We start from the raw sequence: 57,671 nt of genomic DNA on the forward strand, positions 1-57,671 counted from the left end.
GACGTGCCCCGGAAATAGCATCGGCTGCTTCCACAATGATCGCTTCAACGCTTTCTGGTTCCACTTCGTGGTGATGGGCAGCAATGGCGTTGATGACCAGTGGCGGCACTTTGAACCGCTTGCAGAACTCTGCACCCAGCATGGCGTGGGTGCCTTCCTGGTCGTGATCCATTGCCTTGCCGATGTCGTGGAGCAATGCGCCCATTTTGGCAATGTCTATGTTAGCGTTGAGTTCGGCGGCTAATACGGCCGCAATCTTAGACGCCTCCACCGAGTGATAAAGCTGGTTTTGCCCAAACGAGGTGCGGTATTTAAGTCGCCCCAGCATTTTGATCACTTGCGGATGCAAACCATGCACATTGGCTTCGTAGGCGGCTTGTTCGCCAGCCTCTTTCATGTCCTGCTCAACTTCTTTGGTAGCGTCTTTAATGAGTTTCTCGATGCGAGCAGGGTGGATACGGCCGTCTGTAATCAATTTCTCAAGTGCCCGGCGAGCTGCTTCACGGCGAACCGGATCAAAGCTGGAAACGGAAACCGCTTCGGGCGTATCGTCTACCACAATGTCAACCCCGGCCGCTTGCTCAAAAGCACGAATGTTACGGCCGTTTCGCCCAATAATGCGCCCCTTCATCTCCTCATTAGGTAGCTGCACCACAGAAACCGTTTGCTCTGCTACCTGGTCGCTGGCAATGCGCTGAATGGCTAGCACCACCAGCTCACGCGCTTTTTGATTCGCATTTTCTTTGGCTTCATCCTCAATTTCGCGCATGATGCGCGCCATGTCCTGGCGCGACTCTTTTTCCACATCATCCAGCAAGAGTTGCTTGGCTTCGTCAGCGGTTAGCGCAGCAATCTGTTCTAACTGTTGGCGGCGTTCTTGTTCGATTGTTTCTAGCCGATTTTGCCGCTTGTCTAGCCGACTTTGCCGCTTGTTCAGAACGGCTTCGCGGTGCTCCATCTTTTTGGCTTGCTTATCCAGATTTTCGCTACGGCGATCCACACGCTCTTCAGCACGGGCTAAATCCTGGTAGCGGCGTTCAATCGCTTTTTCAGCCTCAGACCGAATTTGTTGAGCTTCTTTGCGTGAAGTGTCTAAAATTTCAGAAGTTTCTTTTTCTGCTAGAGCACGTCTTTCTTCCAGTTCCCGATCTACAGTGGCAACTTTTTCTTCTACCTGCGGCCTTATAAAAAAATAAACCGCAGCGGCACCAACGATGATGCCAATTACCGCGCCCAGCAGAATCCATGTTGCTGGCATAGTTGATCTCCTTTTTAGGTGGAAGTGAAAGGTCTAGAAACGTTGCGGCCGTTTCTTACACTTCCACAATTACTCTTCGTCAGAATGGGTTGCCTGCCAAAGAGCCTCAGTTATTTCTCGCACAATATCGTAGCCAAAGCCGCGTCGCTGTAGAAAACCACCCACTTTTTTGCGAAACTCCGGTTCCGGGAGCGTTTGCCAACGGTAGGCTTTAGGCTCTACCGCTTGTTTGGCAGCGGCAAATTCATCTACTTCAGCGATTGCTTTCTCAATTAGGCTACGTTCAATTCCCTTTTGGCGTAGTTCTTGCTGTAGCGCAATTTTGCTGCGCGGCCTGAATGTTTCCCTTTGTTCTACCCAGTACCGGGCAAAAGCGGCATCATTTAATAATTCTACTGCTTCCAGTCGTTCCAAAACCTGATCTACAACTGGCTCTGGGTACTCTTTCTTGAGTAGGTGGCGGCGCGTTTCGGCGATGCTGCGGGGTCGGTATTCGATGTACCGAATGGCTAACTCTTTGGCTTTTTCAACCTGGTCAGCCCCTTGGAGCTTGTCAATTTCGCCGGGGGACAATGTTTGCCCAATACGCAGGTAAGCGGCCGTAATTTCTGCCAGGCCAAAAGCAAACGCCCCATCAATGAACACATTGATGCGCCTGGGGTTTCGCTTTTGTCGTGTTAACGCCGTGATCTTACCCATTGTCAATCGCAATGTAGACTTCAACTATTCAACTAAAATTTTTAGGAAACAGGCAAAACCAGCCGTCGGGGTTAACTTTCAGACAGCGGTTCTAGGAGAGGCAAGCCAGCTTCTTGACGAATGAGGGATTCTAATTCGGCATAAATCTCGGGGTTTTCTCGCAAAAATTGTTTGGAGTTTTCACGCCCTTGCCCTAGCAGCGTGTCGCCATAGCGGAAGAACGCGCCGCGTTTGGTAAGGACGTCATACTCCACACCGAGATCAACGATACAGCCAGTTTTAGAGATACCTTCATTGTACATGATGTCAAATTCAGCATCGGTAAACGGAGGTGCAACCTTGTTTTTCTTAATCTTCACTCGGGTACGATTTCCCACGACATCGGAGCCAACTTTGATAGCCTGAATACGTCGAATGTCAATGCGAACAGAGGCGTAAAACTTGAGCGCATTGCCACCGCTGGTGGTCTCCGGGCTGCCAAACATGACGCCAATTTTTGAGCGAAGCTGGTTTGTAAAAATAACAACGGTATTTGTTTGCTTAATAACACCAGACAATTTTCGTAATGCTTGCGACATTAAGCGTGCTTGCAATCCTACGTGTGCATCCCCCATTTCGCCCTCAATTTCGGCGCGGGGAACCAATGCTGCTACAGAATCCACGACAACCACGTCCATCGTACCAGAGCGAATGAGCGCTTCTGCAATTTCTAACGCTTGCTCACCAGTATCTGGCTGCGAGACATACAAATTATCTACATCTACTCCACAGCGTTCCGCATAGACTGGGTCTAGCGCGTGTTCCATGTCTATAAATGCACATATTCCGCCGCGCTGCTGCGCTTCAGCGATTATATGCTGACAAACTGTTGTCTTGCCAGATGATTCTGGCCCATAAATTTCGATGACGCGGCCGCGCGGTACACCGCCAACCCCCAAGGCAATATCCAATGCCAGGGCACCAGTAGGGATAGTTTCTACTTGCAAATGCCGGGCTTCACCTAAGCGCATTATGGCACCTTCGCCAAATCGTTTGGTTAGGCTTGCAATGGTGGTTTCTAGGGTTCTGTCTTTTGGCTTGCTGCCCATTTGTTTCCTAAGATTTTCTGCTGAACCCGCCCCAAATTTAACAACAGTTCGAAATGAATAGAGGGTATAATGGAATAAGTCCAGCTTATCAGAAAAAATGATTATGTAGTGTACAATAGCGTTATGGAATTAGCAAACCTTTGGCTGCCAGAGCAAGCACGCATTGATGGGATTCGCAAAGCAGAAAAAAGTGATGCTGAAGCGGTGCACCATCTGTTGAAAACGGCCGTTTACACCCACCTGCATGTTGATTGGTACTTGCCTGGCGACTGGATTGGTTCGCCGGGATTTGTTGTGTTGCCTAAACCAAAAACAAACCAAAATAGCCTCACCGCCAAACTGTTCCAAAGCAGCTCAGACATTGGTGCTTGCCTCATTGCGACACCAGATCCGTTGCCAGCAGCCTGGGTACGTGTTGCGGCGATTGATAAGGCGGAAAATGGTAAGGAAACATTGGCAAATTTGCTGCTAAATGTATTGCCTGTTTTGCGCCAGCAAGGTGTTACGCAGCTCGCCTGGCTCACTGTTGAAGCTTGGCCATCAGAGTGGCTACCGGCGTGGGGATTTTATCGCGATAGTGAAATTGAAACCTATGTAAAAGAGGACCGTACATTGCCCCCGTCGCCAGACGTGCCTAGCTTAACCATTCGGCAAGTGTATTCGACGGATTATGATAGTTTAGCGGCACTGGAGGCTGCTTCCTTTGCCCCGATTTGGCAGCAAAGTGCCAGAGCTTTGGCAGTTGCTCGGCCACAATCGCTAAGTTTTGATGTGGCGTTGCTCGGGGACGAGATTGTTGGCTACCAACTCAGCGCCAGAGCAGAAGCGGGTGCCCATCTGGTGCGCCTTACGGTTCATCCAGAAAAGCAGGGGCTGGGGGTTGGTACTGCCTTGTTGAGACATGCCTTTTCCTATTATTATCGGCGTGGCTTATACAAAGTGTCTCTCAATACACAAGTGGAAAATTACGATTCGCAAAAGTTGTACCAGCGGTTTGGGTTTGTGCCAACGCAGCAACGGCTACCGATTTGGGTTTTGGACATAGCATAGATGACTTCTGATATGAAATTACGTCGCCCAATTTGGTTAGTCATTTTGTTTGTGGTGGCAGTTGGCGTGGGGTTGGGTATGGTTGGCGGGTTGGTGGAACGAACGGCCGTTACTGTGATGGGAACGGCCGTTATGTTTGCCATCTTTGGCGCTTATGAACGTGTCCTTCAGCATAATTACGCTCTAATGAGTGGATTGCTGGCAGGCGGGTTTCTTGGCCTTGTTGTGGGCGGTTTTGGCTATCTGCTTGGGGGCAATGTTACCAACCTGCTGGATGGTACGCTGTTTGGTTTGCTGCGCGGCATCATCGTGGGGGCAGTTGTGGGGGGCATTACGCGGGCACAGCCAGATGAGGACGATCCGTGGCACACCAACATTTTTTTACTTTTGGGATCCTTATTGATTGGGGCGATTTTGGGAGCCAGCGTGGGGTTGATTTCCGGCTTTGTATTGGGTTTGGTCCGCTGGCATGGTTGGGGCGTTTGGGTTGCGATGCCACTTGGGGCCATTGTAGGTGGCTATTTGGGCACGCATTTTCATCGTAAGGTGGGCATTTTTGCTGGTGCGGTAACAGGCGCATTGCTGACTTTGATTAGCAGCTTTGTTGGCGGAGCAGTCGCTGGTGTATCTCTAGGGTTGGTAACTGGGATACTATCCCCCATGCTGCTGATGGGGCTTATTGGCGCAGGCGGGGGCCTTACAAGCCGGGGTGTAAAGGCGATGGTCGTGGAGGCGATTGAGGCTCCCGCCGAGATGTTGCAGCAGGGTGCATTTCCTTTTTTGGCGCCAGCGATTATCGTCGGCATTATTGTGGGAACGGCCGCTGCTGGGGCGGGTGGGCTAATTGCCTTGCCGCTTTGTTTGGCTGTGCTTGGCATTCTTCTAGCAGTGTTTAGTGAAGTAGACGGCCGTGCCACCAGCAATCTTAACGCCCGCACCCTGGTAGAGATGGTGATCTTAGGCGCGGAGGATTTACCTATTATGGCCGTGCCTCGAAAATTAGTTGGCAATGGCAAAACGGCCGTATCTGGCGCACTGTTTGGTTTGGCTATTGGTGGGATTAGTGCTGCCATTGGGGCTTGGCTCATTCAGCAGCTTTTTTAGGAGACATGATGGCACGAAAAAAATTAACCGAGGAAGAAATTCAAAACGCACTGAAATTGTTGCCGGGCTGGCAGGTGCAGGACGGCAAATTGACCAAGCAGTACAAATTTGCCTCATTTGCCCAGGCGTTAGGCTGGATGGTTGCAGTAGGAATTGAAGCCGACAAAATTGATCATCATCCAGAGTGGGCAAACGTATACAATCGCGTTTCGGTTTCTTTGGTGACGCATGATTTGGGCAATGTGATTAGCAGTTGGGACGTTGAGTTGGCAAAAAAGATGGACGAGTTAGCAGGCACTTGATAAGCTCAATTTGGAAAACAACTAGCCTCTCGCAGGTTTGTTCTCAAGTGCAGTTTATGGAGCGAACCTGCGGGAGGTTTATTTACAAGGAAGAAAGAAAAAAAGCACCCGGAATTGGGTGCTTTTTGGTCAGTAGCGGGGGCTGGATTCGAACCAACGACCTCCGGGTTATGAGCCCGACGAGCTGCCTCTGCTCTACCCCGCATCAATGAGATGGGGATTATAGCAATCTAATAAACTTTGTCAAGAAAAGTAGACATAAAAGAAATGCGCTTTAGGAAAAAGATTTAGGCACGCCTCCCACCTTTGAGACTGTCTTGAAGTGCTTCCAGCTTGTCCCACTCACCGGTTGCTGCTAACTGTGCTTGTTCTGGCCAGGTGTCTGGGAAGGCAACGCGAATGCCTGCGTCTTCCCGCACCACTTTCTCTAGGTGCTCAACAGTAGCAGCAGCCAAATCAGCAAAAGTGAGGATGCCTGCTTCGTGCAAAATGCCCTCAATTTTGGGGCCGATGCCTTCAATTTTCTTGAGATTGTCTGGTTCAACGGGTTCAATAATAGGAACGGCCGTACTCCTCACAACGTCTACTGGTTCTGGCTCTTCCACGGGGGTGGGGGCTTCGGCAACGGCCGTTTCTTCATGGTGTGCGTCCCCTGCGTGCGGTTCACTATGTAGCTGCGGCGAATGGTGTTCGTCTTCAGCAGGTGAACCTTGCGGGATGTTTTTGCGATTGAGCCCCCAAATAAAGAGCAGCAACAAAATCACGCCAATCACAATTGGCACCCAAGCCGGAACGCCGACAGGCTCCGTGCCACCTTCTTGCAAAAAAATAGCTGCCAAAAGCAAATTGCTCATAAGTTTCCCTCTTCCCTCAGTCAAAGATAAAATGGATGCCGAATGTTACCTGAGGACACAAGCTGAAACAAGTGAATTTTCAACAAATTGGAGAAAAAGATGATCATCGAGATTAAGGGTGTGCGCCCTCAAATTCACCCCACGGCCTACATTGCCCCCAACGCCATCATCATTGGGGATGTGGTGATTGAAGCCGAAGCAAGCGTCTGGTTTGGGGCGGTGATTCGGGGGGATAGCGGCCGTATTCGCATTGGCCCTCGTACCAGCGTACAAGATAATGTGGTGATTCATGTGAACGGCCGTTCCAACACCATCATCGAGGCAGATGTAACCATTGGGCATGGTGCGGTGCTAGAAGGCTGCCATTTGCACGAGGGGGTGCTAGTGGGGATGAATGCTACTGTGTTGAGCGGTGCGGTGATTGCAACAGGCTCACTGATCGCTGCGGGTTCAGTGGTTGGTGAAAATCGGCACATCCCGCCAAACGTGCTGGTTGCTGGCGTACCTGCCACTGCCAAGCGCGAACTGGATGCGGCAACCCAACAGCGGCTGCGGGAGGCGCCAAAAGCATATGTGAAGTACGGCCGTTCCTACCAAACTGATGCCAAAATTATTGAGTAACAGCCGCTTCCACGGCACGCTTAATGTCTCCCTCATGGACAAGCTGGCGCACGGCTTCGATGAGGGGTGCCATGTAACAATCTTCGGCGATGAAAGGGACGTGCTGGCGAATTAGCTCGTAAGCAATGTGAGTGCCTGCCCCCAACGCGCCTTCGCCGTAGCTGCGCCGGAAATCAACCCCCTGTGCGGCGGCCAGCAGCTCGATGGCCACCACCGTTTCTGTGTGCGTCATGATCATCTCGGCTTGGCGAACGGCCGTTGCCCCCATACTCACATGATCTTCAACATTGGCACTGCTGGGAATCGTATCGGCGCTGGCCGGGTGTGCCAGCACCTTATTTTCGGAGGCCAACGCCGCCGCCGAGTAGTGGGCAATCATGAAGCCACTTTCGAGGCCACCATTTTCCGTTAAAAACATGGGCAGCACGCCGCCGTTGCTGTTTGCATCTACCAGTTGGGCGATGCGCCGCTCGCTCATGTTCCCAATTTCTGTTAAGGCCAGCTTTAGATAATCCATCGCCAGAGCAATTGGTTCCCCATGAAAATTCCCTGCAGAGATGACTTCGATCTTGTTTTCATCCTGCTCGTCCACAAAGATAAGCGGATTGTCGTTAACTGAATTGAGTTCGATTTCTAGCACCCATTGGGCGTAGGCCACGGAGTCACGCACAGCGCCATGCACCTGGGGCACGCAGCGTAACGTGTACGGATCTTGCACGTTTTTGGAGCTTTTGGGGCGCAAAAGCTGGCTACCAGCCAAGACCCGGCGCAAAAATGTGGCACACTCAATTTGCCGGGGATGCGGCCGTAGCTGGTGAACGCGCGCATCATAGGCGTGGTCTGTGCCGCGTAGGGCCTCTAGCGTCAGGGCTGCAGCAATATCGGCGGTGAGTGCCAGGTTAATTGCCCGACGAACTACAAGTGCCCCCAAACCAACCATAAAGGCCGTGCCGTTGAGCAGGGCCAATCCTTCTTTCGCTTCCAGCTCAATCGGTTCAAGGTTAGCCGCGGCCATTGCTTCGCCACCCGGCATTAACGCGTCGTTGAAAAACGCTTCCCCTTCGCCAATGAGCGGTAAAGCCAAATGTGCCAGCGGTGCCAGATCGCCGCTGGCACCCAGGGAGCCTTGAGCCGGCACGCGAGGGTGTACGCCGGCGTTGAGCATCTCTAGCAATCGCTGAATCACAATGGGGCGGACGCCTGAGTAGCCCTGGGCAAGCGTGTTGGCGCGCGCCAGCAGCATAGCGCGTACCTGTTCCTCTAACAGGGCAGGGCCAGTGCCAGCGGCGTGGGAGCGCACCAAGTTAAGCTGGAGTAATAAACTTTCATCGGCGCTGATGAATTTGTCTTTGAAACGGCCGAATCCCGTCGTAATGCCGTACGCAACCTGCCCCTCACGCACCAGCTTTTCTACTGCTTGGCGCGAGCGATTCACTTGGGGGAGAACGGCCGTATCCAACTCCACCTCTCGCCCTCGCCGTGCCACGTCCACCACATCATCTATCTTTAAACCCTGTCCAGAAATTATTAGCGGTTCCATAAATTAGCCTCAACAAAAGAATCACGAATGAGCCGAATAAACAAATAGTTCGTGCTATTTGTGTTTGAATGATCCTCCGGGAGGTTTCGCTACCTCCCGGAGGTTGAATGAAACAAAGTGCTTTTCGCCAATCATACAGTCGGGAAAAATATAGACAACCACAAAAACGTTGGGCAACTTTGCAAAGTTGCCCTACATTAGGTTCAGAACGGCACTTCATAATTCATAATTGGAGGCAATTAATGACACGAAAAATTCAGGCTCCACGCGGTACGACTCTCAACTGCAAAAACTGGCTCATCGAAGCCCCGTACCGCATGTTGCAAAACAACCTTGATCCACTTGTTGCTGGCGATTCGGAAAACCTGATTGTGTATGGCGGACGGGGCAAAGCCGCCCGTAACTGGCAAGCCTTCGACGCTATCCTGGAATCTTTGCGCCAATTAGAGCCAGACGAAACGCTGCTGGTGCAAAGCGGCAAGCCCGTTGCCGTCTTCCGCACCCACACAGACGCGCCGCGTGTGCTTATTGCCAACTCCAACATCGTGCCCCATTGGGCCACCCAGGCCAACTTTGACAAGTGGGAAGCCGAGGGGCTAATGATGTACGGCCAGATGACGGCCGGAAGCTGGATTTACATTGGCACGCAGGGCATCTTGCAAGGCACGTTTGAAACATTTGCCGCCGCTGCCCGCAAGGCTGGCTGGCCATCGCTCAAGGGCAAATGGGTGCTTACCGCTGGCTTGGGCGAGATGGGCGGGGCGCAGCCGCTGGCCGTGACGATGAATGAGGGGGTTGGCCTCTTTGTGGAAGTGGATCAGTGGCGGGCCGAACGCCGCCTCAGCTTACGCCAAGTAGATGTGATTACTGATAATTTGGAAGAGGCGATGACCTGGGTGGAGGAGGCGATTCAAAGCGAAACGCCCAAATCAATCTGCCTGGTGGCTAACGCCGCCGAGGTGTTGCCAGAGCTGGTAACGCGCGGCGTGGTGCCAGATATGGTCACGGACCAAACCTCGGCGCATGATCCTTTGTATGGCTACATTCCGGCGGGGATGGGTATGGAGGAAGCGGCCGTTCTCCGCCAAAATGATCCAACTGAATACCAAAAACGGAGCATTGACTCCATGACCCGGCACGTGCAGGCCATGCTGGATTGGCAAAAGCAGGGTAGCATCGTCTTTGATTACGGTAACAATATTCGCCAGCAAGCATATAATAACGGGCTAGAGAATGCGTTTGATTATCCAGGATTTGTGCCAGCGTACATACGGCCGCTCTTCTGCGAAGGAAAAGGGCCATTCCGCTGGGTGGCTCTCTCCGGCGATCCCAATGATATTTATGCCACTGACGAAGCGATTTTGGAGCTATTTCCCGAAGACGCACATTTGGCGCGCTGGATAAAAATGGCGCAGGAGCAGGTAGAGTTCCAGGGTTTGCCTGCTCGCATTTGCTGGCTGGGCTACGGCGAGCGTGCCAAAGCGGGACTGAAGTTTAACGAACTGGTCGCTAGCGGCAAGGTGAGTGCCCCCATTGTGATTGGCCGGGATCACCTTGATTCTGGCTCGGTGGCTAGCCCCAACCGAGAAACCGAGGGGATGAAGGATGGCTCTGACGCTATTGCCGACTGGCCGATTTTGAACGCGCTCATCAACGCCGTGAGTGGCGCCACCTGGGTAAGTTACCATCACGGCGGCGGCGTGGGGATTGGTTACAGTCTGCACGCCGGGCAAGCGATTGTGGCCGACGGCACGCCAGAAGCGGCCGCTCGGCTGGAGCGTGTGCTGACGGTTGATCCAGGTATGGGTGTGGTGCGTCATGTGGATGCTGGTTACGAACGAGCGGTAGAGGTGGCCAAAGAGCGCGGCGTGAAAATCCCCATGCTAGATTGATGCGTAGGGGCAGGTCTCAGACCTGCCCCTACCATGCGGATATTACCATGATAATTGAAGCAGATTTACTCATTCACAGTGCGGCGCAGGTAGTGACTTGTGCTAGCGATGTGCCGAAACGCGGCGTGGCGATGCAGGACGTGGGGGTGATTTTAGACGAGGCGGTGGTGGTGAAGGACGGCCGTATCCTCAACATCGGCCCCACCAAAAGCATCCGGCAGCAATATTCAGCGTCGCAAACAGTTGATGCTAGCGGCAAGGTGATTTGCCCCGGCTTTGTAGACCCGCACACGCATGTGGTCTACGCGGGCGATCGGCTAGGCGAGTTTGAGCAGCGCATCCGCGGCGCCACCTATTTGGAGATTATGGCGGCGGGCGGGGGCATTGTTAGCACCATGCGGGCTACGCGGAATGCCTCAGTAGACGAATTGGCGGAAGCGACGCTACCCCGACTGGCCCAAATGCTGCGTTTGGGTACCACCACCGCCGAAGTGAAAACGGGCTATGGTCTTGATTTGGACAGCGAGCTAAAGATGCTGGAGGCGATTGCCGTGCTGGATTTGGCTCAACCAATTGATCTAGTCCCCACGTTTATGCCTGCCCATGCCATCCCGCCGGAATTTAATGGCCGTTCCGATGCTTACGTAGATTGGGTAGTGAACGAGATGATTCCGGCTGCCGCTGCATGGTACAAGGGTAGTCACTTTCTAGTGGATGGGCGACCTCTATTTTGTGATGTTTTCTGTGAGCAAAACGCTTTCAATTTAGCGCAATCCCGCCAGGTGCTAGAAGCTGGATTGGCACATGGACTGCCGCCCAAAATTCATGCCGATGAGTTCACGTCGCTGGGTGGGGTGGGGCTGGCGGTTGAGTTGGGAGCCACTTCTGTAGACCATTTGGATGTGACATCGCCGGAGGATGGTGCGCGATTAGCTGATTCTGATGCGGTGGGGATTGTGCTGCCCGCCGTAAACTTTAATTTGGGTAGCCATGATTTTGCCGATGCGCGTGCGCTGATTGATGCGGGTACGGCCGTTGCCCTTTCCACCGACATCAATCCGGGTTCTGCACCCTGCCCCTCGCAGCCGCTGGTGATGGCCATTGCCACCCGCTACCAGCGGCTGCTGCCTGCCGAAGCGATGAATGCCGTCACCATCAACGCTGCGTTCGGCGTGGGGCTGGGTGACAAAGTTGGTTCGCTGGCAGTGGGCAAGCAGGCAGATTTGCTGCTGCTCAACTGTACTGATTATCGTCAGTTGGCCTACCAATTTGGTGGCAATTTGATAGACGCTGTGGTGAAGAACGGCCGTCTCCTTTCCCTTTAGATTTTGGCAGCGAATTTTCACGAATTGTGAGCGTTCAGGTGACAGTCACTTTCTTCCAGAGGTGATGGCAAAATCCAAACTGTGTTTAAGTGACTGTCACCTGTGTGATAAATGTCATACCAAAATCGTGACATATTTCACCATCCCTTGGACAGTCATCATTTTCGTAAGCTTGACAACCCTATGATCGTAACAACGGTTTGACCGATACTTTTTCCTAAATTTAATTGGTCATCTTGCTTGGGGAGTTTGCCGTGCTTTTTTTGCTCCCCAGCACCATCGTGGGGTTGTCATGCAAGCGGGTACAGCAGTAGCGTCCGACGCCATTGCGGAGTCCAACTTAACTGATTTGCAGCGTCTTTACTGGATTGGCCACCAGCTACGGCCGTCTGCCACCCACTTCAACAATGCTTTTTCCTTCACCTTTCGCACACCCATTTGCCCAAATTTATTTACCCAGGCGTTTGCAACGGCCGTTTGCGAATATGAAGTGCTGCGGTCTGTCTTTGTGGAAGTAGCTGGTGAGGGGCAACAGCAACTCTTGCCCGAACCGCCCACCCAACTTCGGCTGGTTGATTTGTCGGAGGAGCCAGACCCGGTGGCTGCGGCACAAAGATGGCAGGCGGAGCGGGTGCAACGGCCGTTTACCCTCACTAAATGCCTTTATGACACCGCCTTGCTCAAGCTGGCAGACGATCATTTTGTCTGGTTCCTCAACCAGCACCACCTCATCACAGACGCCACCTCATTTTTTTTGATAGCTGAGACAGTGCTGACGCATTATGAAGCGTTGGGGCAGAGCAAGCTACCATTGCCTGCTAGCAAACCAACGTTTGCGCGATATGCGGCACTGTTGCAGAGGCAGCAGCAGGGCAGTCGAGCCGAAGCCTCGCGTGCGTTTTGGCAGGCGTTAGTGGCTCAGAAACCGGAACCGCTCTGTTTTTACGGCCGTTCCCTTCATAAGAGCAGCCAAAATAATGTGCGCTGGACGCAAAATCTAGGCGCAGACAAAACAGCCCGGCTGATCGCTGCCGCCGAGGCGGTGGATTTAGGGACGGTAACCTCTGAATTTCGCCAATTTTGCCTGACGGCGGCACTCTTTTTTGCCCTGCTGCACCAGATGACGCGCCAAACTGAGCTGGGTTTTGTAACTACCATTCATAACCGTGCCACCCAAGTAAACAAGCAAACAGTGGGTGTGCTGATGGAATTGGTTCCGTTGCTGGTTGTCATCACTCCAGATGAAACAATCCCCTCGCTCATGCAAAAGGTGGCGGCAGCCATGAAGCCATTGCTGCTCCATTATCGCCATGGCGCTAGTCAGGCGACGGTTGATTTGGGGTTGGAGGCGATGTTTACCTTTGTGCAACGGCCGTCTCTCACCTTTGCGGGTCAGCCAGTTGCCCATGAAATTATTCATCACAACACGGGTAGCGAAGCGGTGGCACTGCACGTGCATCATCTCGCAGATGACAACAGCTACCAACTTTATCTCGATTTGCATGAGGATATTTTTACTGAGCTTCAAATTGCCCATGCCCAACAAAGTTTGCAGGCGCTCATCTCGAGGATGCTAAGCAATCCCCAAGAAGCTATTAGCCAATCTGCCTTGCCTTGGCCTACGGATGAAGCGGTGTTGGCAAACGGCCGTTCCCAACCCAATTTTGTTCCCCCCGCCACCTTAAGCGAAGGTGTACTTCAGCAAATTTGGCAAGATATTCTGAATCAGGCTCCGATTGGCATTCACGATGATTTTTTCGCTCTGGGGGGCAGTTCTTGGCAAGCAATGGCCTTTTTGAGCCGATTCGAGGAAGAAACGGGGCACTATTTGCCTTTCTCCGCGCTGCTTTCTGGCCGCACAATTGCTGAACTGGCGCAGCAAATTGACCGGGCGGCACACGCCCAAAACGTGATTCAGCTTCAGCAAGGCGATCCAACAAAACGGCCGATTTTTTTGCTGCCAGGAGCGGCGGGCAACACGCTGGCTATCCAGCGGCTGGCAGATCATTTGTCGCCGCAGCAGCCTGTGTACACTTTCGAGATGCCTACCCTGGATTCGAACCAGCTACCCGCCGCCCACGTACCGGCATTAGCCACCTATTATTTGCAAGCGATTCAGTCGGTTCAGCCAGCAGGGCCTTACCATTTGGGCGGCTATTCGGCCGGTGGGATTTTAGCTTACGAGGTAGCACAACAGCTCCAAGCGCAGGGCGAGATTGTGGCAACATTGGCCGTTATTGACATGCCTGCGCCCAATCCGGCCTGGGCAGTTTGGTGGCAGCTTTGCCATTTTTTGGCACGGCTCATGCGCTTGTCCGCCACCCGCGAAGAGGCGATTTATCTGTTTGGGCGAGATTGCTGGAGTCGGGCAACCTATTTTTGGGTGCGTGGCTTGCGGGATTGGCTGGGGCGGTACGGCCGTCGCGCGCAACGGTTTTGGCAAATGCTCAGGCAACAGAAGTGGGCGAGCTTGCGGCGGAAACTCGCTCGCCGTCACCCTGCGAGGACGAGTAAGCCCAATGCAGTTTTGCGCGATATGGATCCATCATCACTGGCCCACCCGCGTGCCCGTGCCCTGTTCCATTTGTATGACCGCGCCGCCCGCAGCTATTTGCCGCAACCTTACGATGGCTCGCTGTTGTTGCTGCGCTGTCCGTTGGGATACGGCCGTAAAGAAATCCGCTCACCTTACCCAGATTACGGCTGGGAGAAATTGGCATCTTGTGTGGAAACACAGGTTATTCAGGCCAATGGCCACTTGGCACTCATGCAGGAACCTGCCGTGAGTCAAGTCGGCCAGCAAATTCAGAGAGCACTGAAGAAATGAAACCAACCAACTTCCCGCAGGTTTGTCCTCGAACATCGTTGGCGGATGGAACCCTGCGGGAGGCTTATTTACAAGGGAGACTAACTATGGATATCAAACAACAAATCCGAGAATTTATTGCCGAAAATTTTTTATTTAGCCCCGATGGCTTTGATTTAAGTGACGATGCCTCATTTTTAGACGAGGGCGTGGTGGATTCCACGGGCACGCTGGAAGTCGTGATGTTTGTGGAAGAAACGTTTGGCATTGTGGTGGGCGATGACGAGATTGAGCCAGAGAACTTTGACTCTGTTAACAAGTTGGTGGCGTACATTGCCCGCAAAAGTGAGCTGGTGGCATCCTAATTTTTAGAGATTGGGGACTGGAGAACGGGATGAAATTAGTCCAATCATTTTTAGAAGAAAGTGCCGTCCGTGCACCTAATAAATTGGCACTAATTTGCGGTGAGCAGCGGCTTACCTATGCCGGCATTGAGGCAATGGCCAATCGACTGGCGCAAGCGTTCCTAGCCAACGGCGTCCAGCGTGGGGATCGTGTGCTGCTCTTTTTGCCCAACGCTGTAGAGATGGTGGTGGGGATTTTTGCCACACTCAAGGCAAACGCTGTTTTTGTGCCCGTCAATCATTCCACCAAGCCAGACAAGCTCCGCTTTGTGGCACAGGATTGCCGAGCGGCAGCGTTGCTTACGTGGCAGCGGCAGGCGAAAACGGCCGTCTCCCTCCAAAAATCCATCCCCAGCCTACAAACCATCGTGATTGCGGGGGACGAGGCACCAGAAGGCTGTCTGACCTTTGCTGAGATTCAGGAGACGTTTGTGGCGGAACGGCCGTCTTGCCACAACATCGATCAAGATTTAGCCTGCCTCATCTACACTTCTGGCAGCACGGGCGAGCCAAAGGGCGTGATGTCGGCGCACAGCAATGTGGTTTTTGCTGCCTCATCCATCATCAGCTATCTGCAAAATCAGCCTGACGACATTGTGCTGAACGTGCTGCCGCTCTCGTTTGATTATGGCCTTTACCAACTGCTGATGACCTTCAAATTTGGCGGTACGCTTGTTTTGGAACGCTCATTTGCCTATCCAGCCCAAATTCTCAAGCGGATTGTGGCCGAAAAAGTGACTGGTTTTCCGCTAGTGCCCACTATCGCCGCCATTTTGTTGCAGCTTGATCTAAGCCCGTACGATTTTACTAGCTTGCGCTACCTGACGAATACGGCCGCTGCCCTTTCACCCAGCCGTATCACCGCCTTGCAAGAGAAATTTCCCCAGGCGACGCTCTACTCCATGTATGGCCTCACGGAAACGAAACGTACGCTGTACCTGCCGCCAGAGCAGTTGGCCGTTCGGTCTGGCTCGGTGGGCATTCCCATCCCTGGCACGGAAGCGTGGGTGGAAGATGAGGCAGGCAACCGGCTTGGCCCCAATGAGATTGGCGAGCTGGTCATTCGCGGCAGCCACGTGATGCGTGGCTACTGGGAACGCCCCGAACAAAGCGCAGCCCGTTTTCGTCCCGGCGCAATCCCTGGGGAGCGGCTGTGTTACAGTGGCGATCTGTTTCGTGTAGACAGTGAAGACTTCTTCTATTTCATCGGACGCAAAGATGACATTATCAAAAGCCGAGGCGAGAAGGTTGCCCCCAAAGAGATTGAAACTGTGCTGAGTAGCTTGAGTGGGGTGGTGGAAACGGCCGTTATCGGCATCCCTGACCCCGTGCTAGGTGAAGCTATCAAAGCATTTGTGGTGCAAAAAAATGGCACACTCACAAAAAGAGACGTGTTGCGCCACTGTCGCCAACATCTTGAAGATTTTATGGTGCCGCAGCAGATTGAATTCCACGCTGAGTTGCCAAAATCGAGCAATGGCAAAATTGTCAAAAAGGAACTGAAGTAACGATGTGCGGAATTGTAGGCATTCATCCCCTCGGTTTACCAGAACCGGTATGCCCTGAAACGTTGCAAAAAATGGTGGCCATATTACAGCATCGCGGCCCAGATGAGTCAGGCTTGTATCTGTTTGAGGATAATCGCAGCAGCGTAGGGCTAGGCCATGCGCGGTTGAGCATTATTGATTTGGCAGGCGGGCAGCAGCCCCTTTGTAACGAAGATGGCTCTCTTTGGATCACGTTTAATGGTGAAATCTTCAACTACCGTGAACTGCGGGCGGAGCTGGAAGCTGACCATGATTTTGCCACGGATAGCGACACGGAAGTGATATTGCATTTGTACGAGACGTACGGTGCGGCTTGTGTGGAGCATTTGAACGGGCAATTTGCCTTTGCCATTTGGGACGAACTGGAGCATGCGCTTTTTGTAGCGCGGGATCGGGTGGGGATACGGCCGTTCTTCTACACCACCTGCCAAAATGAGCTCATCTTCGCCTCGGAGATGAAAGCAATTATTGCCGCCATGCCGCACCCGCCAGAGCTAGATTTGCAAACTGTAGACCAGATTTTTACCTATTGGAGTCCACTGCCACCGCGCACCATCTTTAAGGGCATCAAAACATTGCCGCCAGGTCATTTTATGGTGGCAAGGCGCGGCCAGCTAACCATCGAGCAATATTGGCAACCCACCTTTCCCGAGGGCAAGCCAGGTTATGATCAGTCGTTGGCGGAAGCGGCGGCACAGTTGCGGCACGAACTCACCGAAGCAACCTGCCTGCGCTTGCGTGCCGATGTGCCTGTGGGTGCTTATCTCAGCGGCGGATTAGATTCATCTGCCATTGCTGCGCTGCTGTACCACGACATTGGTCAGCGGCTGGAGACCTTTTCCATCGCTTTTGCCGACAATGAATTTGACGAGAGCAGCTTTCAGCAGCAGATGGCGTCCCATTTGGGTACAAGCCATCATGTGCTTACCTGCACCCATGAAGATGTCGGTCGCGCTTTTCCCGACGTAATTTGGCACACCGAAACGCCCATTTTACGCACGTCGCCCGTGCCGCTCTTCCTGCTGTCCAATTTTGTGCAGCAGGCGGGCATCAAAGTGGTGCTAACGGGTGAGGGGGCTGATGAGTTTCTGGGCGGCTACAACATTTTCAAAGAGGCACTCATTCGTCGCTTTTGGGCGCGTGAACCGGCATCTGAGATACGGCCGCTTCTCCTCAAAAAACTGTACCGCTACGTCGCCAATCTGGATAATCCCGCTTACTTGGCGAAATTCTTCGGCCATCGGCTCACGGAAACGGCCGAACCGGGTTACTCCCACCTGCTGCGCTGGCGCAACGGGGCGCGCCAGCGGCGACTGTTTTCAGTGGAGATGCAAACGGCCGTTGCTGCACAAAAGTCACTTCCAGATTTGCCGCTACCTGCTGCGTTTAGCCGCTGGGCACCGCTGGCACAGGCGCAATACCTGGAAATTCGCCTCTTTTTGGCAGAATATTTGCTCGCTTCGCAAGGAGACCGCATGGCGATGGCGCATTCGATCGAGGGGCGTTTTCCCTTCCTCGATCACAACGTTATCGAATTTGCCAACCAGCTACCGCCAGATTACAAGCTGAGTGGCCTGAACGAGAAGCATATTTTGAAGCAGGCCGTGCGCGACTTGCTGCCTCCACAAATTTGGCAGCGGCAGAAACGGCCGTATCGTGCCCCCATTCACCACAGCTTTTTCCCCGGTGGACGGCCGTTGGCTTGGGTGGCCGAGATGCTTTCGCCACAGAAAATTAACGAAGTGGGCCTGTTTAACCCGCTGGCCGTGCAGGCTTTGCTAAAAAAGCGGGAACGCTTTGGCAACTTAGGCGAAGTGTCTGAGATGGCGCTGGCCGGAATCTTGTCAACGCAGTTGGTTCATCATCACTTTGTGGCGGGTTGGGGAACGGCCGTTGCCCACACACCAGCTACCAACCAAAAAATCATCCGCCGTGGCCGCGTTGGTCACGAAGAAATGGGAGCTTTTGCATGATTACCAAAACCAAAGAATTCCATCCCAACATTTTAGACATTGATCCTGAACAGGAAGTAGAACGCATCGTGGCTCGACTCGATGATGATATTTTTCATGTGCTCAAGCGCAAAGGGGGCGTGTTGGGCGTGAGCGGCGGCGTTGATTCCGCCGTGGTGCTGGCGCTGGCCGTTCAGGCTATGCCCACCAACCGACTGGTAACGTTGCTGTTGCCAGAGCGAGAATCCAGCCCAGAAAGTTTACTGTTGGGGCGCGAGGTGTGCCATCAGTTTGGCGTCACGCCGCTGGTGGAAGATATTTCCGAACCACTGTATGGCTTTGGCAGCTACCGCCGTCGGGATACGGCCGTAAACGAGATCTTCCCAGAATATGACAGCAGCTACAAGCTAAAAATCACGCTGCCCACCGATTTACTGGATAGCGACAAGCTCAATTTTTACACGCTGACGATAATAAGCCCTGAAGGTGAAGAGAAGCGTGAACGCTTACGGCCGTCGCAACTACGCCAAATAGTCGCGGCCACCAACTTTAAGCAGCGCAGCCGTGCCGCCATGCTTTACTACCACGCTGAACTGCGCGACTTTGCCGTTATTGGCACGCCGCAAAAAAATGAGCACGACCAGGGCTTTTTTGTGAAGTATGGCGACAGCGCCATGGACGTGCAGCCAATTGTTCATCTGTACAAAACCCAAGTGTATCAACTGGCCGAATATCTGGACATTCCCAAAGCGATCCGCACCCGCCCACCCACTTCCGACACCTACAGCGCAGCCAGCACGCAGGAAGAGTTCTTCTTCCGCCTGCCGTTTGAGCTGATGGATTTAATTTGGTACGGCCTGACGCATGACATTCCAGCCGAGGTGGTAGCTTGTGAACTAGATTTGGAACCAGAGCAAGTGGATCGCGTTTACGCCGATTTGCAGCGCAAGCAACGCACCACCAACTACCTCCGCACACCACCGCTGGGCTTGTTCGACAAACTGTAAATTAGCCACGGATTGCACGGATTATGCAGATTTTTTCTCTGTGTACCGCTTTTTATGGGCAAATAATCATGTTTGAATTTATTCACCATCTGCACCAAGAATTTACTAAAGCTGGCGTTGCAAATCCGCTGCAAGAGACGCTGCGTTTGTGTGATATTTTGTCGGGCGGGGTGTTGCGAGGGTTGGACGGCCGTTCTCTCGCCCAAATCGCCCGAGAGCTTACTCTTGACGAAATTGCAATGAAACGAATGCAAGGAATTCCGCTGGAGTACATCTTGCAGCAGACAGTGTTTATGGGACGGCCGTTCACCTGCACTCCAGACACCCTCATCCCCCGTGCCGAAACGGAGCTGCTGGTACGAACCGTACTCAACCACGCCAACAAGTTGCCCATAGACCAAATTACTATTGTTGATGTGGGTACCGGCAGTGGCAATATTGCCATCTCGCTTGCACTTGAATTGCCCCAAAGCCGCGTCTTTGCCCTGGACATCAGCCCAGAAGCAACCGCCCGTGCCCAGGCGCACGTTACCCTGTACGAATTGGAAGAGCGTGTGTCGGTGTTGTGCGGGGATTTGTTTGCTCCGTTGGCGAGGACTGGCTTAGAAAATCAAGTAGATATTGTGGTGTGCAATCCGCCCTACATTCCCTCTGGTTCGCTAGAAAAAATGCCGGGAGAGATTGTTGAACATGAACCACGGGTGGCACTGGACGCAGGGCCGTATGGCATCAACATTTTCCGGCGGCTGGTATGCGATGCGCCTGCATTTTTGCGGCCTGAGGGATTGCTGGCGTTTGAGTTTGGGGTGGGGCAAGAGGCTTTGGTACAGCGACTGTTACAAAAAAGCGGCGGCTACGGCAAAATGCAACCCGTATTGGATCATTTGGGGAGACCGCGCGTGTTTATGGCTCAAACAAATGGCGAACACGGATAGGGAGACCGCAGATTTCTCCCTTGCATCCATGTTCTTCCCGAAAGAGGCACAAAAGAGGCCGCATGCGGCCTCTTTTGCATAAAAATGTAGAGCGGGCACCGGGAATCGAACCCGGACTAAATGCTTGGGAAGCATTTGTGATACCGTTTCACCATGCCCGCAAATGAGCGGAAATTATAGTCTCGTGGCAATTAAGTGTCAAATTGCGGAAACGGCCATTTTCCCCTTGCCCCCACTCATTTTCTGCTTATAATGGCATTTCACAAATGTTAAAATTTTCTGTCAATGAGCCTGTTTATTTAAGCACCTACTTGTGATTTACATACACATCAGTGCAGCCGCAACCATAGCAGATTAAGACGTAGAGGTAACTTTATGCAGAAGGCCGTTATCTTGTTAGTGGAGGGGAAGCGCGCCGGGCAAAATACGGCCGTGCTGGCTTTGCAAAAAGCGGGTCACACCATTAAACTGTGCCACACGGGGTCGGCTGCCATTAGCACCCTAAAAACATTTGACCCCCACCTTGTCATATTTAATGCCGCTAGTATGCGTACCAACGGTGCACGTACCTGTCGGCGTTTAAAAAAGAGCTATAAAGCGTTACCTATTATTCATGTTCGCGCGGCTGGGGAACCAGAAGAGCCAGAAGCAGATGCAGATGTTTACCTGGAGCAGCCGTTCACTCCTCGAAAATTGCTGAATCGCGTAAAAGATTTGCTGCCCATAGATCATTCTGTGGAGGAAACCATACGGTACGGACACATTTCACTCTACCTTTCTAAGAAGTCTGTAGATGCAGGGAAGGGGGAAGCACGCTTAACACCGAAACTGACATTGCTACTTGAGCAGTTTTTGCGCCACCCCTATCGGTTACTTACTCGGCGCGATCTAATGCAACATGTGTGGAACACAGATTACATTGGCGATACGCGCACATTAGATGTACACATTCGGTGGATGCGCGAGCATATCGAAGTGAACCCAGCCAAACCTCAGTTTCTAAAAACTGTGCGCGGCAAAGGGTATATTTTGGCGATTCCCAATAACAAAACCAGGTAGTCCCCCAGCAAAAACTCCCCTCAGAAGAAGTTTTCTAGCCACCAAATTTGGTCGCAAAATCATAGAATAAATCCACCCAGCTCTCCGCACCGCCAAACTCGCCATAGGATTCACCAAAACGCAAAATAATCAGGTTTTTTTGTGGCGAAAGATAAATGAACTGGCCGTGGTTTCCCAGGGCTATGAAATCGTAATTTTGTGCGTCACGCTGGAGACCCCACCACATATATTTGTAATAGCCTTGCCCATTAGCGAAGATAAAATCATTATAGTAGTAATTTGCGTAATCAACAGAAGTGTCTGCCTGCGTAGACTCAGCTACCCATGCTGCAGGAATCACCTGGACGCCGTCCCAAGTACCATTATGAAGAAATAGGCGTCCAAATTTAGCAAAATCTATGGCACGGCCGTTTATGCCACTTTCCATCTTCTCAAAGCCCTGTTCATCCAGACTCCACGAACCATCGAATTCGGCACCAATGGGCTGCCAGATTTTTTGTGCCAGATAGTCAGCCACAGGGATCCCTGTGGCTCGCTCCAAAATGAGACCCAGCAGGAGGGGATGGTAGTTATTGTAGAGGAAGGCTTCGCCAGGTGTGCCAACGATTTCGGTTTGGTTGAGGGCTAAATCACGCAGATCGGGATAGTAGTAGGTTTTGGCATCGTCGCCGTTGACAAAGGGGAACTCTTCATAACGAATGCCGGAGGACATGAGCAATAGATCGCGGATAGTGATTTGGGCAAAGGCTGGGTCGCGCTCTGCCAGTTCCGGCAGATAGTTGGTGATGTGGTCGCTGACGCTGTGAATATACCCTTCGCTGATGGCGATGCCGATGAGAGTGGAGGCGAAGGATTTAGCCACCGAGAAGGAGGTAACAACGGTATCTCGTGACGCGCCGTTGAAGTAGTTTTCGTATAAGATGGTGTCGTTTTGGATAACGAGGAAGGCTTGGGTACCGGTGTCGCCTAAAAGCTGCTCGAAGTCGCCATTGGTGAGTGGGCTTTGGTTGAATTGGTTGAGAACGGCCGTTTCCTGCAAATCATAGCTAAACTGAAACGGCTCATCACTGGCAGCCACCGTCCGCGCTGGGAACTTCTGGTAATCATATACATCGGCATTACCCCAGCGCAGCAGCCGTAGCATATATTCAGGGGGATAAAAAAGGAAGGCATAGAGTAGCAACAAGATGAGCAGACCCATTATAGTTGCTCCTATACGTTTGCCGAACTTCGCTATTTTTGACATCCTAAAACTCTTCTTGGCGGAAGCGGTAAATGGCAACGGCCGTAAACAGCAATACACAGCCCGCTACTGCCACCACCGGCAACCAGGAAAACGGCTTCATGCCCAAAATTACCGATTCTATGACCGACTTCATACCATTTTCCACGCCGACTGCCAACCGCCAGGGCAACAGATATTGCAACGCAGGCACAACGCCCAGCAACAACTGTGTGCCAAAGGCCAGGGCCAGCGGAATGCCAATGGCGGCTGCCCGTTGCTCAGACAGGACGCCCAACATTAACGTCAGGGTGAGAAAGAACAGTTGGTACAGCCAGATGATGCCCATGCCGGCCAAAAAGTTGAGCGGGTTTAGCCAAACACCGCCCGCCACTGAAATCTGGATATAGGCTACGATTAAAGACAATCCTTCCGGGGCATCGTCAGCCGTGCCCCAAATGACTGAGGCGATGGAGATGTTGACCACACTAACCCAAATAAGGATTTGCACCCACCAGGAACTGGTTTTCCACCAGCCACCCAATTCAGCCCGCAGCAGATTGCCCAAGCCTCGCCGCCAACCACGTTCATTTAGCAATTGGAATGATTCATTTGCTGTCATTTTCGCCTCCTTCAACAATATTTACAAAGATGTCTTCAAGTTCGACTGTTTTACGGCCGTAATTGCTCACCACCAACTGCTCGTCGGCCATCAGTAAGCGGAGGAGTTGGGTATTAGCGGCCGTTTCATCGGAAACGGTAACGAGCATGTTTGTAGCAGTACCTTGGGGAGCCGCCTCAACACGAACCACCCAAGGTTGTGAGGTGGCGATCTCTTTGGCTCGGGCCACATCCCCTTGCACGTCCATTGTGTAAACGGTGTGCTGTCCACCATTCAACAATGTATTGATGTTACCATGTGCGGCCAGTTCGCCTTGGTTAAGGATGGCGACGGTATCACTCACCTGCTGTACATCATCCAGAATGTGGGTGGAGTAGAAGATGGTGGCGTGTTCACGCAAGCGTTCCATAATATTTAGCACATCGCGGCGACCTAATGGATCAAGTGCGGCGGCAGGTTCATCCAAAATGAGCAACTCTGGATAGTTCACCTGTGCCTGGGCAATGCCCAATCGCTGTCGCTCGCCACCAGAGAAGCCCTTGATGGGTCGGTCCGCTTTATCAGACAAGCCAACCAGTCCCAGCATTTCATTTACCCGTTTGTCAATGGCGTGTTGCGGCCCGCTGAAGAAAAATCTGGCCGTAAAGTCCAGCGTTTGCCGCGCTGTCATAAATTCGTAAAAGCGCGGCTCTTGTGGCAGATAGCCAACCCGGCTGCGGATTTCTACACTATCTTTCACAATATCCTTGCCAAAAATAGCCGCACTGCCGCTAGTCGGTTGAATGAGTCCCAGCAGCAGTTTCATCAATGTCGTTTTACCAGCACCATTAGGCCCCAGAAAGCCAAAAATGGCGTGTCTGGAAACGGTCAAATCAACCGGTTTCAGTGCATCAACATTTCCATATGATTTACTTAACCCTTTTGTTTGAATAACTGTCGTCATGAGCCTCTCCTTCCAACAGATCGAATATGGTTTTAGTTTAGCCAGACGTAGGGGTGGGGGTAACGGTCATTTGGCACCAACTACTTGTACGAATGGACAATGTACGACTATATTATAATGCGATTATGTCTGACGATTTATTGAAAACGAAGTTGTTTGTGCCGCGTTTACGGCCGTTGCTCGTCCCGCGCCCCCGCCTCTTCCAAAAACTGAACCGGAGCGTACAACAAAACTGCAAGTTGATTCTCGTCTCCGCCCCCGCCGGATTCGGCAAAACCACCTTGGTTAGCGACTGGATTGCAGCCTGGCAGCGTGCGTCTGAAAGTCAGGCAAAGGCTGTTCATCAAATCGCTTGGCTGTCGCTCGATGCCAGAGACAATGATTTTGTGCGCTTTCTCACTTACATCATTGCCGCCATACAGACGTTTGCACCCGCCTTTGGCGCAAAGGTGACGGCTATGCTGCAATCCCCCCAACTGCCGTCAATGGAATCGCTTCTAACCATGCTGCTCAACGAAATCGCCACAGTTCAGCACCAATTCATCCTTGTTCTTGACGATTATCACCTCATAGATGAACCAGGGATTGATGAGGCAGTTGCCTTTGTGCTGGCACACATGCCCCCGCAAATGGTTCTGGTTATCACCACCCGTGAGGAACCAAACTTGCCGCTGCCGCGATTTCGCGTTCGTGGTCAACTGGCTGAACTCCGAACGCAAGAGCTCCGTTTTACCCTTTCAGAAGCGACACAGTTTCTCAATCAGGTGATGGGATTCGATCTGTCGGCAGCAGAAATTGCCGCGCTCGACTCGCGTACCGAAGGGTGGATAGCCGGACTGCAAATCGCGGCATTGGCCCTGCAAGGACAATCTTCAATCTCAGGGCGTGACGGTACGGCCGACTTTATACAGGCATTTAGCGGCAGCCATCGTTTCGTCATGGATTATCTGGTTTCCGAAATTTTGCAGCAGCAGCCTGAGCCGGTTCGCAGCTTCTTGCTGCAAACGGCCGTTCTCGAGCGGTTAGGTGGCTCCCTGTGTGACGCGGTTACCGGCGGCAAAGATAGCCAAGAGATGCTTCAATCTTTAGACCACCACAACCTGTTTCTCATATCACTGGACGGCGACAGGAAATGGTATCGTTACCATCACCTCTTTGCCGACGTTTTGCAAAAGATTCTGATGAAGGAGCAACCGGAACTGGTTTCTCGCCTTCATCAGCGGGCCAGCCAATGGTACGAGCAAAATGAGCTGTATGAAGATGCCATTCGCCATGCCCTGATCGCAAAGGATTTTGCTCAGGTGGCCAATCTGGCAGAGTTGGCATGGCAGGCGATGGATAGGAGTTTCCATCTTGCTGTTTGGCTTCGTTGGGTGAAAAAGCTGCCGGAGGCGTTGATCCGTACCAGGCCGGTTCTCTGTACTCAGTATGCGGAGGCATTGTCGAATGTTAGTGATTTAGAGACAAGTGAATTGCGACTACGCCATGCGGAACAGCTTCTGAATGCTTCAGATAGCTCATTAATTGAGATGGTCGTTATAGATGAACAACAGTTTCGCTCGCTGCCGGCAAAGATTGCCCTTGTTCGCGCTGGCAATGCCCAGATTTCAGGCAATATCCAGGACACAAAAAAGTACAGTCAACTGGCCTTAAAGCTCACGCCTGAGGCTGACACTTTTGGCCGTGCCCAGGCCATCATCCAGTTGGGGTTTACAAACTGGATGAGCGGAGACCTGGAAGCGGCTCGCCAATCATTTGCTGATTGGATTGAACGTATGCAGCAGTTGGGAAACAGCGTTTTTGCATTGGCCAGTTCCTTTGCGCTGGCCGACATTTTGATTGAACAGGGGCAGCTTCGAGAAGCGATTCGTGCCTATCAACAGGCGCTTCACGATGTAGCGGAAGATGAGCCGGACGTCCAGCGGATTATTTCGATTCAATATTTGGGTCTGACAATGCTCTATCACGAATTGGGTGATCGGGAATCGGCCAGCCGCTACCTGCAAAAAAGCAGGGCGTTTGCTGACAAGAACACCTTAATCAATTGGCCTTACCGCTGGCGTGTGGCTCAAGCCAGATTAAAAGAATCTGCGGGGGAGTTGGGAGCGGCACTTCACCTGTTGGATGAGGCCAGTCGAGTATATGTTATCAACGCTGTGCCCGATATTCGTCCGGTTGAGGCATTAAAAGTCAATCTGTTTGTCAAGCAGGGACGCTTGGACAAGGCGATGGCTTGGGTACATAATCGGCAGATCTCAGCGAATGATGAAGTAAGCTACCTGCATGAGTTTGAGCTGATCACACTGGCGCGGGTGCTGATGGCAGGGTATGAAAACGGCCGTAAAGAAAGTGCACTCGTTACCGCAATGGATTTATTGGCACGTCTGCTAACGGCCGCAGAAGCGGGTGGAAGGATGAGGAACGTGCTGCAAATTTTGATTTTGCAAGCCATTGCCCAGCAGTTGAATGGAGACCTCACCCTTGCCTTACGGTCACTCGAACGTGCTTTGCGCCTAGGTGCGGGCGAAGGCTATGTCGGCATCTTTGTGGATGAAGGGGTGGCGATGGGGCAGCTGCTGCGTGAAGCTGCCGTTCGCCAGATCATGCCGGACTATACAGGTAAGCTGTTGGCCGCTTTTGCAGCCAAGGAACAAGATAGTCAGGGCAAACCCTTTCTGCCTGAATCATTACCGCAGCCGCTCATTGAGCCGCTCACGCAGCGGGAGCTTGACGTACTGCGTTTGCTCAAAAGTGAACTTTCCGGGCCGGAGATTGCCCGGGAATTGGTCGTTGCTTTGAGTACGGTGCGTACCCATACTAAAAGTATTTACTCCAAATTGAATGTGAATAACCGCAGAACGGCCGTTAAACGCGCCGAAGAACTCCATTTAATCTAACCCACAACATCTCCCCAACTAATCCCCACATCTGGGGAGGACATCTCCCCATACGCCTTTGTATATTCTTGCCAGGCTTGCAGACAAAAGAAAACGGAACGCCGACCTCTGGCCACTCACCAGCAAGATGCTCGCGTTCCATTTACAAGGAGTAAAAAATGAACAGTAACGAAAAAATCACCAAGACAGATGCCAGGGAAAAGATTTCATTATTATGGGTTGTGGTCATGTTCAACATGGCTTTTGCAGATATTGTGGGCTTTGTCCACCCAGGCTCATTAGAAGACATCATCGCTGGCAATGTTGGGTTTGAGTTAACGCAAGGATTGTTGTTGCTATTTTCGATATTAATCGAAATTCCAATAGCCATGATTTTCCTTTCCCGCATTCTGAATGATACTGCCAATCGCAGGCTCAACATTTTTGCCGCTATCCTCACCGCTATCTTCGTGATTGGGGGCGGCAGTGCCACGCTCTCGTACGTTTTCTTTGCCTCGATCGAAGTTTTGTGCATGGGTCTTATTGCCTGGTACGCATGGCAATTGCCAAAACGGGCGTCTGCTCATGATCTCGTTCAGTCTGAAAATGTAGTGCCTTCAGCTAGATAGGTTTAGCTAATTGGGGATGGGAGCAATCATTTCAGCAAACGGCCGTTTCATGCAAGGTGACAGTCACTGCATTCTGCCGCAAGTAGAGATTGGGAGATTGGAGATTAAAGACTGCCTAATCTCCAATCTCTTCGTAATTTCATGTTGTCTTTTGTTTAGGAGATGGCAACGGCCGTTTCCGGCACTCCCCGATGCTGACGACGCGCTATAAACAAGGCGTAGCTGGCAAGAACAACCAATCCAACTGTCGCCACGATACCAACTACATCGCCGATGACAGGGTAGAGCGTAGTAGGACTGCTAGTCGGAACTTCAACCAGCAGATAATTGCCATCAGCAGCCAAGCCTTCACCGCTAGCCAGGGTACGGCCGTAGCCATCCACCACAATCGAAAGCCCCTCATCTGTCTGCCGAACCACAGCTGCCCCGTTCTCGATGGCGCGGAAGACGGCCATTTCAGCGTGCATGGGGTTGATGGCATCCCACTCTTTGGAGGGCGAGAGCAAGATGTCGGCCTGCTGTTGCCCTACCTGGCGCACGGTGTTGGGGAAGTTGGTGTCCCAGCAGATGATGCCGGAGAGCGTGCCGTAAGCCGTAGCCACTACTTGAATCTCGCCACTGCCCGCCAACGTCCCTTCTATCAAAGCACCGCCGTACTTGGTGTGTTCGATGACGAAACGGCCGTCCAGCCCAGCCACATACATCTTGTTTTCGACCAGACGGTCACTGTTGGGAAAATGAATCATGACCGGCATAGCTAGATAAACGCCCGCCTCCTGAGCCATCGCTTGCCCTTGTGCCAACACGGCCTGCACATCCTCCTCAACACCGATGATGGCAAGTTCCGGCCAAAGAATGATTTTGGCACCAGCGGCAATCGCCTCTTCGGTCTTGGCCAGATATTGCGCGTGAACGGGCTGTGTTTTTTCTCGAAAGGCAGCGACTCCTTCTTCGTTGAGCAGAGTGTTCAATTCGCCTACCTGATTCTCGACTAGCGTGAAAGAAGCGACGGTTACTGTTTCCTGAGTGCTGATTTCTGGAGCAGCAGCTAGCCGAGTCGTGCCGTAGCCAACTACAACCAATAAGGCGAGGCCAAAAGCGACGACGCCTACCCGAATCCGCGCCCACTCGAAACCATTGTCCCAAGCCCAGTTGACGATGGCCGGGAACCAGGAGATGAGAAAGGTGAGGCCCAACATGCCAGTAACGGCCGTTATCTGAGTCAAAACCGGAACCCCATATTGCGAGTAGCCTGTAGCACCAAAGTTGCCGAGGGGGTTGGAGCTGCTGCTGAAAAATTCCAAGACAGTGCCGGTTGTCGGGTAAATGAAGGTGGCTATAAAGGGCAAACGGCCGTGCTGCCGCAGCTTGGGCGCCAACCAGCGATCAACAAAGAACGGAATCGAACCGATTAAGGCATTGACGGCCATAAAAATGAAGTGGGCTGGGCCAAACATCGGGGTGGCTCCATACCAGGGTATGGACAAGGTGATCCAGAAAACGAGGAAGTAAAAGAAAAACTTGCGCCGTTGGGGATGTGTATAGAGATAGCGCAGGGCGAATACGGGGGCAATCCAAGTTGCCGCTGCCAGTGTCCAACGGCCGGAAGCAAATAGGTTGAGCAGACCAAAAATAAGTAAGAACAACGTTGTCGTTGAAAGCAATTTTTTGTACATGATTAACTCCTTCTTGCAATTTCATGTCTTGTTGTCCTTAGTTTAGGGGATGGCAACGACCGTTACATCGTCCTTTTCTCGGCGGTAGCCTGTCTAGGTGGACAGTGTACAAGTGGACAATCGCCATATGAGCTTTTACCATCCCATCTCTAATAACCACTGCAATAATTTTTGCTCTCGCTCAATGTTATCATTATTAGCTGCCTGCAATTTTCCCAGATAGTAATCACCCTCGATACGGCCGTCTATCATAAAAAGAACGCGCTCTGTTTTTGCGGCCACCTTGACATCGTGGGTAACGAGCATAATAGTTGTTCCCGACTCGTTTATATCCCTAAATATCTCCATTATTTCATTGGCTGACTTTGAATTTAGAGCACCAGTGGGTTCGTCACCAAATATAATATCTGGCTTATTAATGAGGGCGCGGCAAATGGCGGCTCTTTGCAGTTGACCCCCAGATGCCTGGGTGATGTCATTATCAGCCAGTTCACTAATGCCCGTTCTGGCCATCAGTTCGCGGGCAAATTGATTGATCTCTTTGCGGCTTCCATTTTTTGCCATGTAGGCGGATACAACAATATTGTCAATGATGCCGAGATTTTTTAATAAATTGATCTGCTGAAAAACGAAACCCATTTTATGCAATCGCAATACGGACATTTCTTTCTCGGATAAATCGGCCAATTCAGTCCCCTTAAACACGACGCTGCCGGATGTCATTTTGTCCATTCCGCTGATGTTATAGAGTAAGGTGGATTTGCCGGAACCGGATGGCCCCATCACAGAGACAAATTCGCCCGGTTTAATCTGCAAACTCACGTTGTTTAAGACAGTCTGTTCTCTTTTGTTGACAACATACGTTTTACATAAATCTTTAGCTGCTAAAATGGTGTTCATTATTATTCCTCCATTATTCTGAGGTCATGTCAGAAATATTAAAATCTTTCATGGATACAATACTCAGCCAAGTAGTTAAGGTGACGACAAGCATCAAGGCAATCGGGCTTAAAATATAAGCGTGGAACGGATTGATAATAAACTCGATATTGGGTGCCCCGACTATTGACAATACCGCGCCAATCAGATTCTGACCGAGTGTGTTTGAGAAAATAGTACCCAGAATAATGCCGCTGTTTAAGATGAGTAACGCTCTGGTTACGTATTGCAATTGGATGTTTTGTAATGAAAAGCCAAGCCCCTTCATAATCGCTATTTGTGACATATCTTTTGCTATCAGCATTTTTAAGAACAGCGATGTAATCAAGATGGCCACGACGACGGCAACGGCAATGGCGACAATGGTCAGCAGCTTTAGCTGGTCGGTGGTTCCGGCAAAGGTTTGATCGAGATAGCCTTCTATGTTGGTTATTTTTGCCGGGAAAAATGCGGCGGCATATTCTTCTATCTTTTCATCCGTATCCGACCCGACATCTAAGCTGATTCTGTACCAAGCGGCCGTTTCATGGTCTGGCGGCATGGGCGATTTTGCAGTGCGACCACCATCGGTGATATCCTGATAAATGCCGGTAACTACCATCTCTTTGATCTGCCCACCGACAATCAATTGGATGTTTTGTCCAACGCTTTTGTCAAGTTCATCGGCGCTAAGATAGGAAAGAGCGATTTCGTTTTCTTTTACGGGAGCCGCCCCTTCGAGGTATTCCAGGGGGAAGGTGGTAAAATCTCCAGTTTCGACGCTCAGGCTTTCTGCATAACCATCTGCGTTGAGAACTTGGAACTTGCTTGTGATCAAGGGTGAGAACCGCTCTACGTCGGCATCGTTTGCCAGGTAGGTGCTCACATTATCGAAGCGTTCGATGATGTCATCTGTCTGGCGTAAATCAATTAGAATATCACTGCTCCCCAGCCCCATATAGGCCACAAATTCGGGAGACTGGAGAGTGTTTAGGAGATTTAGGGGGACAATGATGATGAAGGTGCAGACTAAAAAGACAAAGAAGAGCAGCGTATATAATCTGAATCGTAGGAAAACATCTCTTAGCCCTAAAAAGATATTGACATTGAAGCGGTCGTTTTTATGCAGTGGAAAAAGGCTCTTGCCGCTATAGGTTTCTCCGGTATTGCCTAGACGCAGGGCTTGAACGGCCGTTATCCTATCAAACCTTCTCAACGTCAACAGACAGTAAAACAGGACAATAAAAAATATCAATGAGGCCGCCAGGAATGGGGCAATAAGATGCACACTGTTTTTCGGAGCAGAGCCGATATAGAGCATCATATTGGCGGAGAACAACTTGCTTAAAAATAGTGATAGGATGTACCCGGTTGCAACCGCGCCCGCGGCCATCACAACATATTTTGACAGGTAGATCTTTTTGATATCGGGTTGTGGAATCCCAATGGCCTTCATGACGCCAATTTCTTTGTAATCTTCCTCAATGGTTGCCAAAATGGTAAATCGTAGGCAGAGCAGAGCCACCACGTTTAATAAAAGGCTGATAAATATGATGACGGCCGCTATCAGGCCGTCCGTTAGCGCATTGAGCGTTTTGAGCAAATCATAATCAATCGGCGGGCCCTTTTGTGGCAAGCTAGATAATTTATAGGCACTGCCGAATTCGGTGAGCTGGCTCAAATCGTTTAGCTGAAAGCCAATCTGGTATTCAATGACGCCAAAGTTCTCTTTGAGGGCTTCAAAATCATGATCGCTAACGACAAAACGTTTAGAGCTGATAATGGAGGGATTCATCTGTACGTCTCGCACAAAACTCACCACTGTAAATTCCAACTGCATCTGATCGTTTTGAATTCTAACGGTGTCGCCAATCTGCATTTCTCTGTTTTGCATGTAGTAGATGGGAACGCCGATTTGACCGTCAGCCACTTCAATGAGCTGGTTTTGTAAATCCAGTAAAAAATCAAAGGAATCATTCTGTTTCACAAACCCCATTTCCATCACCCCGGCTTCTTCTGGTGTGGGGCTGTCCTTAAAATAAACGTTGGATTCGTGAATGTTAATGGAAACTGCCGTTTGTTGACCCTTTATCAATTCATTGCCGAGTACCCATTCGTCAATATCCGCCTGCTCAAATTCTCCGGCGTGATATTGGACAAAGTGTGCCGCATTTGATTTCTCAAACAGATGAGTCAGCGAATTGCTTAACTCGATAAACATATTTGCACCGCTGGCCATCAGGGCTGCCGAAAGCATAATAAAGATAAAAACGGCGACCGTAATAATCTTTTTCCTGAGGAAATCTTTTTTGAGCATTTTCAGTCGGAGCATGTTCCGCAACATAACATCACCTTTATTCAATCACCTGCTGCCCAGCTTCGGCTAAAAGTAACCTGACTGGGCTGCCTCTCAGAATAGTTTGATTCATTTTTAGTTTAATTATTCGTGGGGTTCACCACATCGTCCTTTGCTGTGCGTTCCCTTGTACAATTGGGCAGTGTACAAATGGGCAATTTCCAGCAGGCCGAATCAAGGTACAATAGCGGCATGATGCAAGCAATTCGCCACATTTTCCAAAGTGATGATCTGGCCGAAGCACGGCCGTTTTACATCATCCTCACCGTTCTCATCCTCATCACCTGTGCCTTGACGCTGTTTCAGCCACCCAACCCCATGCCCTTCGGCCGTATCCCTGTTTTTGGCTTGCTGCTGCTGTTACATTTAGGTTTGCATTGGACGAGTGGGCTGGTCGCCAAGCGTTCCCGCTGGCATGCGGGGTATCTAGTGGGTCAAGGCGTGTTGGCCTTGGCTCTCGTGCTGGTTTCGCAAAGGCCGGAGCTGGTGCTGGTGTTCTACGCGGCCTTAATTGCTGAGACCTTGGGGCTTTTTGGTCTGACAAGGCTGACGGCCGTGAGCGTGGGGGGATATGTTCTGTTAACCTTTGTCGCGTTTTATTTGCTGGGGGAGCAGCCGCTTTTAGCAGAATGGACATCACCTGCTATCTCTACATTGGCTTTGTGCATCGTTTTTATGGTCTTGTACCGGCGACAGTCTGAGGCGCGGCAGCGCAGCCAGGCGCTGTTGGCAGAATTGGAAACGGCACATCATCAACTGGCCGACTATGCCACCCAGGTAGAGGATTTGACGCTGGCGGCCGAGCGGCAGCGAATGGCGCGGGAGTTGCACGACACGCTAGCGCAAGGGGTGGCTAGCCTGGTTTTGCGTCTGGAAGCAGCCAATAATCATCTGGAAAACGGCCGTATCCCCCGCGCCCAAGAGATCGTTCAGCAAAGCATGAAGCGCGCCCGCAGCACCTTGGCCGCTGCCCGTGCCGCCATTGATGATTTGCGCCTCGATAACAAAACGTTGGATGAGGCGATTCAGCAACGTGTGGATCGGTTTACCCAGGCAACGGGCATCGTTTGTCACCTCACGCTGGATTTGGCTCAAGAAACGGCCGTTCCGCTCACAATTGCCGACCACGCTGAACGAATCATTAGCGAAAGTTTGGCTAACATTACCCGCCACGCTCAAGCGAATAATGTCTGGCTGGACGTTGCCCAGTCAGGCGAGCGGCTAACGATTGAGGTGCGGGATGATGGGGTAGGCTTTGATGCGGAAACGGCCGTTCGTGCGGGACATTATGGCTTGTTGGGCATGCGTGAACGAACCCGCTTGGTCAACGGCACATTTGAGATCGGCAGTGAGCCGGAAAAAGGAGCCCGTTTGAGCATCACATTGCCGTTGGAGGCATCATGAGTAACTTAATCCGCGTTTTAATTACAGACGACCATTCGATTGTCCGCGAAGGATTAACCCTGATTTTGGAAACGGCCGACGACATTGTGGTTGTTGGCGAAGCGGCTGATGGGGCAGAAGCACTCAAACTGGTGGCTGAACAGCAGCCTGACGTGGTGCTGATGGATTTACGAATGCCGGGGATGGATGGCCTAACGGCTATTGAGCATTTGCAACGCGACCACCCGCAAGTGGCTGTTGTTATTCTAACAACCTACAACGAAGATAATTTGATGCTGCGCGGCTTACGGGCTGGTGCTAAAGGCTTTCTGCTAAAAGACACGCCTCGGACAACGCTGCTGGAGACCATTCAGGCTGCTGCCAAAGGGGAATCTTTATTGAGTGCTGATGTGATGGGTCGGTTGATGGCAAATATGCAGGCAGAGAAAAAATTACCGACACCCTTAAACAACACTCCCCTAACTGAGCGCGAACTGCAAACCTTACGTGCTGTTGCCGCAGGGAACACAAACAAAGGGGTCGCTGTGCATCTCGGTATTTCCGAGCGAACGGTAAAGGCACACCTGACAAGCGTTTACAACAAATTAGGCGTGGATTCGCGTGCTGCCGCTATAGCCGTTGCTGCCCAACAGGATTTACTTTAACTTTGGGCTCGGCCGTAAATACCCAGTCTATAAGCAAAAACGCCACCAGCAAAGGTGGCGTTCTCGTTTTAATTTGGTGGTGCGAATGAAATTAGCTTTCTTGACGAGCTTTTTCTAGAGCAGCCATGAGGCGACCCTTACGGCGGGCGGCGTTACGCGGATGCAAAACCTTCTTCCGGGCTGCTTTGTCTAGCGTTTTATAGGCCATGTTAGCTGATGCTTGCGCTTCATCTAATTTGCCATCAGCAATGAGCTGACGGGTGCGCTTGACGTAGGTACGCGCCGCAGAAATGTAGGTGCGGTTGTGTGCAGTGCGCTTTTGTGTTTGCCGAATCCGTTTTTTCGCAGATTGAATGTTAGCCAAAGTAAAAACCTCCGTTGTGCTTGACGATGTTGTCCAGAATTTAGCAACATCTGTGAAAGCAATTTTTTGTGATTTACATTATTGCTTTCACGAAAACCTTAGAGGCGTGAGAGCGGGAGAAATAATAACATAAACAGGCAGGTTTGCAAGTTCTTGCCGTCTAATTTTTCAGGGTGATTAGGGGGCTGTTTTTTCGATAACGGCCGTATAATCCACACCGTCTTCTCGCGGCACAATTTGGGCAATGTGCCAGCCTGTGCCTTCTACAATTTCTGCCATTTCTTCTGGTGAGACCATTAAGTACTCGAACCAGGGGCCAATCATCGTTTTGTAGCGCACGCGCAGGCGTAGTTGACCCGGCAGGCGGCCCAATTGGCGGTTCCGTTCATGGAAGGCAAGATGTTGAGGATTGTCGGTTTTGTGAATGTTGCGCGACTCTGTCAGGATACGGCCGTTGCGGGTTGTCATGTGGTAAAAACGGCGCAGTAGCCATTTGGCGCGCTTTGGATTGCCAAACAGGCCAAAGTTGTTGCCGAACATCACAATCGTGCCGAAGATGCCAAGCTTGTTGCGGCTAGCCTGGGTAATGGAGAGGAGACGCGCATCCTGCACGCCGCGCAGCTTGGCTGTTTGAATAGCCAGCGGCGAGTTGTCTATGCCCACAACGTTGTGTCCCTGGTTTTGCAAGAAGAGGCATACACGCCCAGGGCCACAGCCCACGTCTAGCACACGGTCATGAATGAGGGAGAGGACGGCCGTTTGATTTTCCGTCCAATCCTCCATAGGCGAAAAATAGATGGCTGGGCCTCGTGAAGCACCAATATAGCCATCGTCCCGCTCAATAATTTCGATTACCTGCTCACCCTGATAAAAATCGTAAACTGCCTGCCCAAAAGCATCACCTTCTCGTTTCATCTTTAATCTTTTACCTTCTTAAAAAAGAGACCGCCAAGCGGGGGCAGCGTGATAACAATGGAGTAGGGTTGATCATGCCAGGGAATCTCCTCGGCCACAAATTCACCTTCGTTAATTACATTGCCGCCTGCAAATTGCTTGGCATCGCTGTTGAGGAGCTCACAGTAGATGCCGGCTTCTGGCACACCTAGCCGGTAATTGTCTCTAACCACAGGTGTGAAGTTTAATCCTACCAGCACCGCCTCGTTTCTTGTTGGCGCGTGGCGCATAAATGAGAGAATGCTGCGCTGTGCGTCCCGAAAATCGAGCCATTGAAACCCTTCCCAACCGTTATCATCTTCGTATAGTGCTGGTTCTGCGGTATACAAATGGTTGAGTGCCTTCACAAAATTTTGCAGCCCCAGATGCTCTTTGTTATCAAGCAAGTACCAGTCCAGGCTACGGGCTTCGCTCCATTCTTGCCATTGACCAATATCGCCCCCCATAAATAGTAATTTCTTGCCTGGATGCGCCCACTGATAGGTGTAGAGCAGTCGCAAATTGGCAAATTTTTGCCACAGATCGCCTGGCATTTTGTCTACCATGCTCTTTTTCAGATGAACGACTTCATCGTGCGAAAGGGGCAGCGCGAACTTTTCGCTAAAGGCATACAGCATGGAGAAGGTGAGTGAGCCCTGATGGTATGCTCGATAAACTGGATCGTTTTTGAAGTAGCGTAGGGTATCGTGCATCCAGCCCATATTCCATTTGAGGTCGAAGCCCAAATTTTGGGGGTTATCGGCAGTGGGGTGGGTGACCCCGGGCCAAGAGGTGGATTCTTCAGCAATGGTAAGTGTATGCGGAAAGCTAGCGTGAACACGGTCATTAAACTCGCGTAGGAATTGGAGTGCATCAATATTTTCGCGGCCACCGTATCGGTTTGGCAGCCATTCGCCATCTTCACGGGAGAAATCCAGGTACAGCATGGAGGCAACGGCGTCCACACGCAAGCCATCAATATGATATTTGTCTAACCAGAATAGCGCATTGCTAATGAGAAATTGGCGGACTTCGTTACGGCCGTAATTAAAAATATACGTTCCCCAATCTGGATGCGCTCCCAGGCGTGGGTCTTCATGTTCGTATAAATGTGTGCCATCGAAGAAGCCAAGACCGTGCTGATCCATCGGGAAATGTGCCGGTACCCAATCTAAAATAACGCCAATTTCTGCCTGATGGCAGGCATCTACAAAGGCCATGAAATCATCAGGCGTGCCAAAGCGGCTGGTGGGGGCAAAATAACCGGTTACTTGGTATCCCCATGAGCCATCGAAGGGATGTTCGGAAACGGGCAACAACTCGATGTGTGTGTAGCCCATCTCTTTCACGTAGGGAATAAGGTCTGTGATAAGTTCTTGGTACGTGAGCCACTCCCAGCCATCTTTCAGCTTCCAAGAGCCTAAATGAAGCTCGTAGATGGTAATAGGGCCATTGAGCGCGTTGTGCTGGCTGCGATTTTCCATCCAATCACTATCTTGCCACGTATAATCATCAATTTTCCAAACGACAGAGGCGGTATCTGGACGCATTTGGCTGGCAAAGGCAACCGGATCAGCTTTGGCTACGGTGTAATCTTTATAATTGGTTTTGATTTCATACTTGTACATTTCGCCTTGCGCCAGCCCAGGTATGAAGATTTCCCAAAGGCCACTGCCGGGGTGAAAGCGCATTGGGTGGCGACGGCCGTCCCAATTGTTGAAGTTGCCAACAACACTCACGCGCCGGGCATTTGGCGCCCAAATTAAAAAGTGCACACCAGCAACGCCATTGATAGTCATGAGGTGCGCGCCTAAATGTTCATACGCCTTCTCATGCGTGCCTTCAGCCAGCAAATATCTGTCGGTGTCTGACAGTGTGCTGCTAAAAGCGTAGGGGTCTTCGTATAGTAGTGTGTCGCCAGCATGGGTTTGTACTTCAAGCTGGTAGGTAGCGCCCGGCTCAACCCGTGGTGCAACAAGCTCAAAAAAGCCATCCCAATGGTGGCGGGTGAAGGGGAGCAATTGGCCTGCAATATGTGCTGTCACTGCTTCTGCATGTGGCAAGAAGGCACGAATTGCCAACCCATCGGCTACTTCATGTGGCCCCAGCACACCGAAGGGGTTGCTATGATTCCCGCTTACAATCGCTTCAATATCACTTGTGCTGACTGTCGCTGTGCGTTTCTCTTCCTGTGGCATAGACACTTCCTGAATTTTTGTTTATATTCTACTGGATATTGTTGGGTTGGCGAGACAAGTTCCAAATTGAGACCGGTGTGTGAGAAATATTTTCTATTTTGCAAATAATTTGCAGACTACTAGCAGTTGTTCCCTGAGACAAAAACTTCAGGAGTATCAAAAAACCGCATACTCCTGATAATATGTGTTAATACGAGTATATGCTACAATACAAACCATGAAGCAAAAACACAACAAAACCCTACCCTGCTCTGGCAGAGAAATTCCAAATGAACAGCCATTTCCGCACCTGACTCTTTACTTGCGCGAAGTAGGCATGAACAGCGAACGCACGGAGCGAGCTTACCGTGCTGGATTGCGTGCTTTTGCTGATTGGCTGCAGGTGCATGGCCCTCACCACAGCCGCAAAGATGCCTGGCCTTTATCCCCTGCCCCACTAAAAACGGCCGATGTGCTGGCATTTCGTAGCTGGTTGCTGGCCAACCGGGCGCAGGCAACCACCACTACGTATGTTGCGGCCGTTTTGAGCTATTTGCACTTTTTGGACGGCATTGACGAGTTACCCGAAGGCATTCAATTGGGAAAGCTGGCGCAGCAGCGCAAACGACGGCGCGTGGAGCGAAACCAGGCGGCTTCTGTAGTGGATTTGGATGAGGCACGCCAGGCAATGCCGCAAGTGGTGGGACATTACAACAATATGCCCCTGCCCCCACAAAATGATGCTTATAATCGGCGGTTGTCGCTACTAAGGAACCGCGCATTGGTGAATTTGCTTTACTCTACGGCCGCACGTCTTTCTGAAATTTTGGCACTCAATCGAACACAGGTGGGCAACGGCCGTTCTCAAACCGCCACCATCATCGGGAAAGGCCAACGGCCCCGCACGCTACACATCATGCCATACGCCCAAAAGGCAATCCAAGCATATTTACAAGAGCGCACCGACAGCAATCCGGCACTTTTTACCTCACACAGCCGCAATGCAGGTGGCGCACGCTTAACACAATCTGGGGCTCACAACGCTGTAAAAAAGGCAGTGAAGGCACTGCGTCTGGAACCTTCCCTCTCGGCCCACGACTTTCGGCATTACCGTGCCACGCAGCTCCTCCGAGACGGAATGCCGTTGGAAGTCGTTCAAGAGCTACTTGGCCATGCAGATGTTTCCACCACTCGCTCAATTTATGCGCCTGTTTTGGGGGTTCAGCTTGTGCGTGAGTGGTTGGATAATGTGGATATGGCACCAGAAACGGCCGTGCAAAGCAAATCTTAATCGTAAGCAACCGTGAAAGTTAAGTAGATAACATAAGAGATGTAGGCCATATCCGTTGACAAATGGCTACCAAAACGTGATACTGACATCAATAACGTTGAGAAATCAAAATTAGTTGAAATACGGGAGGATTACCGTGTCTGAAGCATTAGATCAAGTTGTAGAACGCGCAGTAAATGACGCAGAATTTCGTTCACTTCTCTTTAAAGATTTGAGAAAAGCTCTGGAAGGTTATCCAGTGTCTGACGAAGAGCGAAAGCTGCTGGAAAACCTGGATGAAGAAAATTTTGATGAATTTGCTGGTGGCCTCGGCTCCCGCACCACAAAAGGCATCTGGCCAGGCACAGGGTAATATCTGTTTGTTACTTCACCTTTTTTAAAGTCCAAGAAAACTCTTGGACTTTTTTGATCTTATGCTCCCTAGAAAAAAAAGTATTACAAATAGCAAATGGGCATCATTGTATAATACTTTACCTGCGCATTTTTACAATGCTAGTTGCTCTAACTTTTTCGCTTCAGCTAGGAAGCGCTTGCCATCCTCCAAATACTCTCCTACATTTGGAAGTAACAAATTCCCAGCCACCTTCAAGCAAACAATTTTATCCACATATCTTGAACGCTCCCTTGCCGAAGCAACTGCTTTGTAGATGTACTCAATTTTTCGCGTCCAATTAGGTTCAACGGCGGCTTGTTGAGTTAGTAACAATGGCTTGTAATCCGGACAACCCGCCTCTTCAATAATGGCCAGGCCTTGACCTATTTCATGTGATGCTTCTGTCAAACGAGCCTCTTCGGCATAAATTATGGCAAGATAATAATGGGCAGCCGGTGCCCACCATGATAGTTGTCGCTCATAAATTAGCTCTTTAGCCTGGGATAATAAATTCTTAGCGAGAGGCAAATTATCTGTGACCATTTCTAATTGACCCTGCCCAATTAAAAGTCTTGCTTTCTCTTCTGGATAATTTTCAGGCTGTTGCTGGATTATCTTCTCTGCCATTTCAAATCGAAGCCTGGCGTCTGCCCAATCTTTTAACGCACTGCTGAAATCGTAGCCCCAGTGCAAATTCAACTCAATCATTTGCCGGGAGTGCTGAATGGGGTCTAAGAGATCTAATGCCTCCGTAAAATTGTCAAGCGCAGCGGGGAATTTGCCTAAGTAGGCATAAACGGCCGCTTGGTTGTAAAGTGTAATGGCCAAGAGATTTCTACTAGTTGTTCTGCCCAATTCCACAGCTTCATCAAACGTTCTTACCGCATCTTCTGCCTTGCCTGCCTCAAATTCAATAAACCCCACGTTATTTTGGGCAAAACCAATATTCACAGGCGTGCTAAAGTTCCTAGAAAGCTCAACGCTTTTTTGCATTGCTTCCAGCGCATCTTCTAGGTTTCTTTGCCCATAATGCGCGAAACCGATTGCCTCTAATGCCAGTGCCAAACGGTAATTGTTGTTTGTTTGTATGCAGATGTCCTGGGCTTTTTTAAGCCATGTGAGACTCTGGTGATGATCTAATTTTGAGCTTGCCGCCCACCCCGCCCAAATGTACGCGCGTGCAAGCTGATCTTTATCAATTTTGTCATTAGAACTGGAAATGATCCTTTGAGAAAGCTCTTGGACATCGTCAAAGGCTCCCTGACGATAGCGGATTTCGGCCATGAGGTTATAGGCAACGGCCGTTGATCCTTGGTCTCCGTTTCCCTGTGCTAATAAATCCAGTGCTTGTTCAGCATCGGCAAAGGCTGTGGCTAAATCTCCGAGCAAAATGAGCACATTACCGCGCGAAAGGTAGAGGTGCACGGCCGTCTCCCACAATTCATCAGGCAGCACCATTAGGTGCGTTTCGGCCAGGTTGTACAGGTCAATTGCTTCCCGATTAGCAAAGATGTTGCGTGCTTCATCGGCTGCGAGAATGGCATAATGAAGTGCCTGCCTGTGGTTGGCAGCCCGACTGAAATGGTAGGCCAGCACGGGATGTAGAGGCTTGAGGTTATGAGCATATTTGTCCGCCAGCCAGTTGGCTACGGCCGCATGTAACTTTTGTCGCCGAGCGTAAGGCAAACTTTCGTAGGCCACTTCATGCGTTAGCGCATGTTGGAATAAATAGGTCCATTCGGGTGCGGCTGATATAAGGCGGGTCATTTCCGATTCTGACAAATCTGTCAACAGATTAAGCACAATTTGCTGCGTGGGTGCTTCCGCAATTACCTGTAGTGGTTCTGCAGCAAATTGCCGGCCAATGATCGAGGCAACCTGGAGCAAATCGCGCCCAGCGGGTGGCAAGCGGTCTAATCGTGCTAAAAGCAAGCCGTGAATGGTATCTGGAACCTGCATTCGGGCCAGCTCTGCTTCATCTACCTGCACACGGCCGTTTACGCGCAGCACCCCCACCCCCATCATGACCTTCAATGCCTCTTCAAGAAAAAGTGGATTTACGGGACTGTCTCGTCCTTCGCGGTCGCGTATACCCAAATGTTGTTCAACAGGCGCAGGCAGTTCAGATGTGCCGACAAGCTGTGCCAACAGCCGACGTGCCGACGCTGGGGACAAATCTGCCAGTGGGATCGTGAGGCAAGACGGCCGTTCCAATAACTCAATATCAACATCTTCCCTGGCTCTAAAGGTAGTTGCTAAAAAGACAGCGATACCCTCTAAATGGCTGCCTAAATCATCCAGCAGAGCCAGCGTTGCTTGGTCGGCCCATTGCAACCCTTCTAGCACGATGAGTAGCGGCTGTTGCCCGGCAATAGCCTGGACACAACGGCGCACCAGGTTAAAAAGGCGCACCTGCCGCGCCTCTGCGGTTAGATCGCCCAGCGTGCCTGCCTGCAGCATTGGTAAACCCAGCAGTTCTCGCCACAGCCCCACATCTTCGCTGACTTCTGGCAGCAAAGCCAGCGTTTGGGTGGTTACGGCCGTCATTTGTTGCTCGATCGTCATGCCTTCTGCCAGGCCAAAATATTCCCGCCAAACATCCCGCCACGGGCTGTAGGGCGTATCTTTGGTGTGCGGGTAGCAAACGCCAATCAACCCCAGGCCATCGTTGGCCAGCCAATGGCGCACCCCTGCCGCCAGCAGTCGGGATTTGCCTACGCCTGTGCCACCGTAAACAGCCGTTGCCCCACCCACGCCACGCAAAGCAGCGTCCATCCCGCCCAACAACACATCTTGCTCATCTTCACGACCCACCAACGGCCGTTCCCAGCGACCTACATATGCTTTCATTAAGGTCGTGACGGCACGATCACGTTGAACCAGATGGGGCGTAACGGCCGTTTGCTTTCCCTTAAGATGAACTGCAGGCAACGGTTCACATTCAATCACCTGCTGGGTGCGTTCCGCTGTAGGCTGGTCAGTCAAAATTGCGCCTGGCTCACACACCTGCATCAGCCGCGCCGACAAATTCACCACGTCACCCACCACCGTGTACTCACGCCGCGCTGAAGAGCCTACCGGCCCAGCAAACACCTTACCCACGGCCACGCCAATGCGCTGTGCATCAATAAAGCTGGGCTTTTCACGCTGTATGGCCAGCAAACAGCGCAGCGCCTGCTCTGGGGCATCGGGGGCCACTGGTGCTCCAAACATGATGTGCAGTTGATTCCCCTTATCGCCGGTAAGCACGCGATTGACGCGAGCATTCTCCTGCCCAAAGCGGCTGACCACGCCGCTGGCCCACTCGTAATATTGCTGGAGCTGCTGGCCTAAAGCGGCCGTTTCAATGTCTGATGAGGCTTCCTGGCGATTTTTGTAATCAAATTGCACAAAAATGGTGGTCACAGGGCGATGTTCAGCCATATCTGTAGATTCCGTGGCGACCAGGCGGCGGAAAAGTGCAGGCGGCACAAAAGGCAAAATCACGTCGGCCAGACGCTGTTGAGCGGCGTCATCGTAGCTATCCCAGTTGAGGATTGGCTGCGTTTCTGGCTCCGGCACGGCCGTTTCCACCTTTTGAAACGCACTGTTCCTGTTCAGGGGCAAGCCGGCCTGCTGCATCACAGCGGCAGAAGCGATGATGTCGCCAGAGTTGGCGTGGTGTTCGGCCATAGCCGCCTCGTCAACTGCTTCGCCTGTTAGCACAAACTCCAGGCTTTGTTGCGGATTGCCTACAACTAGCTCCTGGCAACGGCCGTATCCCACCCCAATCTTAATCGTTAGCTCAAAAAATGGGTGCTTTCCGGTGGGGCGATTGGTCACGACGCGATTAAAGCTGGTTAGCATCAACTGCTGCATCATTTGGGCGCACACCAATGCCCGCTGTGCCGCCCTGCCATCCGTGTCAGGAAAATAAACCGACATGGCATCCCCGTAGAAATGATTCACCGCCCCACCCAACTCGTGAATCACGTCAATCATGGCCGTGAAGGTCACCAGCAAAACGCGGTTCAGTTCCTCCGCCCCACGCGGCCCATCAGATGCCAACTCCTCAGACATGCGCGTAAAGCCAGAAATGTCAGAAAAAAGCGTCGCCGCCATCAACGCGCGTGGTTCACCGGGGGTTGGCAAGCCGTGCCGCATGATGCGATCAGCCAACGTGGCGGGAATATAAGCGGATAACTGGCGCAAATGCGTGCCAGTTAACATTGGGGAATAACTTACTTTATCTATGGGCATTGTTTTGTAATTTTGTTAGCTATTCATCATTATCGCCATCATAATGCGGATGGTAGCGTGCATTCAAGTAGCCAATTAAGCGCCCTGCGGAATCAGAGGGCAAGTCATGGCCAAAATAGACATGCTGATGACCATAATCAAAAGCGGGGCAATGGTGCTTCTCGCTGTAATAAAATGGGGTCACATGGGCTTTGTCGAATGCAGTGGTGATGCCAAAAATAGAAACGGGACGTCGCAGGATCACCATCTCTTTGTAAATGAATAAAATCTCACGAGTGGCCGCATAATATTGCCACTGTCCCCACACCATTTTACCTAAACGGTACAAAAGATAAAGCAGCACGAGCAACATTACTGTAAATACAAAGGCAAACCGTTCACCCGAAAAAGCCATTTGCCCTGTAAAGATGAGGCCGTAAATCAACATGCCAACCCACACCAAGAGCATAACAGTATACAAACTCAGAAAAACCCAGTGAGTTTTTGCGGGCAGCACCACTTTCAATCGCTCATTATTTTCTTCAAATTGGATTTGCTCAATGCTCGGTAACATACAACTCTATTTTATAGCACCGAATCCAAACCAACGACCCGAATTCTGTTTCTTGAGAAGTTTGGGTCGCTGACCTTTCAGAAGAAAATAGCAGTCGAGTTGATCATGATAAAAGTCACTATTCAAGCCTCCCAAAAACCTATACACTAAAATGATTCTAGTCAAGCAGTTGAATAGCTGCAAAATCCTAGTTTTTCGTCAGATATTTCAGGGGAGATTTTACAAATGAAAATAAAACAGACAGTTTTCGCGTTGAGTTTTGCATTCGTAACGGTTACGGCTCTTTTGGGGCAGGCGGCTGCTACTAAGTTAGATGCAAAAGTAGAGGGTAGTAGTAGCTCACCACAAAACATCGAGTGGATGACTCAATTATATGGTGATTTGAACAGTCAATTTGTTCGAGGAAATTATGCATATTTTGGTATAGGCGCAAATTTAAACATTGTGGATATATCTGACCCTAGTCATCCAGTTTCGGTGGGCACGGGCCAAATGCCCACATTTGTTAATCACCTTTTTGTCATTGGCTCATATGCTTATTTTTTCTCTGGAGAAACCGACCAACTGCATATGGTGGACGTATCAGATCCTGGTCATCCAACCTATATGCAAATTATTTCTCTGCCCATCGTAGCCCCAGATACCATTAACGCAATACAGGTACTAAATGAAACCACGGTTGCTGTTCATGGTGATTCGTGGATCGATTACAATATAGGATATTCTAACACCTCATTCTTAATCGATTTTGCAAATACCCCCACCTTGATCCTTGCTGAAATTAATTTTCCAGATGGTAAATTCGTTCGGCTTCCTTATGTTCAAGGAAATTACCTGTATGGATATTCCTATAACGATGATCTCAGTGCCGGTCTAGTTATTTGGGATATTAGTTCTCCAGCATCCCCTCAGATTGTTAGTGAAATTGAAGTCTTGATGATTTGTGGGTTTCGCAATTGTGAAAGGCCTTTTAGGCTATCTGTAAACAATGGCATAGCATTCTTGTCTACAATTGGCGGATCTGAGGACAATGAAATACATCTCATTGATATTTCTGATCTGGCAAAGCCAGTTTATCTTGGGATGGTTCAAGATATCCCTTACAAAACAATTCAGTTTGCAGTACAAGACACCTACCTTTTTGAGGGGCTTCACAGCCAGACAGACGAGGCCGCAACGGCAGAATTTAAGGTGTTTGATATTGCCAATCCCACAGCACCAGTCATGCTCAGCCAAACTGATTTGGTTGAGCTAAAGCGTATTGAGTTTGTTGAAGTTGTAGGTCAGATAGCGTTTGTAATGGGCGAATCTGTATCTGGAAGGGCAATGATTTTGCTTGCTATTGATATTACGCTACCTCAATCGCCTCAAATTATCGGTCATTACACACAAACACTGGGCAGCTTCACTTTTCCAGCGTTGGTGAGAGAAAAATACGCTTTTGTATTGGAGGACATTGGCTTAACTGCTTATGATTTACTTAGTCAACATTCCCCGTTTCCAATAAGCTATTTGCCTCTTGAAAACGTAATTCACGGTGCTCCTTCAGCCAATGATTATTTTTATGTATTGTCAAGTCAAAATGTAAACGGAACAGAGTCTAACTTACTCCAAATAGTAGACATTTCGAACCCGAATACGCTTCAGATCGTTGGCACCGTATTGCTTTCCTCCCCGATTAGCGAAATCTCGACAAACCAAATAAGAGGCGTGAATGAAAATTACGTTTTTGTTGAAGGGTTATGGGGTGAGTTTGAAGTAATAAATGTGTCAAATCCAGCTGCCCCAACCACTGTAGGCAGCTATATGTATCCTTTTGGATCACAAAGTGGGTGGTGGACATCTTCTATTGCGATTTCTGGAGCAAATCTATTCTTTGTTGGGACAGAAGTTAATAGAAGTGACATCCATTTGCGGGTTTTTGACATTACCAATCCCAGTTTGCCAAACGAAGTAGGTACATTTCAATGGTCTTTCCCAGCAGACACTTTTGGCTATGTACGGTTATTTGTAAATGCGGATACGGTTTATGCTGCCGGTAGTAATGAACTGCGAATGGTTGATGTTTCACAACCAGAGAATCCAATTGAAATAGCATCTATCACAGCATCTGTTTCAGACATGGCCTTTTCGGATTCCTATATCGTTGCCATTCTGGATTCCGGGTTAGTCATTTGGGAAAAAGTGGGTGATCAATTAAACCAAGTTGGTTATTTTCCAGCAGTTGATGAGCCGTATGAGGTTCACGCAGATGGCCGAGATATTGTAACGCATAGTTCTACATACTACTCAATATTTAAGTATGCAGTTATGCTACCAATCACTGGTACGGTATTGATGGACGGGGGAACGCTTGCATCGCCAATAGATCAGACCTCTTACATTATCCCATCTGGGACATTTACCGACACTGTTCTTGTATCACATACGCCCCTTTATCACAATATTCCGAAAACGAATGATGTTGTTGTTAGTCAGACGTTTGAATTTGCGGCCGTATTCAGTGGCACTGAGCAAATAGCTGTATCACAAAATCCGATAACCGTTACCGTTCCTTATGATCCCTCGCGAGTTATGAACCTTATTGATGGCACGTTAACATTATGCTATTGGGATGGCATGACCTGGCAAAAAGCAGACAGCCTCATCGATCCACTGGCAAAAACTATTACCGCCATGTTACCCTACCAGACGATATGGCAGTTACAAGGTGAAGCCCATCGCACCTACCTGCCAATTATGCCATATCAACAGAAATAATTAAGGCAACTGCTTGTTGTCCCAGTTGTTGCAGGTGCTCATTTGATGCCTGTTGCAAGGCTTCGCCTGCTTGCTGCAGCACAATTTGGCGGTCGGCAAAACGGGCGCGCTGTTGGGCAGTTTGTACGGCCGTTTCTAAATAATGCCAGCATCGCTCATCCCCCAAAGCGCGTGAGGTTAGGCCCAATTGTAGCAAAATCAGCGAGAGTTCGTCTGGGCAGCCGCCATCTTCTACAGCCTGGAACGCTTTTTGGAAGTAGCTGTGGGCTTCAGCCACAGCCGTTTCCCAGTTTGGAGCATCTGTGGGGGTGCATGCCAACAGGAGCCGCCCCCAGGCATGGTACGCTGCTGGCTGCCACCAAACGAGCCGTCGGGGCTGAACGGCCGTAAGCACTTGGCGCAATAACTTTTCTGCCTGCGGCCACCGCCCAGTGTTTAGTGCCACCTGCCCCAAGCTGAGCCAAAAGCGAATACCCTCCTGCACCACCATGCCGTCATCCTTGGGATGCGCTTTGAGCAGTTGCCCCACCCGCACCAGTCGTCGTCGGGCTTGCCGCCAATCGCCCAGGCCACCGTGATAATCATTGCCCCAAAGCAAATACAGCTTTAGCCGGCCGGGCGTGTCGTCCATGCCATCGAATAAATCGCCAGCGAGCTGTAAATCAGCCAGGGCTTCAGCAAAGTTGCCCAAGTAAATATGCACAGCAGCACGCTGAACCAGCCCGTGTGCATGTGGGTTTGCCCCGGCAGAGCGCAGATTGGTGACGGCCGTTTCTGCCGCAGCCAGCGCCAAATCGGGTTGACCCAGGCGCATTTGCACCTGAGAAAGCATTTGCTGGGCTTGCCCCAAAAGCAGCGGGTCGGATTCTGTTTTTAGCAACTTCAATGCCACCTGAAGCGGCTCCGGCAATCCATAGGCAGGTCGCTGCTGACTTTGAATATCTGCCTGAGCAATGAGAACGGCAACCAAAGGCAATACCTGCTCCAAAGGCTGCAAAATTTCTTCGGCGCGCGCCAGCTTTTCAGCGGCGGCTTCCCAATCTGCCAACGCTATGAGCGATTGTGCCCACAAAAGGTATGCTTGCGCCTTTGCTTCAGGAGAGGCCTCCAGCGGCGAATTGATGACCTTGCTCACCAGATTGGGCAGTTCCGTGTACCGTGCCTGACGCAGCCGAATTTCGGCCATTAAATTGTTGATACTTAGCGTGGGATGTAAGTCAGTTTCATCCAGGCAATGGTGCAACGCCTCGTTGGCTAACAACCACGCCTTGTCGAACTTGCCCAACCGCAGCAAATTGCGCGTACGAGCAATGCCAATAGCAACGCCTGCACTAAGCTGATCAACTGTGTTGAGCGGAGCCGAAGCGGCCGCTTCTCCTAAAGATTCTAAATGTTTGGCAGCCTGTTTATAAAAATCGGCTGCACCCTGGTAATTATTGGCCTTTTCTGCTTCCTTTGCGGCGGCTACTGAATATTTCAGACCATCCTGGTGCTGGTCAGTTTGGCTAAAGTGGTAAGCTAGCAGTGGAAATTGCGTAGGCATCAACTCGTCAGCTTGCCGAATAATGAGATCGGCGATGGTGGCGTGCAGTGACTGACGCCGGGCAAAGGTGAGGCTTTGGTAAACAACTTGGTGGATGAGCGTGTGCTGAAAAAGATAGGTAGGCACCAGGCCAGAGGTAAGCTGCTGTACCAAATCGGCACGGGCGAGGGCTTCTAGTAGCTCAACGGCCGTTTCGCGGGTGAGGCTGGGCGAAATTGCCACCAATGTTGGCAGGTCAAATTCCCGCCCAATCACGGAGGCGTATTGCAGCAGCCCTCGCTCTGCTGCCGGCAGTTGGTCTAGCCGGGAGAGCAGCAAGGTGTAAATGGTATCTGACACCTGCATTTGTGAAAGGCGCACCTCATCAATGCGTAAACGGCCGTCGCCATAACGATTTGAATCGTGCGCCACCACATCTAATGAGAGAAGCATCTGTAGCGTCTCTTCTAAAAAGAGTGGATTGACGGCCGATTCGCGCCCCTGCCGGTCACGCAAGCCCAGACGCTGCTCAAGCAGCGGAGGAAGTTGAGTGGTACCTAATCGAGCCTGAACGAGGTTGCGTGCTTGCTGGGGCGTAAAATCATTCAGCTCAATTTGCGTCAGAATGCCCTGATTCAAGGGGCGAAAGCTAAACTCTGTGTCGCTGCGATAGGTGACAAGCAGCAGAAGGGGTAAATCGTGGCTATGGTCAATGAGCGCGGTTAGCATCGCTAGCGATGCTTGATCTGCAAAATGGATGTCTTCTAGCACAATCAGGTACGGCCGTTCCTGCACAGCCAGCCGCACACTGTTTACCACCAGCTTGAACAGCCGCATTTGCCGCACCACAGCGGGTAAATCCAACAGCAATCCCGTAGCGCGAAGCGGCGTCCCCAATAGTTCGCGCCAAAGTGCCAACCCGTTGCTAGCAGTTGGCGTAAGCTGCTCGATCCGCCTAGCAACGTGAACTTCCTGTTCAGCGGGGGACACTTCTGACGAAAGCTCAAAAAAGTCGCGCCAGACGGATACCCAAGGCGCGTAGGGCACGTCGGAAGTATGCTGTTGGCACATGCCTACCAGTGCGTGTCCACCCAAATCCAGCCAATGGTGCACGCCTGCTGCCAAAAAAGGCATCTGCCCACTGCCATAAGAACCATGAATGGCTATGAGGCCACCCTTGCCAGCCATGGCATCTGCCATTTTTTTATACAGATGGTTTAGTTCTTGCTCACGCCCACCTGGCGGCTGTTGCCACTGAGAAAAGCGCGCTTCTGCCTGGGTAACGGCCGTTTGCTCGTCCACGGCCTTATAAACTGGAACGGGTTCTCGGTGTCCTTTCAGCGGCACAGGGGGTAGGCTTTCAGTAATGATCTGTGGTTGGATGCGTGCGGCCGTTTTGGCATCAATCAAAATAGTGCCTGCTGGGCAGATTTGGGTGAGCCGGGCCGACAAATTGACCATTCGGCCCACCACCGTGTACTCGCGGCGATTCAACGAGCCAACCGCCCCGGCAAACACGCGCCCGACGGTAAGCCCAATATGCTGGCTCTGAATAAAGTCTGGGCGGTTTTTTTGCATGGCCAGGGCGCAGCGCACGGCTTGCACTGGCGCATCTGGGGCAACGGGTGCCCCAAAGAGAATATGTAGTTGATTGCCTTTGTCCCCAGTAAGTACGCGATTCACGCGACTGTTCGGGCCGCCGTACCGCTTTACCATCTGCCACGCCCATTGGTAATATGTTTGCAACTTACTGCCCACGTCTGGATCGTCAAAATCAAGACCCTCGAACTGGACAAACATGGAGGTAACGGAGCGGTGCTCAGAGATAGATTGGCTGCTGCGGTCTTGTAAACGCTCAAACACGGATGGCGGGATGAAGGCTGGAACGGCCGTTATCAACCGCATCAGCGCGGCCGAATCATACGCTTCCCAGAAGAAGCCCTCCTGGGCATTTGGCACGGGGGGCAGTTCGGTTATGAGTCGGAATGGGCCTGGTGCAGGGAGATTGGCTGCTTTGAGTACCGCCTGGCTGGCAATGACCTGTCCGGCTTCTGCCTGCATCTGGGCAGCGACGGCTTCATCAACAGCTTGCCCTGCCAACACAAACTCCATCTTTTCACTGTTACCAACCAACAACTCCAGGCAACGGCCGTATCCCACCCCAATTTTTATGGAGAGTGCGTATCCGCCGTCGGGTTGGAGCATATTCACTTGGGTGAAATTGGTTTGCATTAGCCGCTGCATAAACTGGGCTGAGGCTAATGCGCGTGAGGAGGCACGGCCGTCGTTATCTGGGAAGTAAATCATCATCGCATCCCCATGAAAGTGGCTGACCACGCCACCCGCATCATGGATGGCGTTGATCAGCGACGTAAAGGTCATGAGCAAGGCGCGGCTAAGTGCCTCGGTGCCTCTAGCGCCATTTACCGACAGAGCTTCTGCCATTTGGGTAAAGCCAGACATATCGGCAAACATGGTGGCGGCCTGAATTTGCTTGGCCACGCCAGGCGTAAGCGGCTCATCCTGCAAAAGTTTGCGAGTGAGCGTGACGGGTATGTAGGCGGAGAGCCGTTGCGCCAAAGTGCGTAAGTTTTGGCTGGTGGCTCCCTCCAGAATGGGTTGTTTTAGAAGCTGCGAACTCATGACCAGGATGCTATTACTTCATAATGCGAATATTGATGATTGTGGTGGAGTGACCAATCGGTTGGTTGGATTTCCTCTACCAGCTTAATCCTATTTTCCAATTATCACAACAGTGATGACGGCAATGTATTTTATAGGATAAACTAGACAGGTGGAATATGAAACGCCAATGCCAATTTTGTTTGTGGATCATGCCCAGCGGCTGGGTGGTGCAGAACACAGCCTGTTGCTGTTGATGGCACATTTAGACAAAACCCTATGGCAACCTTACTTGGCTTGCCCAGTTGGTGATTTGGCAGATGCTGCCCAGCAGCTTGGCGTGCCTTGCCACCACCTGCCACTGCCACGCCTGCGCCGCTCTGTGCGGGTTGGAGCCGATTGGCTGCGAGGGGCGCGTGCCATCGCACAAATTGCCAACAAAGTTAATGCCCAGGCGATGGTCGCCAACACTGTTCGTGCTGCCTTTTACGTGGCTTTGGCGGCTAAATTGGGTAAACGGCTGTTCCTCTGGCACATGCGCGATTTTTGGCTTGGAGAAACCGCGCCCCGGTTTCGTCAGGTAGATGCGCTGCTCAAGAGAGCGTTGTGCGCCACCGCTGCCCACGTCATTGCCAATTCCGCGGCTACAGCCAGCCATCTGCCATGCCCCAACGTAACAATCATTCACAACGGCATCAATCTAAGCAAATTTTCTGCGGAGCGCAACGGCCATGCTTTTCGGCAGACCCACGGTATCCCAAACGATGCGCCGTTGGTGGGCATTATGGGGCGCTTACGGCCGTGGAAAGGGCAGCATCGGTTTGTCAGGATGGCAACGGTCGTCTCCCCCACCCATCCCAATGCTCATTTTCTTATTGTTGGTGGTGTGGTTTTTGATGCGGATAATGGCTATACGAATTTTCTTAGGGGCACTGTGCAACAAAACCAACTAACAAACAAAGTGCATTTTACCGGTCATTTGCTAAATGTAGGCGACGCGCTGGCGGCAATAGATATTTTCGTCCACTCTGGCGATCCGGAACCCTTTGGTCTGGTCAATATCGAGGCGATGGCCGCAGGCAAACCGGTGGTTGCCTTTGCACACGGCGCATTGCCAGAAATTGTGCGCCATGAAGAAACAGGGCTGCTCGTTCCCCCTGCTGACGAAGAGGCATTAGCCAGTGCAGTGGGCACGCTCATTGCAAAGCCTGAGCGTGCCAGGCAGATGGGCCTGGCAGGCAAAGCGCGAGTCAGAGAACGGTTTACAATTGAGCTAGCGGCCGCAAAATTCTCAGCCGTGCTCCAAAAAACAGTGGCGAGTAACTCATGAAGCGCTATGTCTTGGATGCCCGCACCGCCACCGCTCATTTTCCGGGCATTGGGCGTTACGTAAGCCAGCTTGCTCGCCACTTGGCTCCTCTGCTGGCGGCAGAGGAGCAGCTTTTGCTGTTCCATCCGCCAGAGGCTGGCTGGCCACTTCCGGAAGCTGATAAGAACGTCATGCGAGTAGCAACGGCCGTTTCCCCCTTCTCCCTTGCCCAACAGTGGCAAATCCCCCACCTGCTCCGCCAAATGAAAGCCACCGTTTACCACAGCGCCTACTACCTCATGCCTTACCGCCCCGGTGTCCCCACCCTACTCACCCTGTACGACCTAATTCCAGAGCAATTTCCGCAGCTAGTGTCGCTCCGGGCGCGGCTGTTCACCCGCCTGGCAACTTGGCTATCGTTACGAGCTGGTAGCCATTTTCTGGCCATTTCTGAGGCAACACGGCAACTCTTTTTGGCAAGCCGCAAGATTGACTACGCGAAAATATCTGTCGTTCCGCTAGCAGCAGATGACCGATTCGAGCCACAGCCAGAAACGGCCGTTGCCACCCTGCGCCAAAAGCTAAACCTGCCAGAACGATTTGTACTTTATCTGGGCAGCAACAAGCCGCATAAAAATTTGGCACGACTAATCGCCGCCTGGAAAGTGGCCACGCAAACCAGGCAGGATGCGCCACCACTCATCATTGCCGGGGCTTGGGATGCGCGCTATGGGGATGTGAAAACGGCCGTAGCCGAACAAAATCTCACTCATCAGATCAAATTCATTGGCCGCATTGACGATGCCGATTTGCCCGCACTCTACAGCGGCGCGACTCTGTTTGTATTTCCTAGTCTGGTGGAGGGGTTTGGTTTGCCCGTGTTGGAAGCGATGGCTTGCGGTACGGCCGTTGCCTGTGGCAATGCGTCCAGCCTGCCAGAAGTGGGTGGCGACGCAGTTGCCTATTTTGACCCTACCAACATCCAGCAGATGGCCGCTGTGCTGCAGAAATTGGCGCAAAACGAAGAACAATTAGCCGAGTTGGCACAAAAAGGATTGGTGCAGGCCGCTAAATTTTCTTGGGAGAAAACGGCCGCATCCACCCTCACCCAATACCGCAAACTAGCTCAAAATCCTCTGTGATCTACTTCGGCTCCGCTCAGCACAAGCCTGTGGCAAATTAATTCGGTAGCAGCGCTCGTAGCTGGCTCACCACCATCTCCATCGCCACCCGGTTTAGGCCACCGTTAGGAATAATCACATCGGCAAACCGTTTGCTTGGCTCCACAAACTTCAGGTGCATGGGGCGCACCGTTTCTAAATATTGCGTCACCACAGATTGCAGAGAACGCCCGCGCTCCTCCATGTCTCGCTGCAAGCGACGAATAAAGCGCACGTCTGCGTCAGTATCTACGTAAACTTTGATGTCCATTAGCTCGCGCAATCGCCGCTTGGTAAAAATCAAAATACCATCCACCAAAATGATGGGAGCAGGCTCCACCAAAACCGTCTCCTGAGTGCGACGATGGCTGGTAAAGTCGTACACGGGCACATGCACTTCTTTTCCCTCCAAAAGCTGCTTGATCTGCTTCACCATCAATTTGGTTTCTAGCGAATTGGGATGATCGTAGTTGAGTTGGGTACGTTCTTCAAAAGAAAGCTGGGGCTGGTCACGATAGTATGCATCGTGGGGCATATACGCAACTTGCGAAGCGCCAACCGCCTCCAAAATTGCTCTTGCTACTGTTGTCTTGCCCGATGCCGTACCACCCGCCACGCCGAACACAATAGGTCTGTCTGGCTCTCGCCGAATCATATCTGTCATGAGCGCAAATCATACCCCGCCGCGCACACATCAGCAATCAAACTGATCTTCCTCTTTCCTTGTTTTCTCCTATAATAACCGCATGGTTGAAACCCTGCTGCAAACCAAGCTCTATTTGCCTACAACGCGGAGCGATCTTGTGCCTCGTTCCAATTTGACGGCGCAGCTTGAGGCAGGTCTTAACGGCCGTCTCACACTTGTCTCCGCTCCGGCTGGATTTGGCAAAACTACGCTGGTGGCCCATTGGGGGCGACAGCTTGAGGCACGAGGCGAGTGGCGTTTGGGATGGTACTCCTTAGATGAAAACGACAATGATCTGGTTCGTTTTTTGACTTACTTTATCACTGCCTTGCAGAAGATAGACGGCCGTTTAGGACGAGCGCTGCTTGAACAACTACCCTCAGTCCAAACGCACAACATACAGCCTCTTCTCACTGAACTGGTGAATGACCTGGCTCAAACGAGCCCGCCAATCATCCTTGTTTTGGACGATTACCACCTCATTAGCAGTCGTGTTATTCATGAAGGGGTCACTTTTCTTATCGAACACGCACCTCACCATTTTCATCTCTTGCTTAGTAGTCGGGCAGACCCTCCTTTTTCGCTCATGCGCTGGCGTGTGCGTTATCAAGTGACAGAAATTCGCCAGCAAGATTTACGCTTTTCCTTGGGTGAGGCGGATGATTTCTTGAATGATTTGATGGCGCTTAATTTGCCGGAAACGGTCGTTTCTGCTCTAGAAACACGCACCGAAGGCTGGGTAGCTGGCTTGCAAATGGCTGCGCTATCCCTACAAGGTCAGGCCGATGTTGATGGCTTCATTCAAAGCTTCACAAGCTCCAATCGCTTTATTTTTGATTATCTTGCCGAAGAAGTACTGGCACGACGCCCCCAAGGCACCCGCGAATTTTTGCTGAAAACGGCCGTATTAGACAGACTTTGCGCCCCCTTGTGTGATGCCGTAATGGGCCATACCGAAACCGCCGACTCACCCTCACAGGTTATTTTAGAGCAGCTAGAAAGCGCAAACCTCTTTCTCATTCCCTTAGACAACGAGCGACGCTGGTATCGGTACCACCATCTATTTGCCGACTTGCTACAGCAGCAAAGTCGGCGAGAACAGCCAGAGCTGGCAAATGTGATCCATGAGCGTGCCAGCCGCTGGTTTGAACAGGCAGGATACTATGAAGAAGCAGTTCAGCACGGGCTGAATGCCGCCAATTTCGAGCGGGCCACAGCCCTCTTAACCGACTACAGTGAAACTTGGTTATACCGCGGCGAGATTAGCAAGATACTTTTATGGGGTAAACGATTGCCACTGGCTTGGCGTCAGAAAAGCTTAAAGCTCACGCTCAATTATGCTTGGGCGCTACTATTTGACGGCCATCAAAACGAAGTAGAGGAAACAATCGCTCATTTGCCTTTAGAAATTGCCGATACGGCCGTCTACCTGCTCGTCCTGCGAGGGACTCTAGCTGCTGGGCAAGGGAATAACGTCAAAGCGATTGCTCTCTTGGAAAAAGCGGAAGCACAGCTCAAAGCATTAGAACACACTAGCGGGAATGTGACAATGCGAGCCGTAACCCTCAACTCTTTGGCCTATAGCTACCATTTTCACAATAACGACGCCCAGGCTCAACAAACGTATGAGACAGCCATAGCACTTAATCGGAAAATTGGCAATCTGCTGGGAACCATGAACGCTTCGCGTGGCTTAGGTGGACTGTTTCTCGACCAAGGGAGGCTGCACGAAGCTGAAGCCATTTGTCACGATGGCCTGAAGGTCGAGCAACAATGGGCGATACGCCTGGGCGACAAAAACAGGAAACTTGTGGCGGCTGCGCCCATCCACCTCTTGCTGGGACGAATTTATTACCATTGGAATCGCTTAGACGAGGCAGAAACCCAGTTGGTAGACGGGGATAAGCCGGTGCTGATCAACAACCCATTTGATCAATGCCTCGGCTTGCTGGCCTTGGCGCGATTACGTCTGGCACAGGGTCAACTAGACGCCATTCCTCCTATTTTGACACAATTACAGGGAATGGAGCGTGCAGAAAACCCTCCGTATATCCGCCGACAGTTGACCATATCTTTGCTGACGATAAGATGTGCTTTGTACCAGCAGCAGCCGACCCCCGCTTTGCAAACAGCCATCGAACGCAACTTAGCCCAGTTGGTGGGGGGTGCGGCAGACCCCCTGACTCATGCACGCGCCTTGGTGACTTTAGATCGGTCGCCAGAGGCTGTGCCGCTGCTAGAAGAGGTGGCTGTTCAGGCAGAAGCTGATGGGCGGTTTGGGCTTTGGTTGCCAACGGCCGTTTTACTCTGTCATGCCTACCATAAAATGGGTGAAAACACGGCCGCTTTGATGTGGTTGCATCGTGCGGTAGAAACGGCCGTTTCCCCCGGCTACATCCGTCTCTTTATTGATGAGGGAGAGCCGTTACGCCAACTGCTGTACAAGCTTGCACAAGAACAGAATGCACCGAGTTACGCCGCTACCCTCCTTACCCATTTCCCCGCTATTCTGCAACCCGACTTCCCCTCAACAAACAACCCCCTTAGCCCTCGTGAACGTGAAGTGCTCCAGCTCATCGCCAGTGGGCTCACCAACCAAGAGATCGCCCTCAAATTAACCATCGCCCCCAGCACCGCCAAGCGCCATGTCATCAACATCTACACCAAGCTAGGAATTAACAATCGCGCCGAAGCCACCGCCCGCGCTTACGAATTGGGCCTTGTCAATTTAGAATAACCCTCACTTACACCCCATTTACACCCCCCATACACATTTCGGACGATGTGGCGCTGCCTCGCTTCCCGCTATCCTGCCTTCATTACATTAAGTTTTGCTTGAAGCGAGGTAAAGCGTGGCTGAACAATACAAGATTAAGCTACAGAACAACATTGATGGCGACTGGTCTTCATGGCTGGGTAATTTTGAGCTAACACACACGGATGCGGGTCA

At 51.3% G+C, this 57,671-nt stretch carries 42 protein-coding genes and 2 tRNA genes (2 of these 44 cut by a window edge); 24 read left to right on the forward strand and 20 right to left on the reverse strand.

Annotated elements, in window-relative coordinates:
* From rny to recA, 3 genes are all read right to left on the reverse strand, one after another.
* Nucleotides 1–1,258, reverse strand: partial view of a ribonuclease Y gene (gene rny / locus ACOQPM_RS17495; RefSeq protein ID WP_420631553.1) — the 5' portion only. It extends 272 nt beyond the left edge of the window; 1,258 of the gene's 1,530 nt are visible here — the first part of the coding sequence; it begins with the start codon at nt 1,256–1,258; its stop codon lies off the left edge, out of view.
* A 69-nt stretch (nt 1,259–1,327) separates the two neighbouring features.
* Nucleotides 1,328–1,957 carry a regulatory protein RecX gene (locus ACOQPM_RS17500; protein WP_420631554.1) on the reverse strand — a complete coding sequence of 210 codons (630 nt, stop codon included), beginning with the start codon at nt 1,955–1,957 and terminating at the stop codon, nt 1,328–1,330.
* 71 nt (nt 1,958–2,028) lie between these two features.
* Nucleotides 2,029–3,045, reverse strand: coding sequence for a recombinase RecA (gene recA, locus ACOQPM_RS17505; RefSeq protein ID WP_420631555.1), 1,017 nt, complete (start codon nt 3,043–3,045; stop codon nt 2,029–2,031).
* A gap of 123 nt (nt 3,046–3,168) precedes the next feature.
* Between recA and ACOQPM_RS17510 the strand changes: the two genes are divergently transcribed.
* Genes ACOQPM_RS17510 through ACOQPM_RS17520 form a run of 3 tightly spaced genes read left to right on the forward strand, consistent with a single transcriptional unit; the run spans nt 3,169 to nt 5,501 of the window.
* Nucleotides 3,169–4,095 carry a GNAT family N-acetyltransferase gene (locus ACOQPM_RS17510; protein ID WP_420631556.1) on the forward strand — a complete coding sequence of 309 codons (927 nt, stop codon included), beginning with the start codon at nt 3,169–3,171 and terminating at the stop codon, nt 4,093–4,095.
* Nucleotides 4,096–4,107: 12 nt separating this feature from the next.
* Nucleotides 4,108–5,199 carry a hypothetical protein gene (locus ACOQPM_RS17515; RefSeq protein WP_420631557.1) on the forward strand — a complete coding sequence of 364 codons (1,092 nt, stop codon included), beginning with the start codon at nt 4,108–4,110 and terminating at the stop codon, nt 5,197–5,199.
* Nucleotides 5,200–5,204: 5 nt separating this feature from the next.
* Nucleotides 5,205–5,501 (forward strand): 4a-hydroxytetrahydrobiopterin dehydratase, encoded by a 297-nt coding sequence (locus ACOQPM_RS17520; RefSeq protein WP_420631558.1) that lies wholly within the window; start codon nt 5,205–5,207, stop codon nt 5,499–5,501.
* Nucleotides 5,502–5,634: 133 nt separating this feature from the next.
* Here ACOQPM_RS17520 and ACOQPM_RS17525 read toward each other — a convergent pair.
* Together ACOQPM_RS17525 and ACOQPM_RS17530 are read right to left on the reverse strand one after the other, a co-directional pair.
* A tRNA-Met gene (locus tag ACOQPM_RS17525) sits at nt 5,635–5,706 on the reverse strand.
* 82 nt (nt 5,707–5,788) lie between these two features.
* A complete protein-coding gene (locus tag ACOQPM_RS17530) occupies nt 5,789–6,355 on the reverse strand; it encodes a helix-hairpin-helix domain-containing protein (protein WP_420631559.1) in 567 nt (188 codons plus the stop codon).
* Between the two features lie 99 nt (nt 6,356–6,454).
* On the opposite strand from ACOQPM_RS17530, the gene ACOQPM_RS17535 reads away from it, so the two are divergent.
* Nucleotides 6,455–6,976 (forward strand): gamma carbonic anhydrase family protein, encoded by a 522-nt coding sequence (locus ACOQPM_RS17535; protein WP_420631560.1) that lies wholly within the window; start codon nt 6,455–6,457, stop codon nt 6,974–6,976.
* On the opposite strand, the gene hutH is transcribed toward ACOQPM_RS17535, so the two are convergent.
* On the reverse strand, nt 6,966–8,516 hold the full coding sequence (hutH, locus tag ACOQPM_RS17540) for a histidine ammonia-lyase (RefSeq protein WP_420631561.1): 1,551 nt from the start codon (nt 8,514–8,516) through the stop codon (nt 6,966–6,968). The two genes, ACOQPM_RS17535 and hutH, sit on opposite strands and share 11 nt — an antisense overlap.
* A gap of 242 nt (nt 8,517–8,758) precedes the next feature.
* On the opposite strand from hutH, the gene hutU reads away from it, so the two are divergent.
* From hutU to prmC, 8 genes are all read left to right on the forward strand, one after another.
* Complete coding sequence (gene hutU, locus ACOQPM_RS17545) at nt 8,759–10,408, forward strand: urocanate hydratase (RefSeq protein ID WP_420631562.1); 1,650 nt, start codon at nt 8,759–8,761, stop codon at nt 10,406–10,408.
* A gap of 47 nt (nt 10,409–10,455) precedes the next feature.
* A complete protein-coding gene (gene hutI / locus ACOQPM_RS17550) occupies nt 10,456–11,733 on the forward strand; it encodes an imidazolonepropionase (protein WP_420631563.1) in 1,278 nt (425 codons plus the stop codon).
* 292 nt (nt 11,734–12,025) lie between these two features.
* On the forward strand, nt 12,026–14,560 hold the full coding sequence (locus ACOQPM_RS17555) for a condensation domain-containing protein (RefSeq protein ID WP_420631564.1): 2,535 nt from the start codon (nt 12,026–12,028) through the stop codon (nt 14,558–14,560).
* Nucleotides 14,561–14,646: 86 nt separating this feature from the next.
* A complete protein-coding gene (locus tag ACOQPM_RS17560; RefSeq protein WP_420631565.1) occupies nt 14,647–14,904 on the forward strand; it encodes an acyl carrier protein in 258 nt (85 codons plus the stop codon).
* Between the two features lie 29 nt (nt 14,905–14,933).
* Nucleotides 14,934–16,451 carry a class I adenylate-forming enzyme family protein gene (locus tag ACOQPM_RS17565; protein ID WP_420631566.1) on the forward strand — a complete coding sequence of 506 codons (1,518 nt, stop codon included), beginning with the start codon at nt 14,934–14,936 and terminating at the stop codon, nt 16,449–16,451.
* 2 nt (nt 16,452–16,453) lie between these two features.
* Nucleotides 16,454–18,463 (forward strand): asparagine synthase (glutamine-hydrolyzing), encoded by a 2,010-nt coding sequence (gene asnB, locus ACOQPM_RS17570; RefSeq protein WP_420631567.1) that lies wholly within the window; start codon nt 16,454–16,456, stop codon nt 18,461–18,463.
* On the forward strand, nt 18,460–19,449 hold the full coding sequence (nadE, locus tag ACOQPM_RS17575; protein ID WP_420631568.1) for an NAD(+) synthase: 990 nt from the start codon (nt 18,460–18,462) through the stop codon (nt 19,447–19,449). Before asnB ends, nadE begins: the two co-directional genes overlap by 4 nt.
* A 68-nt stretch (nt 19,450–19,517) precedes the next feature.
* Nucleotides 19,518–20,384 (forward strand): peptide chain release factor N(5)-glutamine methyltransferase, encoded by an 867-nt coding sequence (gene prmC, locus ACOQPM_RS17580; RefSeq protein ID WP_420631569.1) that lies wholly within the window; start codon nt 19,518–19,520, stop codon nt 20,382–20,384.
* Nucleotides 20,385–20,474: 90 nt separating this feature from the next.
* Here the strand turns inward: prmC and ACOQPM_RS17585 are convergent.
* Nucleotides 20,475–20,545: transfer RNA gene (locus ACOQPM_RS17585), tRNA-Gly, on the reverse strand.
* A gap of 214 nt (nt 20,546–20,759) precedes the next feature.
* On the opposite strand from ACOQPM_RS17585, the gene ACOQPM_RS17590 reads away from it, so the two are divergent.
* Nucleotides 20,760–21,443: a response regulator transcription factor gene (locus tag ACOQPM_RS17590; RefSeq protein ID WP_420631570.1), complete on the forward strand. Its 684-nt coding sequence runs from the start codon at nt 20,760–20,762 to the stop codon at nt 21,441–21,443.
* A gap of 34 nt (nt 21,444–21,477) precedes the next feature.
* On the opposite strand, the gene ACOQPM_RS17595 is transcribed toward ACOQPM_RS17590, so the two are convergent.
* From ACOQPM_RS17595 to ACOQPM_RS17605, 3 genes are read right to left on the reverse strand one after another with little or no spacing between them, the layout of a single operon-like run.
* Nucleotides 21,478–22,644 (reverse strand): serine hydrolase domain-containing protein, encoded by a 1,167-nt coding sequence (locus tag ACOQPM_RS17595; RefSeq protein ID WP_420631571.1) that lies wholly within the window; start codon nt 22,642–22,644, stop codon nt 21,478–21,480.
* 46 nt (nt 22,645–22,690) lie between these two features.
* Nucleotides 22,691–23,287: a hypothetical protein gene (locus tag ACOQPM_RS17600; RefSeq protein ID WP_420631572.1), complete on the reverse strand. Its 597-nt coding sequence runs from the start codon at nt 23,285–23,287 to the stop codon at nt 22,691–22,693.
* Nucleotides 23,274–24,230, reverse strand: a complete 957-nt coding sequence (locus ACOQPM_RS17605; RefSeq protein WP_420631573.1) for an ABC transporter ATP-binding protein — start codon at nt 24,228–24,230, stop codon at nt 23,274–23,276. Before ACOQPM_RS17605 ends, ACOQPM_RS17600 begins: the two co-directional genes overlap by 14 nt.
* A 125-nt stretch (nt 24,231–24,355) precedes the next feature.
* Here ACOQPM_RS17605 and ACOQPM_RS17610 point away from each other — a divergent pair, with 125 nt between their 5' ends.
* Nucleotides 24,356–27,127: a LuxR C-terminal-related transcriptional regulator gene (locus tag ACOQPM_RS17610; RefSeq protein WP_420631574.1), complete on the forward strand. Its 2,772-nt coding sequence runs from the start codon at nt 24,356–24,358 to the stop codon at nt 27,125–27,127.
* Between the two features lie 158 nt (nt 27,128–27,285).
* Nucleotides 27,286–27,735: a DUF6326 family protein gene (locus ACOQPM_RS17615; protein ID WP_420631575.1), complete on the forward strand. Its 450-nt coding sequence runs from the start codon at nt 27,286–27,288 to the stop codon at nt 27,733–27,735.
* Nucleotides 27,736–27,890: 155 nt separating this feature from the next.
* Here the strand turns inward: ACOQPM_RS17615 and ACOQPM_RS17620 are convergent, their stop codons facing one another.
* The 3 genes from ACOQPM_RS17620 to ACOQPM_RS17630 form a co-directional block, all read right to left on the reverse strand.
* Nucleotides 27,891–29,411 carry a nitrilase-related carbon-nitrogen hydrolase gene (locus ACOQPM_RS17620; RefSeq protein ID WP_420631576.1) on the reverse strand — a complete coding sequence of 507 codons (1,521 nt, stop codon included), beginning with the start codon at nt 29,409–29,411 and terminating at the stop codon, nt 27,891–27,893.
* A gap of 135 nt (nt 29,412–29,546) precedes the next feature.
* The gene (locus tag ACOQPM_RS17625; protein WP_420631577.1) at nt 29,547–30,311 is read right to left on the reverse strand and encodes an ABC transporter ATP-binding protein; all 765 of its coding nucleotides are present in this window, start codon (nt 30,309–30,311) and stop codon (nt 29,547–29,549) included.
* Between the two features lie 13 nt (nt 30,312–30,324).
* The gene (locus tag ACOQPM_RS17630; RefSeq protein WP_420631578.1) at nt 30,325–32,673 is read right to left on the reverse strand and encodes an FtsX-like permease family protein; all 2,349 of its coding nucleotides are present in this window, start codon (nt 32,671–32,673) and stop codon (nt 30,325–30,327) included.
* A gap of 204 nt (nt 32,674–32,877) precedes the next feature.
* Between ACOQPM_RS17630 and ACOQPM_RS17635 the strand changes: the two genes are divergently transcribed.
* Both ACOQPM_RS17635 and ACOQPM_RS17640 read left to right on the forward strand, forming a co-directional pair.
* The gene (locus ACOQPM_RS17635; RefSeq protein ID WP_420631579.1) at nt 32,878–34,089 is read left to right on the forward strand and encodes a sensor histidine kinase; all 1,212 of its coding nucleotides are present in this window, start codon (nt 32,878–32,880) and stop codon (nt 34,087–34,089) included.
* Entirely contained in the window at nt 34,086–34,733 is a 648-nt protein-coding gene (locus tag ACOQPM_RS17640; RefSeq protein WP_420631580.1) for a response regulator transcription factor, read from the forward strand. Before ACOQPM_RS17635 ends, ACOQPM_RS17640 begins: the two co-directional genes overlap by 4 nt.
* A gap of 91 nt (nt 34,734–34,824) precedes the next feature.
* Here ACOQPM_RS17640 and rpsT read toward each other — a convergent pair whose 3' ends face one another.
* From rpsT to glgB, 3 genes are all read right to left on the reverse strand, one after another.
* Nucleotides 34,825–35,097, reverse strand: a complete 273-nt coding sequence (gene rpsT, locus ACOQPM_RS17645; RefSeq protein WP_420631581.1) for a 30S ribosomal protein S20 — start codon at nt 35,095–35,097, stop codon at nt 34,825–34,827.
* 177 nt (nt 35,098–35,274) lie between these two features.
* Entirely contained in the window at nt 35,275–36,012 is a 738-nt protein-coding gene (locus tag ACOQPM_RS17650) for a class I SAM-dependent methyltransferase (RefSeq protein ID WP_420631582.1), read from the reverse strand.
* 2 nt (nt 36,013–36,014) lie between these two features.
* Nucleotides 36,015–38,228, reverse strand: a complete 2,214-nt coding sequence (gene glgB / locus ACOQPM_RS17655; protein ID WP_420631583.1) for a 1,4-alpha-glucan branching protein GlgB — start codon at nt 38,226–38,228, stop codon at nt 36,015–36,017.
* Between the two features lie 316 nt (nt 38,229–38,544).
* Here glgB and ACOQPM_RS17660 point away from each other — a divergent pair, with 316 nt between their 5' ends.
* Nucleotides 38,545–39,498 (forward strand): tyrosine-type recombinase/integrase, encoded by a 954-nt coding sequence (locus tag ACOQPM_RS17660; RefSeq protein ID WP_420631584.1) that lies wholly within the window; start codon nt 38,545–38,547, stop codon nt 39,496–39,498.
* Nucleotides 39,499–39,634: 136 nt separating this feature from the next.
* Nucleotides 39,635–39,850: an Os1348 family NHLP clan protein gene (locus ACOQPM_RS17665; protein ID WP_420631585.1), complete on the forward strand. Its 216-nt coding sequence runs from the start codon at nt 39,635–39,637 to the stop codon at nt 39,848–39,850.
* A gap of 132 nt (nt 39,851–39,982) precedes the next feature.
* Here ACOQPM_RS17665 and ACOQPM_RS17670 read toward each other — a convergent pair whose 3' ends face one another.
* Nucleotides 39,983–44,080, reverse strand: coding sequence for a tetratricopeptide repeat protein (locus ACOQPM_RS17670; RefSeq protein WP_420631586.1), 4,098 nt, complete (start codon nt 44,078–44,080; stop codon nt 39,983–39,985).
* Between the two features lie 49 nt (nt 44,081–44,129).
* On the reverse strand, nt 44,130–44,663 hold the full coding sequence (locus ACOQPM_RS17675; protein WP_420631587.1) for a hypothetical protein: 534 nt from the start codon (nt 44,661–44,663) through the stop codon (nt 44,130–44,132).
* Nucleotides 44,664–44,888: 225 nt separating this feature from the next.
* Between ACOQPM_RS17675 and ACOQPM_RS17680 the strand changes: the two genes are divergently transcribed.
* A complete protein-coding gene (locus ACOQPM_RS17680) occupies nt 44,889–47,423 on the forward strand; it encodes an LVIVD repeat-containing protein (protein WP_420631588.1) in 2,535 nt (844 codons plus the stop codon).
* Here ACOQPM_RS17680 and ACOQPM_RS17685 read toward each other — a convergent pair.
* On the reverse strand, nt 47,401–51,588 hold the full coding sequence (locus ACOQPM_RS17685; protein WP_420631589.1) for an adenylate/guanylate cyclase domain-containing protein: 4,188 nt from the start codon (nt 51,586–51,588) through the stop codon (nt 47,401–47,403). The genes ACOQPM_RS17680 and ACOQPM_RS17685 overlap by 23 nt on opposite strands.
* Before the next feature lie 169 nt (nt 51,589–51,757).
* On the opposite strand from ACOQPM_RS17685, the gene ACOQPM_RS17690 reads away from it, so the two are divergent.
* Both ACOQPM_RS17690 and ACOQPM_RS17695 read left to right on the forward strand, forming a co-directional pair.
* Nucleotides 51,758–52,897 carry a glycosyltransferase family 4 protein gene (locus ACOQPM_RS17690; RefSeq protein ID WP_420631590.1) on the forward strand — a complete coding sequence of 380 codons (1,140 nt, stop codon included), beginning with the start codon at nt 51,758–51,760 and terminating at the stop codon, nt 52,895–52,897.
* Entirely contained in the window at nt 52,894–54,018 is a 1,125-nt protein-coding gene (locus ACOQPM_RS17695; protein ID WP_420631591.1) for a glycosyltransferase family 4 protein, read from the forward strand. Before ACOQPM_RS17690 ends, ACOQPM_RS17695 begins: the two co-directional genes overlap by 4 nt.
* Before the next feature lie 37 nt (nt 54,019–54,055).
* Here the strand turns inward: ACOQPM_RS17695 and udk are convergent, their stop codons facing one another.
* Nucleotides 54,056–54,700, reverse strand: a complete 645-nt coding sequence (gene udk, locus ACOQPM_RS17700) for a uridine kinase (RefSeq protein ID WP_420631592.1) — start codon at nt 54,698–54,700, stop codon at nt 54,056–54,058.
* An 82-nt stretch (nt 54,701–54,782) separates the two neighbouring features.
* Between udk and ACOQPM_RS17705 the strand changes: the two genes are divergently transcribed.
* On the forward strand, nt 54,783–57,458 hold the full coding sequence (locus tag ACOQPM_RS17705; protein ID WP_420631593.1) for a LuxR C-terminal-related transcriptional regulator: 2,676 nt from the start codon (nt 54,783–54,785) through the stop codon (nt 57,456–57,458).
* A gap of 115 nt (nt 57,459–57,573) precedes the next feature.
* Nucleotides 57,574–57,671 carry the 5' end (the start) of a hypothetical protein gene (locus ACOQPM_RS17710; RefSeq protein ID WP_420631594.1) on the forward strand. It continues 145 nt past the right edge of the window, so 98 of the gene's 243 nt are visible here — the first part of the coding sequence; its start codon is at nt 57,574–57,576; its stop codon lies beyond the right edge, outside the window.

Source organism: Candidatus Leptofilum sp., assembly GCF_965223525.1.
Lineage (GTDB): Bacteria > Chloroflexota > Anaerolineae > Promineifilales > Promineifilaceae > Leptofilum.

Excerpts from the sequence above, each read along its gene's own strand:
- ACOQPM_RS17500 (WP_420631554.1), bottom strand. The coding sequence starts at position 1,957 with ATGGGTAAGATCACGGCGTTAACACGACAAAAGCGAAACCCCAGGCGC.
- recA (WP_420631555.1), bottom strand. The coding sequence starts at position 3,045 with ATGGGCAGCAAGCCAAAAGACAGAACCCTAGAAACCACCATTGCAAGC.
- ACOQPM_RS17510 (WP_420631556.1), top strand. The coding sequence starts at position 3,169 with ATGGAATTAGCAAACCTTTGGCTGCCAGAGCAAGCACGCATTGATGGG.
- ACOQPM_RS17515 (WP_420631557.1), top strand. The coding sequence starts at position 4,108 with ATGAAATTACGTCGCCCAATTTGGTTAGTCATTTTGTTTGTGGTGGCA.
- ACOQPM_RS17520 (WP_420631558.1), top strand. The coding sequence starts at position 5,205 with ATGATGGCACGAAAAAAATTAACCGAGGAAGAAATTCAAAACGCACTG.
- ACOQPM_RS17530 (WP_420631559.1), bottom strand. The coding sequence starts at position 6,355 with ATGAGCAATTTGCTTTTGGCAGCTATTTTTTTGCAAGAAGGTGGCACG.
- ACOQPM_RS17535 (WP_420631560.1), top strand. The coding sequence starts at position 6,455 with ATGATCATCGAGATTAAGGGTGTGCGCCCTCAAATTCACCCCACGGCC.
- hutH (WP_420631561.1), bottom strand. The coding sequence starts at position 8,516 with ATGGAACCGCTAATAATTTCTGGACAGGGTTTAAAGATAGATGATGTG.
- hutU (WP_420631562.1), top strand. The coding sequence starts at position 8,759 with ATGACACGAAAAATTCAGGCTCCACGCGGTACGACTCTCAACTGCAAA.
- hutI (WP_420631563.1), top strand. The coding sequence starts at position 10,456 with ATGATAATTGAAGCAGATTTACTCATTCACAGTGCGGCGCAGGTAGTG.
- ACOQPM_RS17555 (WP_420631564.1), top strand. The coding sequence starts at position 12,026 with ATGCAAGCGGGTACAGCAGTAGCGTCCGACGCCATTGCGGAGTCCAAC.
- ACOQPM_RS17560 (WP_420631565.1), top strand. The coding sequence starts at position 14,647 with ATGGATATCAAACAACAAATCCGAGAATTTATTGCCGAAAATTTTTTA.
- ACOQPM_RS17565 (WP_420631566.1), top strand. The coding sequence starts at position 14,934 with ATGAAATTAGTCCAATCATTTTTAGAAGAAAGTGCCGTCCGTGCACCT.
- asnB (WP_420631567.1), top strand. The coding sequence starts at position 16,454 with ATGTGCGGAATTGTAGGCATTCATCCCCTCGGTTTACCAGAACCGGTA.
- nadE (WP_420631568.1), top strand. The coding sequence starts at position 18,460 with ATGATTACCAAAACCAAAGAATTCCATCCCAACATTTTAGACATTGAT.
- prmC (WP_420631569.1), top strand. The coding sequence starts at position 19,518 with ATGTTTGAATTTATTCACCATCTGCACCAAGAATTTACTAAAGCTGGC.
- ACOQPM_RS17590 (WP_420631570.1), top strand. The coding sequence starts at position 20,760 with ATGCAGAAGGCCGTTATCTTGTTAGTGGAGGGGAAGCGCGCCGGGCAA.
- ACOQPM_RS17595 (WP_420631571.1), bottom strand. The coding sequence starts at position 22,644 with ATGGGTCTGCTCATCTTGTTGCTACTCTATGCCTTCCTTTTTTATCCC.
- ACOQPM_RS17600 (WP_420631572.1), bottom strand. The coding sequence starts at position 23,287 with ATGACAGCAAATGAATCATTCCAATTGCTAAATGAACGTGGTTGGCGG.
- ACOQPM_RS17605 (WP_420631573.1), bottom strand. The coding sequence starts at position 24,230 with ATGACGACAGTTATTCAAACAAAAGGGTTAAGTAAATCATATGGAAAT.
- ACOQPM_RS17610 (WP_420631574.1), top strand. The coding sequence starts at position 24,356 with ATGTCTGACGATTTATTGAAAACGAAGTTGTTTGTGCCGCGTTTACGG.
- ACOQPM_RS17615 (WP_420631575.1), top strand. The coding sequence starts at position 27,286 with ATGAACAGTAACGAAAAAATCACCAAGACAGATGCCAGGGAAAAGATT.
- ACOQPM_RS17620 (WP_420631576.1), bottom strand. The coding sequence starts at position 29,411 with ATGTACAAAAAATTGCTTTCAACGACAACGTTGTTCTTACTTATTTTT.
- ACOQPM_RS17625 (WP_420631577.1), bottom strand. The coding sequence starts at position 30,311 with ATGAACACCATTTTAGCAGCTAAAGATTTATGTAAAACGTATGTTGTC.
- ACOQPM_RS17630 (WP_420631578.1), bottom strand. The coding sequence starts at position 32,673 with ATGTTGCGGAACATGCTCCGACTGAAAATGCTCAAAAAAGATTTCCTC.
- ACOQPM_RS17635 (WP_420631579.1), top strand. The coding sequence starts at position 32,878 with ATGATGCAAGCAATTCGCCACATTTTCCAAAGTGATGATCTGGCCGAA.
- ACOQPM_RS17640 (WP_420631580.1), top strand. The coding sequence starts at position 34,086 with ATGAGTAACTTAATCCGCGTTTTAATTACAGACGACCATTCGATTGTC.
- ACOQPM_RS17650 (WP_420631582.1), bottom strand. The coding sequence starts at position 36,012 with ATGAAACGAGAAGGTGATGCTTTTGGGCAGGCAGTTTACGATTTTTAT.
- glgB (WP_420631583.1), bottom strand. The coding sequence starts at position 38,228 with ATGCCACAGGAAGAGAAACGCACAGCGACAGTCAGCACAAGTGATATT.
- ACOQPM_RS17660 (WP_420631584.1), top strand. The coding sequence starts at position 38,545 with ATGAACAGCGAACGCACGGAGCGAGCTTACCGTGCTGGATTGCGTGCT.
- ACOQPM_RS17670 (WP_420631586.1), bottom strand. The coding sequence starts at position 44,080 with ATGTTAACTGGCACGCATTTGCGCCAGTTATCCGCTTATATTCCCGCC.
- ACOQPM_RS17675 (WP_420631587.1), bottom strand. The coding sequence starts at position 44,663 with ATGTTACCGAGCATTGAGCAAATCCAATTTGAAGAAAATAATGAGCGA.
- ACOQPM_RS17680 (WP_420631588.1), top strand. The coding sequence starts at position 44,889 with ATGAAAATAAAACAGACAGTTTTCGCGTTGAGTTTTGCATTCGTAACG.
- ACOQPM_RS17685 (WP_420631589.1), bottom strand. The coding sequence starts at position 51,588 with ATGAGTTCGCAGCTTCTAAAACAACCCATTCTGGAGGGAGCCACCAGC.
- ACOQPM_RS17690 (WP_420631590.1), top strand. The coding sequence starts at position 51,758 with ATGCCAATTTTGTTTGTGGATCATGCCCAGCGGCTGGGTGGTGCAGAA.
- ACOQPM_RS17695 (WP_420631591.1), top strand. The coding sequence starts at position 52,894 with ATGAAGCGCTATGTCTTGGATGCCCGCACCGCCACCGCTCATTTTCCG.
- udk (WP_420631592.1), bottom strand. The coding sequence starts at position 54,700 with ATGACAGATATGATTCGGCGAGAGCCAGACAGACCTATTGTGTTCGGC.
- ACOQPM_RS17705 (WP_420631593.1), top strand. The coding sequence starts at position 54,783 with ATGGTTGAAACCCTGCTGCAAACCAAGCTCTATTTGCCTACAACGCGG.